The sequence below is a fragment of the Chitinophaga niastensis genome (genome assembly GCF_003014755.1).
GTDB classification, from domain to species: domain Bacteria; phylum Bacteroidota; class Bacteroidia; order Chitinophagales; family Chitinophagaceae; genus Chitinophaga; species Chitinophaga niastensis.
Map to the genome: position 1 here is coordinate 57,672 of NZ_PYAW01000007.1, position 57,671 is coordinate 115,342.

Below are 57,671 nucleotides of genomic sequence, written 5' to 3' on the forward strand. Positions count from 1 at the left end.
ATTCTTTCCCTTCAATACGCAAACGACCATTATCGCGGCAGGATGCTTCGGAACCATATTTTACGAAATCATCGTACGCAATTACTTCTGCTTTAATAAATCCTTTTTCAAAATCAGTGTGGATTACACTTGCAGCCTGAGGTGCTTTCCATCCTTTGTGGATAGTCCAGGCACGAACTTCCTGTACACCGGCAGTAAAGTAAGTGATCAACTCCAGCAGATTGTAAGCAGAACGGATGAGGCGATTCAAACCTGGTTCAGTAAGACCATATTCACCAAGGAACAGTTCTTTATCAGCAGGATCTTCCAGTTCAGAGATCTGGGCTTCAATGCTATTGTTCATCACAATTACTAATGCATGTTCCGCTTTTACGGATTCCTGCAGAATTTGTGAGTATTTATTGCCGGTATGGAGCGACGCTTCGTCAACGTTAGCCACGTATAATACGGGCTTTTCAGTTAACAGGAACAGGTCTGCAATAGCCACGCGATCTTCCTTACTCAGGCCCAGTTCACGGATATTACGACCTTTTTCCAGGTGCTCCTGGCATTTTTTCAGTATTTCAAACTCTACTTTAGCTTTGGGATCGCCACCGGTTTTAGCCATTTTCTCGGTACGGGCCACTTTACGTTCCACACTTTCGAGATCTTTCAGCTGTAATTCAGTATCGATGATTTCCTTATCGGATACGGGATTGATTTCACCTTCTTCACGGAGGATGTTGTCATCTTCAAAGCAGCGGATCACGTGAACAATCGCATCTACTTCGCGGATGTTGGCCAGGAACTTGTTTCCCAGACCTTCTCCTTTACTGGCGCCTTTCACCAGTCCGGCAATGTCCACAAACTCAATAGAAGTGGGCACTACCCTTTCCGGTTTTACCAGCTCTTCCAGTTTATACATACGATGGTCAGGTACATCTACCTGTCCTACGTTAGGTTCTATAGTACAAAAGCGGTAATTGCTGGCCTGCGCCTTAGCGCTGTTGCTCACCGCATTAAACAAAGTCGATTTTCCTACATTCGGCAATCCTACAATTCCAACTTGCAAAGCCATTTTTTAAAATTTGCGCAAAGATAGGTTTATTTTAGTTTATTTGTTGATTGAATAAACCAATAATCTAATGGCATTAAACTACGTATGGCTGGGCTTTTTCCTGATTGCATTTGTTGTAGCGGTTTTCAAGTCGGTTTTTTTACAGGATACCGCCATCTTTGGCGAGATCATGAATGGCATGTTTTCCAGCGCCAAAAGCGGAGCAGAGATCTCACTGGGACTGGCCGGTATCATGACGCTGTGGCTGGGTATTATGCGTATCGGCGAAGTAGCGGGCATGATTAACCGTTTTTCCCGGATGGTGAACCCCTTTTTCTCTAAATTATTCCCGGATGTACCCAAAGGCCATCCTGCTATGGGAGCGATGATGATGAACTTCTCTGCCACCATGCTTGGACTGGATAATGCAGCCACACCATTGGGCCTTAAGGCAATGAAGGAATTACAGGAAATTAACCCGCAACCGGAAGCTGCCAGTAATCCGCAGATCATGTTCCTGGTACTGAATACCGCTGGCGTGGTATTGATACCCACCTCTGTAATTGCCCTGAGAATGGCTGCAGGTGCTGCTAATCCGGCAGATATCTTCATCCCTACGCTCATATCTACATTTATTGCATTTATTATCGGGATGTTTACGGTGGCTATCTTCCAAAAGATCAACCTCTTCAAACTCCCTGTACTGATATTTCTCAGTGGATTTGCAGCAGTGGTAACGGCACTTTGGTTCTGGGTGCGCAGCTTACCGGCAAATGAGATCGGCACCAAAACGGCTTCTCTGGGTGGTGGCATCATATTTACTATTGTTATTATTTTCCTGGTAGCGGGAATGGTGAAGAAGATAAATGTATATGATGCCTTTATTGAAGGCGCCAAAGAAGGGTTCCAGGTATCCATACGCATTATCCCTTACCTGGTGGGGATGTTGGTAGCCATCAGTGTATTCCGTACCACCGGCTGTATGGATTATGTGACCAATGGCATAGGTGCCGTTTTTGCCTGGATGGGTTGCAATACTGATTTCGTACCCACGTTACCGGTAGCCTTCATGAAACCTTTGAGTGGCGGCGGTGCACGCGGATTAATGATAGAAATAATGAAAACATATGGTGTAGATTCTTTCCAGGGAAAATTAGCCAGTGTTATACAGGGAACTACCGAAACTACGTTTTATGTACTGGCAGTATATTTTGGTTCTGTAAATATTAAATTCACCCGATATGCACTTGTAGCAGGTTTGATCGCCGACTTCTTCGGGATGTTGTCAGCCATATTATTAGGATATCTCTTTTTCCATTAATGCGCAGATAGCCGGAGGTTATTTGCCACTATGCTTTGATCCTATGTTACAGCAGAAAAAACTACATGAAGACTGGATTGCGGTCATCATCGCATTCCTCACTATTGGATTGGTGGTGGCCGGATTGCGACCGGCATTACCAACATTCAGCTGGACAAATAGTCAGGACCTGTGGGGACAGATAGCCAACAGTGCGAACCTGCTCCACATGGGCACCTTGTTTATCTGGGTGCTTGGTAGTTTGCTCCTGGCGCGGCTATTGGCGGGCGACTACAAACCCAAAGCCCTGTTCACCGGACTGATAGCCATTGTATTAATTTCCCTGCTGGCACAATTGATCACTTCCAACAAATGGGTAAAAGACCTTGGTATAGAAGTGGTGCTGTTCAGCTTAATACTCGGATTGTTTATCAGCAACGTAATCGGCTTGCCCAACTGGATAAAACCAGCTTTGCAAACAGAGCTCTATATCAAAATTGGGCTGGTACTGCTGGGCACCAATATCATTTTCGGCGATATCATGGAAGCCGGCATGCTGGGGATTATACAGTCGGTGCTGGTAGTGTTTACCGTATGGTATTTTTCTTTCTGGCTATGTAAAATGCTGGGGCTGGACGATGAGTTCAGGATGATGATTTCCAGTGCAGTGTCCATCTGTGGCGTATCTGCTGCCATAGCTACCGCAGGTGCTATTGAGGGAGATAATAAAAAATTGTCGCATGTAATTTCACTGGTGATGATTGTTGCCATCCCAATGATGTTGTTTATGCCCTACATTGCCATCTGGGCGGGCATGTCGCCGGCTGTGGCGGGCGCCTGGCTGGGTGGCACCATCGATACCTCCGGTGCAGTAGTAGCTGCAGGCACCATGTTAGGCAAAGAAGCGCTGAAATATGCTACCATCGTAAAGTTTTCGCAGAATGTGCTGTTGGGGCTCGCCGCTTTCCTCATCTCCATATACTGGTCGTACAACAATAAAAAAGCAGGTTTTGAAAAGCCCACATGGCGTACGATCTGGGATCGTTTCCCCAAATTTGTGCTGGGCTTCATTGCTGCTTCTCTCCTGTTTTCTTTCGTACTGCCGTCACCGGTAGTAGCTGCCAGCAAAGGTCCGCTGAAAGAACTGCAAACCTATTGGTTTGCACTGGCCTTTACATGTATTGGTCTTGAAACAAAGTTTACAGATATTTTTAAGATAGAGAACGGCAAACCCGCACTGGCATTCATTATTGCACAGTTATTCAATATCTTCTTTACCCTTATTGTTTCTTACCTGGTATTTGATAAGGTGGCAAGAGGGATTATGAGCAGCTGAGGAAGGCCTTCGGCCTTTGTCTTTTCTTTAGCAGGATTAGACTGATTTAGATGATTACCCTGATTTCATTTCTATCTGATCAGAAATCCATACTAATTTTCTAAAAGCTTATTGTATGGAGAGGCAAATGTTTTTAAGAAGAAAATAAAATCAGAAAAATCATCTAAATCAGTCTAATCCTGCTAAAGAAAAGACAAAGGCCGAAGGCCTTCTTCCTAATTCCCGTCCCACCAGATATGATCCGTTAGCTGCACGGCCGGTACATGGTCACCGTTGCGGCTTTTTTCTGTATCGGGATATGCGACTCTTCGGATGAATGCTGGCAATTGTGCATTCACTGGTAGTTTAAAATCCTTATACTGATAGTCATAGCGACGGGCATCGTTCCAGGTATCCGGATGCAGGAACTGGGCAACATACTTTTCTTTCAGGATGAGGTCCAGGGTGATATTGGTCATACCCACGCCCACTGCCGGGTTAAGCAGGTAAGCATTACGTTTGGCAGTATCTACCCCTATCTTATCCATGTTAGCAGTAATGCCCCGGACATATGCCTGGTATGCCCTGTTTTTATCTCCGCTTCTGAAAGCTGCTTCGGCCTCAATAAAGCGACACTCAGCATTGGTAACCACCAGTAAAGGAGCACCGGATTTAGAATAGAAACCATTTTTAGTAAGGTAACATTCTTCCTTATTGGTACCCGATCCTATACGGCCGGCACCATTAATAGTGCCCCGGTAATCACCAAATTTGGTGGTATCCGTCATCAAAGGGAGACGTGGATCAAATATGCCAAAGGTTTTCCCGTTCAATGCATTTATAAAATGTGTACTCAACCAACCATCAAGGGAGTTGTTGGCATTATTGATGGCCACGCCATTCCATGGGCTGAGTGACTGGAAACGCAGTAATTGCGCATCATCCGCATTTCCCGTATAGGCGTTGGCGATAGCTGTCAATACAGCAGTAGGATCATAGTTACTTTTTTTAGTAAGATGATTGAATATACGTGCTTTAACCGCGTAGGCTGTTTTAATCCAGGCGCTGGTAACTCCTCCGTGGATGAGGTCTTTGGATGCATCCAGGTCATACCTGGAGCCGGTTTTGTTCAACTGGGCGATACCATCATCCAGTAACAACAGGCAACGGGTATAAATGCTGTCATCCGCTGTGTAAGCGGGTTGCAGGATATTTACATTAAATGCCTGTGTGTAAGGCCCGCTCCCCCACAGATCGTTGACCATTTCCAGGTTAATAGCCATCATTACTTCCGCAGCACCTACGTGTTTTGTAGCACCTGCCGCAGTAGCCTGTTCTATCAGGTCATGAATATCCCGCATGTTGTAGTACAGCAACTGCCAGGTGGTACTATAATCCGTTGACTCATAAGTATCCGTAGCACCGTTAGCGTTAGGAGATGCCAGGTATTGTACAAAATAGGAGGTGATATTACTGACATGGTATACATTCAACGAAGTATTATAAGTAGTGGTAGCCAGCAATCCATTCATAGGTGGAATGGCCGCCTGATTGGGATTTGTATTAATATCCAGTTCTTTTTTGCAACCGGTTATCCATATCCCCAGCAATGCTATATATATTATGGTGTGTAATCTTTTCATGATCGGCAGGTTTAGAAGGTAACATTGAGCGTGGCGAGAAAACTGCGTGTAGCCGGATACGTGAATCCTGCAAAAGCATCCACATTACTACCCGAATCAAAGGAACTGGATTCCGGATCAAAACCGGTGTATTTAGTATGCAACCAAATATTGTTTCCGGTGAGCGTAATGCTGGCAGCTGAAATCAAACGGGTACTCTTCAGCATGGCTGACGGCAGCTGGTAAGTAAAGCTAACGGTACGCAGCCTTACCCAGGAAGCATCCTCCACAAAATTTTCTGTTACCTTACGATATACATTCCTGTAATAACCGGCACCATAGTTATGCCCATCGGGAGCCACTGACTGTTGCAGGTATACTTTCTTTGTATTGGGACTACCATCAGCCAGCACACCTGGAATAACCACCTGGTCGAAACGATTATCAGTGATGGCAGATTCTCCAAAGGCAGCTAAGAAATTGGCCAGCTGGTTATATTTTTTTGGTCCCTGCCGGGTATCAATTAATACAGACAAACTCAAAGGACCATAGTTAAATGTGTTGGTGACACTACCTATCCATTTAGGCTGTGAGTTGCCCAGGTATTTCTGCGTGGTATTAATCACCGGGAAACCATCTGCTCCTATTAAAATAGGTTTGCTGTAATCTATCTGTAAGGGATCTTCTTTGCCGCTGCCGTAATACCGTTTGTAGCTGGTCCCGAAAATGGCCCCTACCGGGTATCCGGGGATATATTCCATAGTGGCGGTGGAACCTGAATAGCCAAAGTGCGATGCTACCGGCACCGATGTTAATCCTTTTCCTAAACTAAGTACTTCATTACGATTAGCAGAATAGTTAATACGCATATCCCAGCTAAACTGCTTCGTTTGAATTAATGTACCATTGAGCGACAATTCAATGCCCCTGTTGCGGATAGCGCCCACATTGGTATAAAAATCATCGTAGCCGGTAGTATTGGATAGTTTTAAAGGGATCAGCAAATCAGTACTTTTAGAAGTGTACCAGGAAAAGTCAACGCCTATACGATTATTCCAGAAACGCAGTTCCGTACCCAATTCAAAAGTGTTGGTAAATTCCGGTTTCAGATTAGGATCACCTAACCGATCGGCCCGGGTCCAACCAATAACGCTGTTACCTATTGGGCCACCTGGCAATGGTATATAGCCGGAGCCTGTGTTATAAGGTGTGGCATCTTTACCTACCCTGGCCCAGGATGCTCTCAGTTTACCGTACGACAAGATGTTTTCAGGCACCTTGAGGTGTTCAGTAAATATGTAGGAGAGACTTACAGAAGGATAAAAGAAAGCGCGATGATTTACCGGCAAAGTAGAGCTGATGTCTGTTCTGCCAGACAGGCCAAGGTACAGCCAATGATCCCAGGCAAGGGTCCAGTCGCCAAATACACCAACCAGGTAATAATTCTCCAGGTATTGTTTTGTCACTACTTTTTTAGCATTCTGCAGGATCAGGAGATCAGGAATATCCAGCGTATCTGCTTCTGTGGAAACACGTTTCAGTTTCCTGTCATATAGATCATGACCTAATTTCAGATCAGAAGTTAATTTGGAGCCAATGTTGTTTTTAAAGTTGAGTATCAGGGTAGAACTCAGTGCACGCTTATTTAATGAATATTCATCTACAAAGCCAAATGAATTGTCGGTACTGGGTACTTCCCCTGCTATTCCTTTAGGCCCCGGTGCAGCGTGCGTTAGCCCACTGTTATAATAATCTGTTCCTGCCCGATAGAATACATCCAGCCATTTAAATGGGGACCAGGTAAAGTTGACGCTACCGATCACCCTGTTCACATTATCTTCAAAGCGGTTACTATACAAGGTATAAATAGGATTATCTGTAGTACCGTAGGTTTGTTGTGTGCCATCCGGTTTAATGTAGTCACGCATATTCCAGCGCGGCGACCAGTAAATCAGTTGCTCACCGTAGCGGTCTGCATTAGCACGGTTACCGCCTGAGTTGATGTAATTAAGGGAGACGCCCATCTTGAATTTCTCACTGAATGTAACGTTGCCGCTTACCCGCGCCGAATAGTTTTTATAGTTGCTGAAAGGGATGATACCATTCTGATTGAACTGGGATAACGAGGCCGCATATACGAATTTCTCCGTTCCTCCTGTGAGTCCCAATGTATTACGAAACTGGCTGCCGGTATTATAGGCCTGGTTGTATTTCTCATATAGTTCGGCGGGGTGTGTTGAATCCAGCTTACGGGCATCATCTACTGTGGGGCCCCAGGAGGGCCAGAAGCTCTGGTTATCATAGACACCATTATTCCCCTGTGTATAGCGGTTCTGCACATCCGGTGTTTTGCCTACTCTTTCAAATCCTGCAGTAGTGGAGAAATTTAATTTTAAACGACCTGCTTTGCCGGATTTGGTGGTGATGATCACCGCGCCGGTAGCAGCAAGTTGACCGTATAAAGCTGTGGCGGGTCCGCCCCTCAAAATGGATACACTTTCTATATCATCGGGATTAAGATCAGAAGCGCCATTGCTCATACCCCTGGTTTGTGAGCCACCCGTAGTATCTGTATCATTGTTGATGATAATACCATCTACTACAAACAAGGGCTGATTGTTTCTGTTGGGATCCAGTGAGTTGATTCCGCGGATGATGATACGGGAACCTTGTCCCGGTGCACCGCCCCCGCTGGAGATTTGTACTCCGGCCACTTTCCCTTGCAGTGCGTTCACCACATTGGATTGTTTGGACTGCATCAGATCCGCACCGCTAACATCCTGCACCGCATAACCCAGTGCACGTTTTTCCTTTTTGATACCCATGGCTGTTACCACGACCTGTTCCAGGTTGCGGGTATCGGCTTCCAGAGATATATCCAGTGTAGTGCGTCCATTGAGGAATTGCTCCTGCTGCAGGAAACCTATATAACTGAAAATAAGGACCGAATTGGCGGCAGGCACTTCCAGGTGATAGGAACCATCCGGACCCGTGGTAGTTCCTTTAACACCACCCTTTACCTGTACGGTAACACCAGGCAGTGCATCCTTGTTGCCGGCAGCAATAACCCTTCCGTTGATAATGCGTGATTGAGCGAGCAACAAATATGGAAGGAACAGGAAAGCGCCCACTATGGTCATAGTGTAAACAGACTTCATAGCGTTAGATTTTGGTTATTAAGTTTCGAAATAAATATACTGCAAAAAGCATTTAGTAGATAGCTTTTAGTAGTTGACTTTTAGTGCTTGATAAAAATGCAGCGGAGGTAAAGTATGATGATCATACTTTACCTCCGCTGCATTTTTTGCTAAGAGCTAAGGGCTAAAAGCTAACTACTTTGTTCGACCACGTTAATGATCTTATTGACGCTTTTCACAAAATCATCTGCTTCGGATGGACTGATAATCCATTTCTTATTATAGGATTCAATCAATACCAGGTTTTCGCGGTTGGTACACCAGCGTTCATACTTGCCTATTTCGCTGGAGCGGTAAGTACCCAGGTAGCCGAATACACCACCAACGGCCAGTAAACGGGAGCTGCTGCCCAGCTCTTCTTCTGTAATGCTGCGCAACCTTACAACATCCTGCAAACTGATGCTGATACTCACCAGGGGGCGCTTAATCAGGATTTCTGTTGCCGTAATAGTATAATACTGCGGACTTAAACACCAGGCTATCAGGATCGCGGGAACCAGGATAAACAACATGGTGGTAGTAACAGTAGCATCATGGGAGATATCGGTGATCTGTCTGAATGAAATGACGAGTGTGAGAATGATGATCAGATTTGTAACAATCTTTGAGTTATCATCCAGTGTGGCTGCATATCGCATAAGCTCCTATCGTTTATTTCGAAAAGTAAGATAATAAAATTTAACTATATGGTGTCGTACTTTCCGGTTTTTTCTTCTATGGTTACATCCTGGTCTTTTCTTATCTGCATTTTTATATACACTAATAACTGGGATGCACCGGCTTTAAAACACACTTCCTGGGTTTGACGTACTACTTCCATGAGCTCTTCGTAGGTTCCTTCCATCACTGTTTCGAAGGGGCATACCCTGTATTTTACACCGGATGCTTTGATCACTGCAATGGCTTCATCTACTACCGCATATACCTGCTCAGAAGGCACAGAAGGGATGATTTGGAGGGCTAAATTTATCTTCTTACTCATCTTTTATAGATTTCATAAATTACTGGTTACTAATATTTTCTGAAGTTTATTTATTATGTTTATTTAAATAAACTTCATTCAAATTTACTGTTAAAATTTTGTAAGCTGTATTAAAGCGATTTTTAGTTTAAAGTAACCCTATAATTATCCATCACATCTATCTAAAAATCAACTATATAAATACTATATTTTATAATTTATCCTGGGGATTTTTCACTACCTGGTATAAGTCATGTCGTATGTCTTTCAGGGTTTGTACACTCCCAAAAGCATGTAATTCTTTCAACAATACCAGGTCCACATCTGCGATCACTACCATCTCGGTATTGGGAGTTGACTCAGCTTTGATACCTGTTACCGGGAAGGCAAAATCGGAAGGTGTGAATACACAGGATTGTGCATATTGCAAATCCATATTGTTTACTTTTGGCAGGTTACCAATGCAACCGGCAATAGCTACATAGCACTCATTTTCAACCGCACGGGCCTGCGCGCAAAAACGAACCCGGTTATAAGCATGCTGCGTATCCGTCATAAATGGTACAAACAGGATCTGCATACCCTGCTGGGCCAAAATGCGGGATGGCTCCGGAAACTCCACATCATAACAAATCTGAATACCTATCTTGCCACAATCGGTATCAAACACTTTGATTTCATTACCGCCTTTAATTCCCCAGGCAGATACTTCACCCGGAGTAGGATGTATTTTGATGTACTGCTCGTAGGTACCATCACGACGGCACAGATAGGAAATATTGTATAGCACTTCATCAATGACGATGGGCATACTACCTGAGATAATATTTACATTATAAGCTACTGCATGTTGCTGAAATACCTTCCTTAGCTGCTCCGTATACCTGGCCACACCACGGATAGCTCCCGCAGGGTCCATCTGGTTAAACTCCTTCATCAGTGGCGCATTAAACAATTCGGGGAACACTACAAAGTCGGACCCGTAATCACTCACCGCATCAATAAAGTACTCCACCTGCTGCAGAAAGCCATCGAGGCTGCCGTAATCCCTCATCTGCCACTGTACCAGTCCTATACGTACCGTAGACTTATTATAACGAATGGTATCCAGGTCCTTTTCGTAGTAGATATTAAACCACTGCAACAAAGTAGCAAAGCCTTTGGAGGCTTCGTCGTTGGGCAGGTAATTTTTCAGGATCTTCTTTACCAGGAAATCGTTGGAGAACTGAAACGTTAAAGTAGGATCATAGATCTCTCTGTCCTGTACTTTTTCAATGTATTCTCTGGGCGACATTTTATCCGAAAACTTTTCATAGTTAGGGATTCGTCCGCCGGCAATAATACCCTGCAGGTTCAATTGTTCACAGAGATTTTTGCGGGCATCGTACAGCCGGCGCGCCAGGCGCTTACCACGAAAATCAGGATGCACAAACACTTCGATACCATACAAAACATCTCCTTTAGGGTCATGTGTACTGAAAGTATAATAGCCGGTGATCTGCTCGTAGGTATGATTATCACCAAATTTCTCATAGTCAACAATAATCGACAGGGCGCAGCCCACCACTTTGTCATTCATTGTCACGGCGATCTGTCCTTCCGGAAAAAGTTTGATCAACCGCTGGATAGTAGGCTCCCGCCAATAGCTCCCGGCCATGTCTGCATATGCCGACACCATGGACTCTTTCAGATCCAGGTAGTCCTCTACAGTAAGCTTTCTGATTTCTACAGTTTCTGACATATAATGATCTGATTATTCGGCAGTTAAATTAACTCTTTTCGCGCTAATAAAGTATATTTGTAATAGCAACAGTATTTTATTTACTTTACACTTCCGACTGATTTTACCCATCTTCTTCTGGAACAACCACCAAATATTATTCAACCTACTGATCATTATTATGTCTGTTTATAACCGGGATATTGTTATCGTGGGCCTTCAGCCCTGGTACACAAAAATTGGCAGCAACTGTAAAAATATTGCGCTGGAATTTGCACGACATAACCGGGTGTTGTATGTTAATTCGCCACTCGACCGGCGTACTATTATAAAAGAGAAAGATGATCCGCATGTTCAGTATCAGCTGAAAGCACTGGAAGGCAAAGAGAAAACCGTGGTGCAGGTAGAGGACAATCTCTGGAACCTTTACCCCGCTACCATTCTGGAATCTATCAACTGGATACCTTCTACCACCGTTTTTTCCTGGCTGAACCGTCGCAACAACCGCCGGTTTGCCAACAGTATAGCAGCAGCCATCCGGGAAATGAATTTTAAGGATGTGATCCTGTTTAATGACAACGATATATTCAGGGGATATTACCTGAAAGAATTTCTTAAGCCGGCCAGTTATGTGTATTATAGCCGGGATTATTTACTGGGAGTAGATTACTGGAGGAAGCATGGTAAAATCCTTGAGCCCAGGCATATCGCCAAAGCAGATGTAGCTGTAGCCAATTCTCTTTACCTCGCGGAGATGCTGCAACAATATAATCCCAATAGTTTTTATGTAGGTCAGGGTTGTGATTTAAGACTCTTTGATCCAACAGTGCAACGTGAGCGGCCGGCAGATCTTCCTGAAGGCAACCGTCCGCTGATCGGCTATGTAGGTGCATTGAACACCCTCCGGCTGGACATTACTATATTGCAGGCAATAGCCACCGCGCATCCGGAATGGCAACTGGTGTTGGTGGGTCCGGAAGATGATGCTTTCAGGGAATCGTCATTACATCAGCTTCCCAATGTGTATTTTCCAGGTAAAAAAGACATGCAGCTGCTACCTGCATACATCCAGGCATTTGATGTGTGTTTAAATCCGCAGGTGGTTAACGAGGTTACAGCAGGTAACTATCCGTTAAAAATAGATGAGTACCTGGCCATGGGTAAACCGGTAGTAGCAACAGCTACGCAAACCATGGAATTATTCCGGGGTCATGTATACCTTGCCACTTCCGCTGCCGGATATATTCCGTTGATAGAAGAAGCACTACGTGATCATACCCCGGTTTTAGCTCAGCAGCGTATCCGGTTTGCCGGTGAACATACCTGGGAAAATTCGGTTGCCGCCATTTATAAAGCTATTCTTACATCACCCCATCGTCATGAGTTTTAAAGATAAAATAAAACAGAGCCCCAGGCTTAAACAACTTGTTTTGTATATGCTGATGCCCCGGAATCAGGCCAGACCACGTACCTGGGTGCGATGGCTGGTGAATCCTTTCCTACATAAAAAAGGTAAAGGTGCCCTTATACGCCGCCGTACACGTATGGATGTATTACCTTTTAATTCGTTTAGTCTTGGCCGTTACTCCACCATCGAAGACTTTGCCACTATAAATAATGGTATGGGGGCGGTAACAATTGGTGATAATGTAAGGGTGGGTATTGGCAATGTGCTGATAGGTCCGGTAACGATAGGTAATAATGTGATCATGGCGCAGCATGTGGTATTGTCCGGGTTGAACCATGGCTACACGGATCCTGATGTCCCTGTTTCCCTGCAACCCTGCAGTATTGCTGCCATCCAGGTGGATGACGATTGCTGGATAGGAGCCAACAGTGTTATCACTGCGGGCGTACATATTGGCAAACATGCGGTAGTGGCTGGCGGCAGCGTAGTAACAAAAGACGTACCCGCCTATAGTGTGGTAGCGGGCAACCCCGCCCGTGTAATCCGGCAATACCAGGCAGCCACTGGAAAATGGGAAAAACCTTAGCTCCTTACTTTAATAAATCTTTTAGTCCATTTGAAGTTTGTTCCGGACACTTCCATGATGTAGTGGCCATTGGGTATCACACTAACGTCAATGTCTGTTTGAAAAGCGCCACTGAAAGTATATGATTTTTGCTGCACCAACCGACCGCTCATGTCATAAATTTTAACATGGATGAAGTTATTACCATCGCGCGCTACATTTAATCTTGCTATAGCGCTGACCGGATTGGGCACCAGTGATACAGAATCAGGTGTATGATCTACCGGCTTACTTTCCAGCACATCTACCGCAAAAGTAGTTATGCCGGTGGCTTGTTTATTATCAGTAACAGTGAGCTGAAAAGTGTAAGCCCCCTGCTGCAGTTTTGTAATTAATGTTCTTGCAGCATCGGGCGTGGCGATGAATGCATTGGCTGGTCCGGATAATTGCTTCCATCCAAATTTGTCAATGCTGCCACCCATGTCATAAGATGTTGATCCATCTGCTGATAAATAAGATGTAGGCAGTTGTACCGTTTTGTCAGCACTTACTACTGCTACAGGAACCTGGTTATTTGTTACCGGTGAAACTATTATACTTACTGTTGCCACAGCAGTGACACCCGCATTATTTGTAACAGTGAGTTCAAAAGCATAGGTACCTTCCAATAAACCGGTTACCTGGGTTTTTGCTGTTGTTGAACTGCCAAGTGAGCCACCTGCTGGTCCGCCTGTTTTTTTCCACTGCCATTTTACGATAGTACCGTCGGGGTCTGTGGAGGCGCTGCCATCCAGTTGTGCTGAATTTACCGGCAATGTAATATTAATGTCATTACCTGCGTTGGCTACCGGCGGCCTATGAGGACCGTTACTGCTGTACTCATAGGCACCCACATCATATTTGCCATTTTGTGGTCTTACAAAACCATCTGCATCTGTGGTTAATCCCATATCTGACATGTCGCGGCCGGCATCTATTGCAGCAGCACCTTTGGCAAGACGAAAATTACCGGCAGCTGCATCTATCACATTTGCTTCTGCGGGTGTTTTAGCAAAAAGATTATTACTAAAATCAAACTTGATTTGTTGGGCACCCCGTATGTAATAACCGCCCATGGGATAATCGCCGGAAGATCCGGTGTTGATAACGAGGTTATTATATACTTTATGACCTAATTGTGTGAGATATGCGTAGATTTTAATACCATCAGGGCCGGTGTTATAGATCGTATTGTTATAAATGTAAGCGGTTACAGGTTCAATGATAAATTTATCTGACACATTAATACCTTCTCCATTGGAAATATTAGATATCACATTATTATACACATAAGAAATACCAGAGCCAAACAAGGCTATACCAGGTAGATAACCACTATCTACTACGTTATTATACACCTTTACGGCGGTGCCGCCGCCCATCAACAGGCCATAGCTTTGTGCATCCAGCTTTTGCATTCCATAATTGCGTACAACATTATTGTACACTTTATTATCTCCCATATCCGCCATCGCTACCTGTATGCCATCATATCCTGTATTTTGTATATCGTTATCATATACTTCCAGGTTTTCGAGGTGATGTGATTTTACATCACCTCCGCATGCCGGAAAATTGATGATATAATGTGTGTTACCGATATAAAAACCTTCATATTCTGAATAGCGTCCTTTGATGTGGTGGATTTTGGCATTCCTCATTACATAGTTACCTTCCCAGTACTGGGGATTGTCGCAGGCCTGGGTAGTTTTAGCTACCAGCAGTATGTTAGCATCATGAATGTACATGTTATGTACATTAAAGTCTGTGCTGCCACTACCAAAGTACATACCCTGCATTTGAACACCATCCAGGTTTTTGCCGTTGATATCAAATCCATATTCCAGGCCGGGGGTACCTGATCCGGAAACTTCTATAAACTGACCCGACATAAAATTGAAGGCGATATCACTCTTATGTGTATTAATGCCCAGTCGGACGAGTCCTCCGCAGTTAGTAATTACAATTGGTTTGGCTTTTGTTCCGGTCAATTTTCCCAGTTGAACAAATTCGTAGTCGCCAGCCGGAATACAAAGTGTATCTCCGGGGTTAAGCTGAAAAGCACTCATGGCATCAGTATAATACATACCGTTGCCTATATTGGTTTTTGCAATCACGCGCTTATTCCCTGAAGGAGGAGGTGGTGGTGGCGGAGTAACAGTTGTACCTCCCTTTTTATACTGCAACATCCATTCATATACATTCATACCATTTTCCCTGTAATTGGGATCGTATGCCTTGTCCCAGGCATTGTGACCTGAAACGGGGAAAATAGTGAGTTTAGGTAATGGTGTTGGAGCTGGTTGATAAGCGGATATCATAGCCACCCAATCTTTTGAATATTGAGAGGGCACTGTACCATCTCCATTATTATGGAAAAACCAGGCAGGTACATTGTTTTTTGCAACCACCCTGGGTGCATTGGGAAATTGTACCGGATTCATATTTCCGGACACCGCTACCACTGCTGCAGGAATTTGTGCAAAGGCGTCGTTGGCAGATGCAAAATCTTCGGTGGAACCACCGCCCATACTCAATCCGGTTATATAGATCCTGTTATTATCTATCCTGTACTGGGTTTTTATATAATTGATCAGGCTAAGTATATCGAGGGGACTGGGAGATGTTTTAAACTGCGGGGATAATATTATAAAAGAGAAGGTTTGATTATTCACCGTAAACGAAGCCGGGAGTGTACCATCATTGATGCGTGCCGGAATACCGTTTTTTAATACGGCGGGTAAATTTGTTACCCCATCTCCTAACTCTCCAATACCATGAATGAAGACGATCAGCGGAAAAGAGTCTTTACTGGCAGCATAAGCTGGAGGGATATATTCATAATATCCTCCGCAATTAGTTACTGAGGTACCCTTGGTTGATTTAGCTACCTGCTGCGCGTAACTTTGTTGTGTTAATAAAAAAGATAGTGTTATCAGGGCAAATAACATCCTCTTACTTAAAAAGTATCCCAACTTCATGTGAGGTATTTTCAATTGTTATATGGTATAGCATGACTAAGTAATTCACTTATTTAGCAATGCCTGGTTTTCCACTGTAAAATAACTTGCCAACGGGGCTGATTACATTATAGGATACCGCCGATGTGTTACCAGGAGCAGGGAATAGTAATTACAAAGTCCCGATAGTTTTCACATAGGAGGGGTTTAAGTTGTTGATTTTAAGGTATAGGATTTACCACTAAACCACTGCAAATATTAATATTGTCGCTAAGGTAGGATATTTTTCATCGTATAGATAAGAAATATTATACATATAATTACACTTTTAAATAAAGTATTTTTTTCTGGTAAGTGTAAATACATGATCAATAAATAATACTATCAAATAACGAATTAAATTTTGCTGCCCCTATTTTAAATTATACTTTTGCGAAGACTTATAATATTGATTCAGGCAACGTTTTCAATATTCTATAGCCCCTTACGCGACGGTAAAAAACCTTATCCTCTATTAAAAGCCTCACACGCACATTAAGTATTTAATTACAACATGTTACATGGGTTTTAAATTATTGTCAGCTTTAAATAACAGGCATTTTCATTCTTTACTGGGTAACCTGGTATCCGCCTTCCTGAATCTACTTTCATTTGCTATCCTGGTTAGATTATTACCATTATCCGCTTTTGGTGAATGGGTTTTATTCATCGGCACCTATACTATTCTTGATCAGATACGTACTGCATTATTGCAGTCGGGTGTCATAAAATTTTATGCAGGTACTGATGAAACAACAGCCAGAAAAGTAGCCGGGAGTGCGTGGTATATTGCCCTGGTGCTAACAGGTATTTTCCTTGTACTCAACCTCGTTGTTGGGCTGATATGTTATAATTATTTCGACGATACCTGGCGCTTCTTTATTAAGTGGCTGGGGATTATGACGTTAGTATCCGTTCCTTTTAATTTTGCCAGCTGGGTATTGCAGGCAGAGCACCGGTTTGATAGGATTGTACAGATCAGGTTATGGCAAAACGGCTGCTTCCTTGTTTTGATTGTATTACTTTATTTAGTTGGCAAGGTAACTTTAGCTAATACGCTATATGCATATACAGGAGGCCTGGCCATCACCAGTGTATATACCTTGTTACGTAAGTGGACATATGTGCAGACAATTGTTTATAGCACAAAAGAGCAGATTAAAGTGCTTTACCGGTATGGCTGGCTGATAGTAGGGAGTATGCTCTCTTCCGGTCTTATCAACTATTCTGATAATTTCCTGATAAGAACGATGATCAATCCTGCTGCGGTGGCTATATACAGCATACCGCAGAAATTTATGGAAGTAATTGAAATTATACTTCGCAGTTTTGTGGCCACTGCACAACCTACCCTCTCCGGTGCGGCCAACAAAAATGACTGGGCCGGGGTAGCCCGTTCTTTTTCCCGTTATGTGGGCGCGGTTACTATTATTATTATTCCGTTTATTATCTGTCTGATCCTGTTTACAAAACCATTGATCATTATACTTGCCAGCAAAGCATATCTCCCGGCTACAGACGTTGTAAGAATTTTTCTGTTCTCGGCTATCCTATACCCGGTAGATCGTTTTATTGGTGTAGCGCTGGATATGATTAATCAACCCCTGACCAATTTTTATAAAAACTTTTTGAAGCTGGTGCTGAATATTGTAGGAGATATTATTTTCATACTGCTGTTTCATGATATCCGCTGGGTGGCAATAGGCTCCCTGATAAACATGGTTGTTTGTGTAATTGTGGGTTATTACATGCTGAAAAAACATGTACACTTTACAATAGCAGATATCATAAAACTCGGCTGGACAGAATGTATCCTGATGCTTGAAAAAATTACAGGAAAGCTGTTTTTCAAATCCGGCAAATCCGTCACCACTACCAGACCTTAACCACATAAAAAAGCCACCAGTCTTGGATCCATCTACATGGCAACTGGTGGCGTATAAGGTTTTTGTTTTTACTATTTTTTTCTCAGCACTCTTGATTTTATGATACTCTTGCAGATGTCTGTAAATGCCAGGGTAGCATCTGCCAGCTCTTTACCAAGTGAGCGCTGAGGAAAATAATGTAATACCATTTCACGGGTCCAGGGTGCTTCAAAATATTTCAGTATGTTTTTATCTTCCGGATTGATAACATATTTAAAATCGTCTTCCCACTCCAACCGCATAGTGTGCAGGTTAGGATGTGTTCTTTCCAGTATTTTATAGCCTATTGAATGCCGGGGTAAATATTCAAGGAACAGATCTCCAAAATCGAAGTTAGTAGGAAAATTCATTTTCGCCTTATCTACAAGCACTACTTCACCATTTACTTCCAGGATGGCCCATTTATGTGATTTTTTAGGAAACAGGTGCTCACCCAGCAAAGAGGGTGTTTCAATATAACCTCTTTTAGCCACGCGGAATTGTTCCTGCAAGAAGGCTACCGGATCTTCCACATGTTCCAATACCTGGTTACAAATAACATAATCAAATTCTTTGTCTTTGAATGGCAAATGTTCTCCATCCGCATTCAGAAACTGCTGGTTATTCAGCACTTTAATATCACCGCTACGATGTGTGTTATCATCAACATATTTATCTACTACCACATTCGCTCTTGGATGTGGATTGTGCCCTCCTCCTACTTCCAGTACCCTGTCACCTTTTTTTATGTTAAGGTCAAAACGAGAACGGGGATTTCTGATTTTCATGCGTCTAATTTATTTATCTGGTATTCGGTTAACTAATTAAATTATTATTTTCAATCCACGCCCGTTGGCGTCAGTAGCTGTTGATAAAGTGTTTCAATTTTACCCGTCATGATTTTTGCGTCAAAGTTTGCAATGATGCTGTTCCTTGCATTGGTCTGTAACTCCTGCCGTAGCTGCGTATCATCTACCAGCCGGATAATTGCCTCCGCAAGGGCAGGTGTATCCTTAGGTGGCACCAACAAACCGGTTACCTCATGCTGTATTGCTTCTTTGGTACCATCCACATCACTGGCTATCACGGCTTTCCCCATAGCCATTGCTTCCAGTACACCTATCGGAAAACCCTCCCACAAAGACGGCAGACAGTAGATATCTATTGCATGTAACACAGCAGGTACATCTGTCCGGAAGTTATCGAATACAATGCGGCTATCTACCTGCAGGTCTTTCGCCAGTTGAACAGCAGCATCTTTAAGGTCCCCTTCGCCTATCATCAGCAGGGTAACATCCGGCCGGGCAGCATACACTGCTGCAAATGCCCTGATCATACCCAGCGGATCCTTCTGCCCTGTTATCCTCACAATATAACCCAATACCAGGTGATGTTCCGGTATTCCGTACGCAGCTTTTACATCAGGGTAGGTGGCGGAGGCATTAAATCTACGCAAATTCACCCCATTTTTAACCACCACAGATTTAAAGGCACCCAGCGCTTTATGGCCTGTATACTGGTTGGCATCAGAAACAGTAATATTGAGCCGGGTATTGAAAGTAATAATTTTCTCCGCCACTATCCTCGCCATACGTTTAAAAAACGGCAGGTCATCATGAAATGACCAGCCGTGAATAGTATATATTACTGGTAATTTAAGCGTGCGCGCAGCCCATAATACATTTGTATTTGCACGGGTACCATGAACATGTACGATATCGATTTCCTGTTTACGCAAAAAATCTTTTACCTGTTTCCATACCCTGATATCAAATGGTTTCTCTGTATGTATCACATAACCCGGCACACCCATTTGTTGCAGAGACTGCATCATGGGACCATCTGTAAAGGAAAGCACAACGGGTTTAAAACGTTGTTTGTCGAGGTAGCTCACCAGGTCCAGTACATGACTTTCCCCTCCCCCTATTTTCCCTTGCCGGATGGCTTCCAGCACATTTATTTTTTTTGGTGTTTGTGTCATTCGGTAATTATAATCCTGAAATCCATCTGCTATACCAAAGCTGGAATACCAGTATATTCCATAGCTTCTGGTGACTTACTTTGCCACCAGCGAAATAGTTGTTTAATAATTGTTGTACATGTTCTACATTAAAGATACCACTTTGTTCAAGTTTGGCCGGTGAAAGATAATATGACATCTGTTCTTTCAGTTCCTCTTTAAACCAATGTGTCAAAGGTGCAATGAATGGCCGTTTAGGGCGATCCATCAATGATTTTGGAATATACTTATGTACAATTTCTTTCAGTATATATTTATTCACATTATCCTTTACTTTCACCGCTGCCGGAACAGTGGCTAAAAATTCCACCAACCGGTGGTCCAGCATTGGTTCTCTCCCCTCAATCCCAACAGACATGGTAGCACGATCCACTTTCACCAGGTTATTGTCTACCAGGAATGTTTTGTAATCAACAGATAAGAGGCGATTTAGCGGGTCATTGATATCATTCAGCTCGCCGTTCATATCAAAGTTAGTTTTGTAGGCAGAAACAGGTGTTCCGAGGAATCCGGCTGCTTCACTTTCTGTGATATACTGGCTGATATATTTCATGGCTTCCTGCGGTTTGCCGGATGCCCATATCAATTTCATTTTTTCATAACGGCTGGCAAAATTATATTGTTTGTTAAAATACGGAATAGTGGCCGGATCTACCCATCCCATTACTTTACTCACCAGGCCTTGTACACCTTTCGGGAAACTGCTGCTATAACGGAGTGACTGATTAAATTTATTATATCCAGCAAACAATTCATCGCCGCCATCAGCAGACAATGCCACTTTCACCTGGCTGCTGGCCAACTTACTCACCAGTGTAGTAGGAACGGTGGAATTATCGGCAAATGGTTCGTCGTATATATCCGGCAACTGATGCAATATTTCTCTTGCCTCAGCAGCCCCTATGATCCATTCATTGTGATCGGTACCCAGGTGCAGCGCTATTTTCCGGGCCTCTTTTGATTCATCAAATGCCTGCTCTTTATAACCTATGGTAAATGTTTTGATACGGCTGCCGGAAGAAGCCTGTAAAATAGCTGCTACGCTACTGCTGTCATATCCTCCGCTTAAAAAAACACCTACCGGTACATCTGCTACCATCCGGTATTTGTAGGCACTTTTCATTAATGATTCTGTATGCTGAATAATGGCTGATTCAGACATATCTGTAAGCGGCTGGCGATAGGCATTCAGTACATTCCAGTATTCTGTCAGTACCGGTTCTTTTGTATGTAATGATAAATGCAGCCAATGACCAGGCTTTAATTTGTGTGTATTTTTATAAATGGTATAAGGCGCGGGGATGTAGCTATATTGCAAAAACAGTGACACACTGTTCACATCTATTTCTTTGGGAAAACCGGGATAGCTGCACAGGCTCTTTAATTCAGAGCCAAACAGCAACACATTATTATGCCAGTAATAATAAAGTGGCTTCACGCCTGCTCTGTCTCTGCACAATATTAACTGTCCTTTGTCTTTATCATAAATAACAAAAGCAAACATTCCAATACATCTATCCACCACCTTTTCTTTCCAGAGGTCATATCCTTTCAGTAATACTTCAGTATCTGAATTTGAAACAAACGTATATCCATTTTTTTCCAGTTCCTTACGGATCTCCATGAAGTTGTAAACTTCGCCATTGAAGATCATGGAATACTGATTATAATGCATGGGCTGGTGTCCTGAACTGGAAAGGTCCAGGATAGAAAGACGACGTTGTCCCAGTCCTACACTGGCCTGGGCGTGTTCATATACTTCGTATCCGGCGTCATTGGGTCCACGATGCTGCAGCACATCTGTCATGGACTTCAACATACTCAAATCTGCATTCTTTGAAAAATCAACAAAACCAGCTATGCCACACATGGTACTAAATTTAGTCGATGATGTTTTATATTCCAGAATATCCCTTTCCAAAATGCTTTTAAATGCGCTATTTCTTTTCTGGCAATAAAAGACAAAGTATTTTTCGGAATGGTAAACACCATCAGATAGAACAGGAAAAAAATACGGGCGGATAATTTTACATTTCTCCGCATAAACAGTATCCTGTTCCTGGTTAAATAATAAGTTTTTAAAGGGCTGTTTTTGCCCGTCGTCATTGATTCTTTATGATATATCAGCGATTGGTACTGGTAATAAATTTTGTAGTGTTTACGTTTAAATTGCTCGCACCAATCAAACTCTTCATAATATAAAAAATATATTTCCGGCATCAGCCCTACTTCTTTTAATATGCTGACAGGAATCATCATGGCACCGCCATGTGCATAATTAGTGGAGGTAATCTGATCATATTGTCCTTTATCCGTTTCCTTGCATCCTATCATACTGTTCCTGCCCGTGAAAGTATCTACTGCATTATATCCTGCGTACTCAATAGTGCCGGGATGAAAATAATAATGGAATTTGGGACTTACGATGCCTGCATCCGGATGCAGGGAAAAAATATCCAGCAATCCTTCTATCAAACCATCTGTAAATTCCGTATCATTATTTACCAGGAAAATATAGGAACCGGTAGCAGCCAGGATCCCCAGGTTATTACCACCTGCAAATCCTTTGTTAACTTCACTTCTGATGACCTTCGCTGCAGGATATGCCTGCAATAAGGCAGCTGTTGGATCTTCTATGGAAGCATTATCCACAACAATTACTTCCAGATGACTATAACTGTTTTTAGCAATAGAAGTGAGTAATTCACATGTTACAGCAGCGGTGTTATAGTTAACGGTTACAATTGATACAAGCGGTGTATTATTATTTCCTGGCAACATTTATTAGAGGATTATCAATGTCTGTTTTAGAATGTTTGGTATGTATAAATGTTTTATTAGCGCCTTTCAACTTAAACACCAGCGACAGCATAATACCTATTGCCCCCGGCAGATGCAGTAATATCTTAAAGAAATACTTCGAATAAAATTTACCGGGTAATGGCAACAATAAACTGATAGCATATCCCAGGGATAACAACAGCCACATATATACAGAGATCCAGAGTATACCTCCGAAAATAAGATAGATGGCCGTCATGAATATGAGGCCAGCCAATAACAGCATTCTGGGCAGCAGCATATTCTGACCTACCGCCATGTAAAAATAATCGACCCTTCCCTTCAACAATGCCCGACATCCTTTATTGAAATATTTTTTCAGATAAACAAACTGGCTGGATAACCATCTTTTACGCTGATTTTCAAAAGCAGCAGCGTTTTCTACTTTTTCATCGAAGATGAGGGCATCTTCCAGGTAATGAATGGTATAACCCTTATATACCAACAGCTGCTGTAATACTTTATCGAACCCTCCTATTGCTGCTGTTTCTTTCAGTGCCTGTTTAATAAGCGGATAATGAAAAGCAATACCCGATCCGATCAGAGAGGCAGACAAACCCAATGCGTTAGCGCCTTTCCGGTTAATATGATTTGCTATTATTTCATTGGCAGCATCCATGATGGCAAAAGGAGTATCCAGATTTTTGGCGACCCGTTGTGCCTGCATGGCATGTTTACCTTCTGTTACATATGCATGGTTTACTTTCAACAAAAAATCGGCTTCCAGTATATTATCAGCATCAGCAATCACGGCTATATCATATACATCGTCCAGTTGTGCGAAAGCGGTATTCAATGACCTGGCCTTTGTACTTTTTTCAAAGGAAACCGGAATAACAATCACATTCCTATGCACTTTCAGATCCTTTATGGTAGCTGGTTGCAATGAATCAGCAATAACAACAACATCGTACAGATCTTCCGGGTACTCCAGTTGTTCATAGCTTTTTACAGCAGAAATAATGATATCATCTTCTTTATATGCAGGTATTAATATAGCAATGCGACTAAATACTTTTGTAGTATGATAATTCTTTCCTTTGTTAAAACTTAATTTTCCGGCAACGGAGAAAATCAGGTTGTAAAGGACACAAAATGCCAGGTAGGCAAATACTATTATCTCCAGGGCGGCTATCATTATACGTTATCTTTTTGAACCAATGCCATAGGAGTATTCATCATAATCCACATGTCGTATGAAAAGGTGTGTTTTTGGGAATAGTTGATATCGAGTTCAATTCTTTCAGCGGCAGACATTTCTTTTTTACCACGTTTACTGATTTGCCAGAGGCCTGTAATACCAGCCGGCGCCAGAAACCGTTGCGCCCAATCGTCGGTAGTAAGGGCAGTAGCCTCATACAAAGGTAATGGTCTGTTACCTACCAGCGACATATCGCCTATTAATACATTAAATAGCTGAGGAATTTCGTCGAGGCTGGTATTGCGCAAAAAGGAACCGAACCGGGTAACGCGTGGATCATTTGATACTTTGTAAAAAACAGCTCCACCGTTAGCATCATATTGATTCAGATGCGTGAGTTGCTGTAATTGTTTGTCTGCATTCGCCACCATGGTTCTAAACTTATAGAACTTAAATACCTGGTAATTTTTTCCGGCGCGGCGTGCTGCATAAAAAACGGCTCCTTTCGATTCCAGTTTTACGATCGCTGCAATAATCAGCAGGAACGGACTGATCAGCACTAACAAACATCCGGCTACAACAATATCAAAGGTTCTTTTCAGAATAGTGTTGACTTGTTGTTTACGATCTACGGGTGTCTTTTCCACAGCTAATACCGGAGATAAGGCTACCAGTTTTTTGTATTTATTTACAAATGAAATTTTCTGATGCAACTGATTGCAAAAACAATCTTTGGTAATAATTTCATCTACAAACGAATACTTTCTGATACACGCTTTCAACGAATCAGATATTTGGTCCGTGTACAAAAAGAACGGGACAACACGGGAAATCGGGTGTCCTTTAAAGTACTGCTGCCAGGCAGCAAGGCTTGCCTCATAATTGTTATCTGCCTTATAAATAATAAGGGATGGTTGTTTGCGGAAGGAGTGCATCAATTGTTTCATTGTATGCGCAGCTTCTTCAAAATTTGACACAAACAAAGATTTGCATCCCGTTTTAATCTCACCTAGTTCAGCATGAAGATTTCCTATAAAAATGATGATCCGCTCATTGCTGATATGCCTTGAGGTGTCGATTTCGGTCAGTAAATTCAGTTCAGGTGTAGTAGTCATTCTCATGATAATTTGGAATTAATATTGATGGACGCAAGAATAAGACTAAGAAAAAACATACATAAACCGGTTATCAAATATTCCATCCACTTTATCCAATAACATCACAGGATCAAAAGGTTTAGTAAGAATCCCTCTAACATTATCATAATGCTTATTCTGAAAAGTTTCTTTTGAGTTAATAATGCCGGAAAGAACAATTACCGGAATTTGCTGGTACAAATTACTGGTGCTTAGATAGTCTATTAATTCCCAGCCATCTATATTTGGCATTTGCAGATCTGTAATGATAAGATCCGGGACATTCCCTTTGGTTAACCATGCCATTGCAGACAATCCATCACCTGCCGAAGTCACCTTGTGTTTTCGGCTCAGAACAGCCTCCAATAAGTATCTTATGGGTAAACTATCATCAATAACTAAAACATTTTTTTTCACCTTCTTTCTTTTTAATACAATTAATACCAACGCTTATAGGGCGCAGGGAACCACTAGAAGGCTTTAAATTGGATAAGGTTCAAGAAATTAAACTGGTTCTTCAGGGGACATTGGGGACACAGGTAAGCATACTTGAATGTATAGCCTAGAATGCTGCATCGAATTTACAAAGTAATTTTCAAATCAGGTATTATTAAATTAATTCTTAAAAACTACCCGATGAAATGCAACTTATTCTCAATAGACGCAAATCTATAATACTTTAAGAGTAGTTTATTCTCTATTTTGTAAACGGCGGAATTTAGCTGGTGAATGCAAGGAAAATTTAAGTAAACGAATTTTAAGCAATGCATCCGGAAACATAAAAAATGATTTCTGATAAAAATTTGCCTGATTATTATAGTTTTGCTTCCGGAATTTGATATTACTTACATAATTATGCTTCCCTGCAGTAATTACCCCTAAATTATTAGTATGACTATTTTGGTGCTTTTTTTCTGGATAAGCTTATTCTTTGTTTTCTATAGTTATATCGGATATGGTCTGCTATTATATATACTGGTAAAGATAAAACAGTTGGTAGTGAAGCCTCTTCCCGCGAAGGAAGCGGGTTTCCAGCCGGAAGTTACTTTTATGGTGGCCGCCTATAATGAAGCAGATTTTATCAGGCATAAAATTGAAAATACGCTGGAGCTGGATTACCCGGTTGAAAAACTGACGATCATTTTTGTTACAGATGGCTCATCAGATGACACCAACAGCATTATAAAAGAATACCCTCAAACACAACTATTGTATGAACCACAGCGCAGTGGCAAGACAGTAGCTATCAACCGGGCAATGGCGCATGTTACCACGCCTTTTGTTATTTTTTCTGATGCCAATACCTTGCTGAATCCACAGGCTGTTAATTGTATGATCAGCCATTTTTCTGCAGCAGAGGTAGGCGCTGTCGCAGGTGAAAAAAAAGTAATTTCAGATAATGCTGCAGACGCAGAAGGCGCCGGAGAGGGCATGTATTGGAAGTATGAGTCTTTATTAAAAAAATGGGACGCTGCGCTATATAGTGTAATGGGAGCGGCCGGTGAATTATTTGCCATACGTACTTCCCTGTACGAAAATGTTCCGGCTGATACCATTCTTGATGATTTTACGATTTCCTTTGGGGTAAATAAAAAGGGATATAAGGTAGCATACGCACCGGATGCCTATGCCCGGGAAGCACCCTCCTCTTCTTTACAGGAAGAGTATAAAAGGAAGGTAAGAATCAGTGCGGGAGGGTTTCAGGCGATGTACAGGCTATCAGCACTGTTTAATTTTTTCAGGTATCCGAAAATTACCTGGCAGTTTGTTTCTCACCGCGTATTTCGCTGGACAGTTGCCCCTTTGTGTTTGCTACTACTGCTGCTCACCAACATCGGTTTATGTATCGCCACCTCTGCTCCTGTGTATCGTTATGTATTAATACTGCAGTCTGTTTTTTATACATTGGCCTTTATTGGTTACCTGATGGCAATACGACAGATGAAAAGCCGGTATTTTTATGTTCCCTTTTACTTTGTATTCATGAATGTAGCCGTGTTCCATGGCTTTATAAGATACCTGAAAAAGAAGCAATCCGCAGTTTGGGAGCGGTCACAGCGACAAATAACCATTACCTGATCAAATGGCAACTTTACTAGTTAATTATTTAACTTCGCCACTCATTTTATGACGTTTACCAATTAAATACAGCCTTTCACTAGAAAAACAGAACGTGTAAAAAAGATACGCTTACTTTTGCTTCCAAACCGAATACATTAATAATGCAAAGCGGGCTGCCATCTCTTGCCAGTGCTTGTTTAGCTTTATCAATGTGCATTCCTGGTTCATACACTTAATAGTTTTGAGACCTCTTCCTTAGACAAAGCCACTGGTAGTTGTGCCATATTTCCACAACCTGAATTTATTTTTACCATCTCCTCTGATTTGCCAACGGTACTTGCTGTAAGCGCATGCCGCATTTTCCTGATTTTAATTTGGCATTTGTCATACGTGTTCATATAACAAACTATTATGAAAAGACTTTTACCCCTGATTATTAGTTTCCTGTTATTATTTATAACAGGAAAAACTATTGCACAATCGGTATTGAATCCGAATGATCCAATAGTTATATATAATTCCGCCTCCCCACCAGCACAACCTCCTTACGGGCAGATTGGTAAATGGGTGAAAACCGTCAGGGTAACGTGGTGGAATACCAATGGGTTCAAAGCCTACTTTTATAAGGGAATGGCTTTTCGTTTGAAATTCCCTAAAACCTACCAACCTGGTGTGGTGGATGGAAAAAAATATCCTGTTTATGTCTTCTACCACGGACGTGGGGAAGGCGCTCCTATTTATGATAATGACTTTCAACTGTCTCATGGCGGAGATGTTTTTAATGCTGCCGTAAATAACGGCCTCTATGATGGATTTCTATTATATCCACAGAGTACAGATGGCACATGGGGTACTAACTATTATGATAACGTAGCCGAATTACTGAACATCATGGCTACAGAGGTGAAAGCGGACCTTAACAGGGTAACCGTGAATGGGCTTTCTGAAGGTGGTTATGCTACCTGGGAATTCATGCTGAGATATCCAAAATTAGTAGCTGGTGCTTTACCTATGAGTGGAATAGCTATCGGCTATAATTCTGGTATTAATAGTTTCAAGTTTACGCCTGTATGGCTATTCCAGGGTGGAAAAGATGGTGCGCCGGCACCCTATACAGCACAACAAATGGTCAACACAGAACACACTGCAGGAGGTAATTTCACTTATAAGCTATACCCTACTTTAGGGCACAATACCTGGGACTCTGCATGGCAGGAACCAGACTTTATTCCTTTCATGAACAGGGCCAGTATACTCAAGCCCTGGGCGCTTTTTGGGCGTACCACATTTTGTCCCAACGACACGATCAATGTTGTAATCGGTATTGCGCCAGGGTTTGATGGTTATGAATGGCAAAAAGATGGCGTTACCATTAATGGCGCCACTACTAACCAAACCACCGTTACCGCATTTGGTACCTATAGCGTAAGAGTAAAGAGAGGTACTGTATGGTCTGAATTCTCTCCTACCCCGTTGCAGATAACGCCTAAAACAGCTACCCAAACACCGCCAATCACTATTGATCCTTTGGCCAGTAATGTATTACCGGCTCCGGATGGCAGTACCACCGTTACGCTGCACCTACCTGCCGGTTACGTTACTTATGAATGGCAGAAAACAGGTAATCCTCAGGACATTGGAACTACTCCTTCTATTGCAGTAGGCCCTGGTAGTTACATTGCACGTGTTACGGAACAATACGGCTGCAGCAGTAATTTCTCTGCTCCTTACACTGTTGTCAGTGCTTCAGGCGCTAATCCTCCTGACGCCATCAGCGGCTTAACAGTAAGCACACAATCACAAACATCACTTCTTCTTAACTGGATCGATAAACCCAATCCGGTATACAACGAAACTGCCTTTGAAGTATATCGCAGTGCTACTACCGGCGGGCCTTACAAGCTGGTGGCAAAAGTAAACACTGATGTGCTTACCTATACCGATAATGGTCTTAATCCTAATACCACCTATTACTACGTTATACGGCCAATAAATGGTAATGGTGCAGCACCTGTTTCAGTAGAAGCAAATGGTAAAACATCAGCGGATACAACGGCTCCTACAGCGCCTGCCAACCTCACCGTAACAGGCACTACCAACAATTCCGTTACCTTAACCTGGGCCGCAGCCACTGATAATATTGCGGTAACCGGTTACGATCTGTATATCAACAATATGAAAGCCTATTCTTTTGCAGGTAATATTTTAACTGCCACTGCTTACGGCTTAGTAACACGTCAGGTTTATAACTTTTATGTGATAGCCAGAGATGCTGCCGGTAACCAGTCAACTCCAAGTGGCCAGGTAACTGCCGGTACCGTTAATAAAGGCTTAACCTATAAATACTACCAGGGCTCCTGGAGTACCTTACCTGATTTTAATGCCCTGACACCAATAACTACAGGTAATGTTGCCAATGTAGACCTTACCCCTCGCCTGCAGGATGTCAATTACGGACTCCTCTGGCAAGGTTTCATTACTATACCAATAGCGGGCACCTATACATTTGAAACAACTTCAGACGATGGCAGCCGGTTTTATTTTAATAAAGCCTACACCGCGTCAGCTGTTCCAACCGTAAACAATGACGGATTACACGGAGCTGTTTCTGTGAGCAGTGCACCACTCAACCTGCAGCCAGGCGTATATCCAATAGCAGCTACTTACTTCCAGGCAGGTGGCGGTGAGTCAATGATACTGCGCTGGAAATGTACACAATTAGGCATCAATTCACTTACAACGATTCCTAATCAATACCTCGGCGATACACTTACTATTCCGGGAAATGCACCGGCAGCGCCAGGTAACCTGGGTGCTACAGCAGTGAGCTTCAATAAGATTACGCTCAACTGGGTAGATAACAGTAATAATGAAACCGGCTTTGAAATATACCGGAGCCTTACCAATACCGGCACCTTTGGTATTATCGGAAAAGTAAATGCGAAGGTTACCACCTTCGATGATATCAATGTTGCACCTGGTACCCGTTATTTCTATAAAATAAAAGCAATAGGCAAATTTGGTGAATCAGCAATGGTAGGTGGGTATCCTTATACCGCTGTATGGCTGTTGAACAACTCGTACGAAGATGTAAGTTATAGTAACAACGCTATGACCGGATCCGGTACTACTTTCAGCACCATCAGTAAAGAAGGTACTAATTCTCTCGCATTTAACGGCACCAGCAATTATGCATCTATCGGCGGCACTGCTTCAGGGTTCCTGCATGATACATTTAGTGTCAGAACAGTAGCCTTGTGGATCAAAGCAAATGCACTGGACAACAACCGTATCATTTTTGATATGGGAGGCAGCGACAATGGCCTGGCGCTTCGCATTAATGCCAATAAACTGGAAGCAGCTATTGCAAGCGGCAATACAAGCGTAACCGCTTCAGCAGCATTTACCAGCACCGACTGGACACATGTGGCCGTTGTTTACACAGGCAGTTCTTTACGCCTGTATATAAACGGTGCATTATCAGCGTCTGCTAATACCAGCTTCAGTATAGTAAATACAACCACAAACGATTCAAGGGTCGGTCAAAATAACGGCACCAATGCCTTCAACAGCACTGGTGTCTTTTACAATGGTAATATTGATTATTTCACCGTTATAAACCAGGCACTCAGCCAGGGTGAAATTGGCCAGTTGGCAACTAATTCATTACCGTTGCCTACTGCGTTAACTGCACCATTGCCGGCACCACCAGCTGCGCCTAGTAACCTGGTAGCTACAGGAACTTCTCCCAACACTATCAATCTTACATGGAAAGATAATGCTACCAATGCTACCGGTTTCAGGATTGAACGTTCCTTTGGCGCTACCAATAATTTTTTGTTGCTCACCAACGTAGGTCCTGCAACCAATGGTAACGGCGCCTACAAAGATTCTGCACTCTTTGCTAATCAGCAGTACGTATACAGAATAAGAGCTACAGGCGATGGTGGCAACTCTGCTTTCACAGCAAATGCTACAGGTCAAACATTGAACACACCGCCTGTACTTGATCCTATTGCTAATCAGTCTGCACGATATGATGTGGTAAGCCGCATTAATATAAATGCAAAAGATGCTGATGGAGATCCTATTACTTATACGACGGCTAATTTGCCGGCCTTTGTAACACTGGTACAGGATATCACAGGCGTTTATCTGAATGTAGCACCATCTGTTACATTACAGGGCACTTATATTAACCTGACTGTGTATGCAGCAGATAATCATGGCGGAAAAGACTCTACAGTATTCAATCTCACGATTAATGATAACTACAGTCCTGTTATTGCTGCCATTCCTAACGTAACACTGAATGAAGGCGATAAACAACAACTTTCGCTGAGTGCAACTGATCAGAATGCAGGTGACAGCTTAAGATGGAGTGGTATCGGTTTCCCTTCTTTCATCACTATCACCGGCAATAACCGCACAGCTACACTGAATATACAACCTGGTTATGCTGATGCCGGTACTTACACCGTGAAAGTAAAAACAGATGATAATAATGGCGGAATAGACACTAAAACATTAACCGTTACTGTAATTACTAAAAATCCTAACTACAAACTGTTTGTTCGCTTCAAGCACCAGACAGACGCGCCAGCGCCATGGAACAATATCACCGGAAAAGATACCTACGGTCTGTTGAATGATAATGGAGATGCTACCAGCGCAAACCTGCGGATCCAAAGCGACAACTGGTTTACCTGGAATGAAGGTAGCAACACAGGCAACAATAGTGGTGTGTTCCCGGATGTTGTATTAAAAGAATACTACTTCTTCGGTTCATATCCTGGCATATTCACTTCTGCCAACAGTATTGACATGAAGCTGACTGGCCTGGATACAACAAGACAGTATTCCTTCAAGTTCATGGCCGGCAGTAACTGGTCTGTCCAGGCAAACAATGGTACTACCGTATTTACGATGAATGGCGTAAGCAAGTCAGTAGCAGTACAGGGCAATACATCCACTACTGTGAATTTTGATACCATCAGACCTAATCTCAGCGGTGAAATCACTTTTACTGCATCAGTAGCCAATGGTACGCTGGTAGGTTATTTGAATGGCTTTGAAGTAGACGCCATATTAAATGACGGCACCAAACCTGCTGCATCTAACAATCTGACAGTAACACAACAGAATGGCGTGGCCTTGTTGAACTGGACCAATTTGGCCTACAATGCTACCAGTTACGAAGTACATCGCGCTGCTGATAGTCTGGGGACCTATACTTTACTGCAAAGTCTTCCAGGGACAAGTGTTACCAGCTATAACGACAGCACCACACAAGGTAGTCATGTCTATTACTATAAGGTCCGAGCAGTAAATAGTAACGGTGTTTCAGCATTTTCAAATATTGCAGGTGTAAGCATACCAGCTAAACCTCCGGTAATTACTACAATTGCAGATGTTAAAGTAAGAGCAGGTGCTACACAAACGGTTAACATAACTGCAAAGGGCGACGGACAAAATGTAGTTACCCTCAGTGTTACCGGCTTACCAAACTTTGGCTCGTTCACAGATAACGGCGGCGGTGCAGGTACATTTACCTTCAATCCTTCTGTTGACAATCTTGGCAGCTATCCGATAACAGTTACTGCTACAGATAACCTGGGTGCATCTGCACAACAAACATTCAACGTAAACGTAACCGATGCCAATACTACCAGCACTTATTTCAACTTTGCATCTACCAATCCTGCCGGTGCGCCATGGAATAATATTTCAGGCTTCCCGTACGGAGGCGTTAAAATCACAAATGCAGTAGATGAAACTGGTACTATCACCAACATGGGCATGACCTTCCTGGAAAACTGGGAAAATGATGCACCTAACATTGGTATGAGCACTTCCGAAAACACCGGTATTTACCCTGATGCAGTAATGCAATCTGCTATATATGAAGGTAGCAGTACTTTACATACCATTAAGGTGACCGGATTGGATCAGAACAAACGGTACAACTTCGTATTCTTTAGCAGTGTAAACTATGGCATTAACGGCACCACTACTTTTGTCATCAATGGTACTACGCTGACACTGAATGCTTCCTATAACACCAGCAAAACTGTTCAGATAAATCGTATTACGGCTAATAGCAGTGGTGAAGTAAACATACAGGTAAGCAAAGCCAGCGGCGCTAGTTACGCCTACCTGAATGCAATGGTGGTAGAGTCTTACGACAATACCTTGGCAATAGTAAATCCGTTGAACCTCGTAGCCCGCGCCAATGATCCCAAACAGATCACACTGACCTGGTCAGACAGGGCCAATAACGAAACCGGGTATGAAGTATGGAGAGCTGTTTCCGGTAGCAGTTACGCACTGGTAACCACAGTAGGCGCCAATGTAACTGGTTATACAGACAATGGCTTACTTGCCAATACAAAATACTATTATAAAGTACGTGCAATAAACGGGGGGGGGCAGTCTGGCTATAGCAATATGAGCTCAGCTACTACCCTGGCATTTAAGATACTGGTGAATTTCAGCCAGTCGAAAGCCGCACCGGCACCATGGAATAATACCAATGTACCCCCTCAGCTTGGTGTAGTGCTCAGCAACATGAAAGATGGTAATAGTGCCCCAACAGGTGTGGGTATCGAAATTATCAATAACTTTGATGGTACATATGCTGCAGGCATCAATACAGGTAATAACAGCGGTATCTATCCTGATAATGTGATGATTGAAAACTATGGTGTATTCCCTGGAAACCATGCCCGGTTCAATGTTACCGGTCTTAATCAAACGTTGAGATATAACCTGGTATTCTTTTCCAGCTCAGTTGAAGTGACAGACATTACAACAAAGTATACCGTAAACGGTACCAGGATGACTTACCTGAATGCTGCGTTGAATAAGAGTGGTACAGTTACCTTGTATGACATTGCGCCTGACCAGAACGGCAACATTGTTATTGATATTGATCCGGGTACAGCAACCTCCGGTTATGGCCTGATTGCAGCGCTGACTATTCAGGGACACCTTGATCCGGCTACACAGCATGAAAATGGTCCGTCATCACTGCAACCATTAGCACGCAATACTTTGCTATCAGCTGCTCCGGTAGTAGTGAGTAAAAATGAAGAGAAAGAAGAATTTGGCACTGTTAAGGTTTATCCAAATCCTTTCACCACTCAGTTTAATGTGGATATTGAACTGAAGAAAGCCACCAGTGTTAAAGTCGAAATTTTCGATCTCTCCGGCAAGTTATTACAGACAGTATTTACACCATCAGTACAAACAGGTATCTCTACCCTTCGTATCAATACTGCACACAGTGTGCAAACAACGGGGATGTATATACTTAGGATAACAGGTAATTCAAATAATCCAAAAGTTGTCAAATTATTCAAGCAATAAATAGGTTACGCTGACTGTCCCAAAAAAATCCGGACTTGCTCCGGATTTTTTTGGGCAGCACAAGTGTTAAATAATTTTAATTAATATGGATATAATATATTTCATTAAGGCGCTATTGAAGAAAAAGTGGTGGATCATCATCAGCTCATTACTCGCGATAGCAGGGGCTTTCGCTTTTACATTAGGTAAGCCAAAGTTATACGTATCAAATACTCAGATTTCAACCGGGTTCACCACAAATGATCAGATAAAACTGCGTGATGAAAATATTAATGTGTTTGAAGCAGATATTAAATTTGACAACGTCATTGAAACCATTAACTCGCCCGTAGTAATTGGCATGCTATCTTACAACTTACTGCTGCACGATCTGAAAAATAACAAGCCATTTAAAATACTGAATGAAGCAGACAGGAGTAAAGAAGATTACACCGCTGTTAATACAGCAGATGCGATAAGAGTATGCCAGGACAAACTGGATTCCTTACAAGTCCTCTCCTCCTATAACACAACAGAAAGAAGCATACTTGCTTTGCTAAAGCTCTATAAATATGATTACGAATCCATCCGGAAACAATTGAGCGTGGCGCGTATGCAGCGTACAGATTACCTGGAAATCATGTTTAAATCTGAAGACCCGGAGCTTTCTGCTTTTACGGTAAACACCCTTTACAGAGAGTTTATCAGGTATTATGGCAGCCTGCGGTCTGAAAGATCTGTTGAAAGTGTGGAATCATTTGGAGAACTGGTAAAACAAAAGAAAGAAGAGCTGGATAAAAAAGTAGAAGCACTCCGGATGTACAAATCATCTGAAGGCCTCTTAAATGTGGAAGTAGCCAGTGGCAACCAACTGGATCTGATCAAGCAGTTTGAAAAAAGCTTGTCCGATGAGAGAGCCAATTATAATACACTTAACGCTTCGCTGCAAAGTGTGGTACAGCAAATCGCAGAAAGCAGCAAAGGAAAACCGGTGTACGGTAATTCCAATAGTGAAATTATTGCGTTACGGAAGCAGATCAATGACCTGAATGATCAGTATGTTCAAAAAGGATCAAATGATGACGCGATTAAAAATAAAATAACCTCCTTACGCGGACAATTACAAAACCTTATTGCCAGCACCACTGTTACCACCGGTTCCGAACTGTCCAAAGAACAACTGGTGCAACAAAAAACAACCCTCTCGGCACAGTTGAGCGCCTCTTCCATGAATATTAAAAGCCTGGAAGGCAGGATTAATACCCTCAAAGGTTCAGTAGGTTCTTATGCCACCAAAGAAGCTACGGTAAGCAGTTTGCAACATGAACTCACGATGGCGCAGGATGAATACAATAAATTAAAAGAAAAGCTGAATGCGGCACTGGATAACCAGACAGCACCCAATAATAACTTTAAACAAATACTGAAAGGACAGCCATCCTTTAAACCAGAATCATCCAAAAGGGTGATCATAATGGGCATGGCAGGCATCTCTGCATTTATGCTCGCGGCATTCATTATTTTATTATTTGAATTCCTTGATTCTTCCCTTAAATCACCATCCGTTTTTGGAAGACATATTGACTTGAAACTGATCAGCACTGTTAATCATGCAGATCTTCATAGATATAGCATCCTGGACGTATTACAGCAATCCGTTAAAGATCAGAACACATCTAAAAAAAGACAGAATATATTCCGGGAGTTACTACGCAAACTGCGTTATGAAGTAGAACAAAGCGGAAAGCAGGTATTTCTTTTAACCAGTACCGAAGCACAGCAGGGTAAAACTACCCTGATGCAGGCGCTCGCATACAGCCTTAGTTTGAGCAATAAAAAAGTATTGGTCATAGATACCAACTTCTGTAATAATGACCTTACCGTTCAAATGAAGGCACAACCAACATTGGAAACATTTTCAGTAGCACCGGAAGATATAAATATTGAGAAAATAAAAGCTATCGTAACTACTTATCCTATCCCGGGAATTGAGGTGATAGGCTGCAAAGGAGGCGATTATACACCCTCTGAAATATTACCACAAAATAATTTATTGAATCATTTAGGCTTCTTAAAACAACATTATGATTTTATTCTGATGGAAGGAGCGCCTTTAAATGCTTACACCGATAGCAAAGAATTAGTTACATATGTAGACGGTGTAATTGCGATATTCTCCTCCAAAGTAGCATTAACTCAAACCGATAAGGATTCAATAGAATTTTTGCATAATTTAAATGGCAAATTTGTTGGTGCTGTACTTAACAATGTACAGGAGGAATACCTGGAACTATAATATCTGATCCCTCATGAATAACAAAAGCGGCATAAAGAACCTTTTAAATTTCAGCTCCACTCAGACAAACAGGTTTGGCTGGATAGACTATGCAAAAGGAATAGCCATTATATTGGTTGTTTACCGCCACGTAGGATTTGGACTGAAGAGCAATGGAGCCAATGTAAATCAATGGATACTGGATCTGAACGATATGTTTTATAGTTTCAGAATGCCACTTTTCTTTATTTTATCAGGATTGTTCTTTGGCAAAAGCATGACAAAAAGGGGTACGGGAGGTTTCATATTAACAAAAGTAAATACCCTTTTGTACCCTTATATTTTATGGTCAATACTGCAGATAACCCTGCAGATGGTTTTTCATGAAGTAGCGCACGCACAACGGGGTGTTGCGGATTACCTCAATATTATCATTCAGCCACGTGCCAATAATCAGCTTTGGTATTTGTTTGCCTTGTTTAATGTTACGTTGTTATACCTGTTCATGTCCAAATTGTTTAAAAACAACAACTACTGGCAATTATTACTGGCTGTAATATTTATAGCACTGGCTCCTTTTGCAAACAGGATCAGTACCTTCTATGATATTATGATCCATTACATTTTTTTCTGCCTGGGAAATCTGGCCGCACCTTATTTCTTTGATGAAAAAATTCAGCATAAGCTATCCTCCGGATATGCATTATTGATGCTGTTACCGGTATTCATTTCATTACAATATTATTTTCTTTATCACCAGGATATGAACCTTTTCATGTATGCTTTTATAGCAGTAGTAGGCAGCCTTTTTACAATTATGCTGTCTTTCCTGCTGGACAAACATAAATGGCTGCCTTTTCTGAGAATAACAGGACACTATTCTTTATACATTTATGTTTTACATGTACCAATAGTATCCTTCATCCGTTATTTTTTATTAAGGAATTTCACGCTTTCAAACATTCCGTTGTTAATGATAGTGCTGATCTCCCTGGCGGTGTTTCTTTCTATTATCACCTATCGCTTATGCAGGATGCTGAAACTGAACTTTCTATTTATAGGCCCATTTAAACAGAAAACAAAAGCGCAATTTGATGGTGAAACATTAAACCCAACAGCATGAGCAAAGCAGTAAAAAAACCTGAAAAAAGTATCAACACCCGGCTGCACCAGTTATTGGTGTTGATTTTTGCGGGATTAACAATGATCATGATTTTTATAAAAATCATGTTTTTATAAACTTATTCCGCCCATTAACATGCCCAGAGGTAAAAAAAATATTTTAAATTATCTGATCATAGTGCTATGGATACTGGCAATACCTGCTATCGCATATATATCTTCCCTGGATTATAAAATCAGCGTTGCGGTATTTGCAGGTGTAGTGGGTTTAGTAGTAGCCGTGATTAGTTTACTAAACTACAGGGCAGGTTACTACATACTTATTACTGTATCTCTAAGTGTGCATGCATTGGAACGCATGAGTGGCGCAGAGCTGCCAGTGGGAATATTCCTTGATGGGCTACTACTGACGATTCTCATGGGAATTATTTTTGACAAAAAAGTACGTACTAAATCAAATATAGATTATCTCAGAGACCCATTATTACTGATTCTCTACTTGTATACATGTTATCTGCTTATTCAATGTTTTAATCCAAACATGTTTTCCATGCAGGGATGGGTTGTTTACATACGGGTATTTATCCGCAACCTGATCTTCCTGTTCATCACCATGCGCATGATAAATAGCTGGCAGGATGTGCATGCTTTTTTTAAATTCTGGCTAACCATTTCAACCCTGGCGGCTTTATATGGTTGTTTGCAACAAATAGTAGGACTATTACCTTTTGAGCAGGCATATATCAACAGATATCCGGACAAATTTATCACGGTAATGATACAGGGAAGACCACGGATATTTTCCTTTATGGCAGATCCGGCGGCATTTGGTGTACTCATGGCTTGCGGCGCTATTATAGGGATGGTATTGCTTACCGCCGGCAGAGAAGTGATCAGCATGCAAAAAAAATGCTTGCTGCTGTTTATGACCGGCGTTCATCTCCTGGCATTAGGTTTCTCAGGAACCCGTACTGCATATGTAATGTTGCCGATGGGATTGATGTTATTCTTTCTCGTAAATCTGCACAACAGAAATACAATTATAGCAGCCTGTATATCTGTTATGGGGATGCTTGCGCTTTTGTTCGGACCATTTTATGGTAATGCTACCGTTGTACGTATTCGTTCTGCCTTTGTAGGCACAAAGGATGAATCACTCAACCTTCGGGATGTAAACAGACATAGTGTACAACCATATATTTACGCACATCCTATTGGCGGTGGTATAATGACCACCGGAAATGACGGTACGCTTTTTAACCCGGGGCACCCCCTGGCAGGTTTCCAGACGGATAGCGGATATTTACATACAGTACTTGAACTTGGCTGGATAGGATTAATTATCATTTGCCTGTATATGTACATAGGGCTGCAGTATGCTGTCAGTAACTATTTCAAAAATGATGACCCACTAAATAAACTGCTGCTAATTGGTATTGCATCAGTCATGTTTGCCATTATAGTAGCACAATATGCACAAGAAGCAGCTGGCCTCGTAGAAACATCCCTTTTTTTAAATGCACTGCTGGCTATCTCTGTTAAAATAAAATATAATCTTAATAATTCTAAACAATAAGGCATGAAAAAAGTATTTTTTGTTATCGTCAGCATTTGTTTCAGTGTATTTGCCCAAGCCCAGGATAAAGCGTCCAGCCTGTATCTGAAGTTGAATGATGCCCCTGAAGTAACGCGCTTAAAAGCTAAGCTGGTGCAGTTAGCGATGGAGAATCCCGGCTTGTCGGTATTTGACGCAAAAAGGGAAATCAATTCATATGAAGTCACTAAAGCAAAAGCCGCCTGGCTAAATACACTTACTGCAGCAGGTAACCTTAATGAATACACGATTAAAAACCAGGCCACCAGTAATAATGCCTTCTTTCCCCGATATAACTTTTCGCTAATGATTCCGTTGGGCAATTTCATTACTATTCCCAATGATGTGAAAATTGCGAAGACCAATAAAAAAGTAATTAATTATACCCAGGACGAAGCAAGGCGCAAGCTGAAAGCGGATGTACTGGATGCATATGAACAGTATGCTTCTGCTAAGAAATTGCTGGAACTGCAGGCTCCTTTACTTGAAGATGTTTTGACACAGTATAAACAAATTGAAGAGAAATTCTCAAAGGGAGAAAAAGGCATTACAGTTGAAGAATATAATACCGCCTACAGGAATTACAATGGAGAAATGGTGAGAAAAGTAATGGTGGAAAAAGAATTACGACTGGCAAAAAATGAAGTAGAAAGGCTCATTGGCATTTCACTGGAAGAAGCTATTTTACAATCACAGGCAGAAGCAGGTATAAAATAATAATCACCTGTTTTTAATCTTGTTTAATTTTCAAATGGCATTCATACAATAAAATGAAATTATTTATACAAAAGCGTTATCCCGTTTTTATCGCATTGCTGGTACTGGCGCTGTTATTATTTATTTCCTGTCAACAGATTTTACTTGCTACCAATGACTATTTTTGCTATCCGCTGGATGACACTTTTATTCATATGACCATTGCAAAAAACTTTGCACTAAATGGTACCTGGGGCATTAATCCGCAGGAATTTAGTTCCGCAAGTTCTTCGCCGCTTTATACACTCATTCTGGCGGGGCTCTTCAAGCTAAGTATAAACAGTATGTGGATGCCGTTTTTTGTAAATGCCTTTTTTGCATGTCTGCTGCTGATAACATCTGGCAAACTATTACGACAATTTAATGTGAGCCCCGTAGCACAGTGTATTATTTTACTATTGATAGTGATATTAACACCATTAACCGTAATGATAGTATGTGGTATGGAACATACGCTGCACGCGTGGTTGGCTGTACTGCTGCTTTATAAAACAATTCATTTTTTGCGGCAAGACAGCCCTGATCTGAAAACAGTGGTCATAACGGCTTTAATTGCCGGATTAGCTATCCTTGCACGTTTTGAAGCGCTTTTTTTACTGGCAGCCATTGTAATCCTGGGGATATACAATAAAAAATGGCTTTCCACCTTTGCCTTGCTGGTTATCGCACTGATACCAATGGTATTATTTGGTTATCTCTCTCTGCAGCAGGGAGGTTATTTTTTGCCGAACTCCGTTTTATTAAAGGCCAGCCATATAGGCGGTGGCCTGGAACAGCTCAAAAACAGTTTGCAGGAAATAGTACTCTATAAACTTATTTATGGCAATAATACCATGATGAATATTTTCTCTGACCAGTATGCTCCGGAAGGAGCATCTTCCCTATCGGGTACTGTGCTGGTCCGGTTACTCATTGTCATTCCTGTTTTACTGTTAACATTAAAGACAGATGCCCAGAAAACATTTTCGGGAAAACTGGTGAAACAACTGGGCTGTATATTTATCATTACCTGCTTCTTACATTTGGCACTGGCTGCTGTGGGTTGGTTATTCCGTTATGAAGCTTACCTGGTAGTGATGGGTATAATAACAGGTAGCCTGCTACTTTATCCGCAACTGATAAATGGCAGGGCAAAATTATTTGCGCAATCACTACTGGAACGGCTTGTTCTTCTATTCCTGGTAATATTTACACTGGCTCCCCTGCCCTTGCGTGCCATGAGTGCTTATAATAATCTGCCGAAGGCATGCCGGAATATATATGAACAACAACATCAAATAGGGAGATTTCTACAGCAAAGCTATCATCATACTGCCATTGCAGTGAATGATATCGGTGCTGTCAGCTATATGTCAGATAACCGGATACTGGATATGTGGGGATTGGGAAATAATATTGTTGCTACCAGTAAATTACAGGGGCATTATACTTCCTCTTTTCTGCAACAGTTTACGCAAAAACAACAAATAAAAATAGCCATCGTATACGATAGCTGGTTTGATAGTACATTACTGCACCAGTGGAAAAAAGTGGCTACCTGGAAGATCAGTGATAATGTGATCTGTGGTTCAGATGAGGTTTCCTTTTATGCGATAGATCCTGCCTGGACAGGAAGTCTGGCTGACCGCTTAAAAAATTTCAGCGGACAATTACCGCGAGATGTACGTGTTACCTATTTTCAATAACCTGGAATAAATGCAAAGAACTTATATTAAAAGCCTGGATGGAATACGCGCCATTGCAATATTGCTGGTGATGGCCTTTCATTTTGATATCATCCGTTTTGGATGGATAGGCGTTCAATTGTTCTTTGTACTTTCAGGATATCTTATCAGCAGTATCCTCCTGAAAGAAAAGGACAAGCCTGAATCACTGGGCGCCAGGCTAAAAAAATTCTGGATACGACGTTCTCTCCGGATATTTCCTATCTACTATATATACCTGGTTTTATTCCTGGCAGTATATCTGTTTACGGCTTTTCCCATGCATTACCTGCATGATCTGCCCTATTTATTTTCTTATACTTTTAATCTAACGCGCATTAGCAGCAGTTGGCATGAAAGCCCGGTGTACACTCATTTCTGGTCACTTTGCGTGGAAGAACAATTTTATTTATTTTTTCCTTTCATCATCTTCCTGTTATCCAGATCTTCACTCCGGGTATTAACGGTTATTGTATTATTTGCAACGCCCATATTCCGCTGGTTATTTTCCACTTATCTTTTACAATCCGGAAAATCATCATTCGAAATATTTGATATTATTTATTGGTTCCCGTTGAGTCATCTGGACGCATTTTTTGCGGGCACCGCAATCAATCTGTTTCAATTAGCCAACCGTATAAAACGACCACAGCTGGCATTTACAGGCATATTAATAGTAATGCTGTGTGCTGGTATAGTCACTTACATCCTGGATCATCACGGGCATTCTTTCGCCATATCCTTCGGCTATAACTTTGGTGATACAGAACAATACCAGCAGGTATGGTATTACACAATGCTGAATATTTTCTTTGCAGCCTTGCTGTTACTACTTGTTACTGTTCATAAAAACCGGTTAGCCACCTGGCTGCAGGTAGTGATGGAAAACAATCAACTGGTGGCCATTGGAAAGGTATCTTATGGCATGTACATTTTCCATTGGATTATTCAAACACAGTTGATCGAAAGATGGATCCCGGTAAATGATACCAATAAATATTGGATATTTATAGTAGATATTCCCCTGGTGTACCTATGCGCCTGGTTAAGTTTTCACTTCATAGAGCAACGGTTTACCCGTTTAAAAGATAAACTCACCGGTACTAAGCCCCCTGTGAAAATCATTTATTAATGTAAATAGTATAGCACCCGTATGAAATTTGTTTTAATGATTTGCCTGTTGGCGAGTTTAAGTTTAAGTTCAAAAAGTACAAACACCCTGGGGGATTTTATAGAGATAACAGTTCCAACAGATCAATGGCATAATGTGCCGGCATTGCTTCATCTACCCAAAGGATCTCCAAAAGAAAAATTTCCGTTAATCGTTTGTTTTCATGGCAAAAGTATTGCCGGCCATGATATCAATAAATTATTCAGAGAAGGAGTAGCCAGAGAAATACATGAAGGAAAAAAAATTGAGGCCATTAACAAAGCAGATGGTAAGCTGTATAAGTTTATTGTATTAGCTCCGCTGGCAGAAAACTGGGGGATCAATCCCGCCCACCTTAAATCTATACTGGATGATGTATTAAAACGTTATCCTATAGACCGCTCACGCATATACTTAACAGGGTATAGTGCCGGAGGCTGGTGCACTACTATGGCAATGACAGATAACAAGGCACTTTCCAGCATGATTGCGGCCACTATTCCTATGTCGCCGGCTCCTATGGACCCGGTTAACTATACGCAGTTTAAAAACGTTGCTGACGCAAATATTCATGCCTGGTACTTTTTTGGTACCGCAGAACCGCAATACCTTGAAAATAGCGTGCGGTGCATAGACAGCACCAATAATCATAAAAAAGGATTGGTAAAGATTACCCGCCATGAGCATAAACATTGCTGCTGGAGTGAATTCTATAACCCTGCCTATCGCGATAGTACAGATGGAATGAGTATCTATCAATGGCTCTTACAGTATAAAAAAAGCTGATTATTGTTTCCCCCAATGTATACAACATGAACAGAAGAAAAGCAATTGGTAGTATTCTTTTACTCGCAGGGGCAGGTACTGCCGTCATATCAGGCTTCAGGTTTCATCAACTTTATAAAACACCTGACCTGCGTAAATTATCGGAATACCGGGCGCTCATTGCTGCCCTGGCGGAAACGATTATACCTGAAACAGATACTCCTGGCGCAAAGGCAGCAGGTGTAGATGCTTTTATCATTAATATGGTCATGGATTGTACCTCCAAAAAGGAGCAGAATAAATTTATTGAAGGCCTGGATGAAGTGACTGCATACACCTACAGGAAATACCACCGTTCTTTTGTTGACTCTTCGGCAAACGAACAGCAGGCCGTTGCAGCCTATTTTGAGAAACGCGACAGGCCTTACAAAGGGATAGCAGGGAAAGTATCGCATAAACTCATGGGAGATTCTTTTTTTATCATATTAAAGAAGTATACCGTGATGGGTTACTGTACTTCTCAGATAGGCGCTACCCGTGGTTTGGCTTATGATTATGTACCAGGTAAATACATAGGCTGTGTAACATTACAACCCGGACAAAAATGCTGGGCAACAGATTAATCTTAATTTCTACTTCATGCATCTGAACATTAAAGTTACACAGCAAAACACCTATGATGCCATTGTTATTGGCTCTGGTATCAGTGGTGGATGGGCCGCCAAAGAATTATGCGAAAAGGGATTAAAAACGCTTGTGCTGGAAAGGGGCAGAAATGTGGAACATGTAAAAGATTATGTTACCACTATGCTGAATCCATGGGATTTTAAACATGGTCTCAATAATACAGAAAAGGATAAAGCAGAAGACCCTATTCAAAGCACCGTATATGACGAAGGCAGCCGGCACTTTTTTGTAAGGGATAAAGAGAATCCTTATATACAGGAAAAACCCTTTAGCTGGATCAGAGGATACCAGGTGGGTGGCAGGTCACTAACATGGGGCAGACAGTGTTACCGGCTCAGTGATCTTGATTTTGAAGCTAACCAAAAAGACGGTCATGGAGTAGACTGGCCTATCCGTTATAAAGATATTGCTCCCTGGTATGACTATGTAGAACATTTTGCCGGTATCAGCGGACAGGCAGAAGGATTATCACACTTGCCCGATGGACAGTTCCTCCCCCCCATGGAGTTTAACTGCCTGGAACAACATTTCCGGGACCAGGTAAAAAAACGGTTCGATGGGCGCTGTGTAACAATGGGAAGAGTAGCCAATCTTACCAAAGGCTGGAATGGCCGGATTCCTTGTCAACACAGGAATTTATGTAGCCGGGGATGCCCGTATGGCGGCTATTTCAGTAGTAATGCTGCTACACTCCCTGCTGCGATGGCGACTGGCAATTTTACGCTGAGACCATTTTCTGTTGTTTCAGCAATCATTTATGATAAGGACAAAAAAAGAGCTACCGGTGTGCGGGTAATAGACGCCGAAACAAAAGAAGTATTTGAATACTATGCCCGTGTCATTTTTCTCAATGCATCTACTATCGGCTCTTCGCTGGTATTGCTGAACTCAACTTCGGCTGCTTTTCCTGATGGCTTAGGCAATAATAACGACCTGGTAGGCCGCCATTTAATGGACCACCATTTCAAAGTAGGTGCAATGGCTGATTATACGGGGCTGCAAGATAAATACTATGTGGGCAGAAGGCCTACAGGTATATATATCCCGCGATTCAGAAATATCAATGCAGATACACAAAGAAAGGATTACATCAGGGGATTTGGATTCCAGGGATATGGAGAGCGGGAAGCCTGGATGGATACCGGCCTTACAGCAGACGGATTTGGAAAAGACTTCAAAAACAAGTTAGCTGCACCGGGTAAATGGGCTATGTGGCTGGGGGCCTGGGGAGAAACGCTACCCTATGCTGATAACCGGGTTACGCTTGACAAAATACAAAAGGATCAATGGGGCTTGCCTTTAGCAAAGATTTCATTTGAAATACATGAAAATGAAAAAGCTATGCGAAAAGATATGCAGCATAGTGCAGCTGAAATGCTCGACAACAGTGGTTTTACCAATGTAACGGGCTTTGACTATAATTATGTAGGCGGAGAATGTGTACATGAAATGGGTACTGCAAGAATGGGGAATGATCCTAAAACATCCGTGCTAAACGGACAAAACCAACTGCATGACGTTAAAAATGTTTTTATCACTGATGGCAGTTGCATGACTTCTTCCGCTTGTCAAAACCCTTCCCTTACCTATATGGCATTAACCGCAAGAGCCTGCGATTATGCTGTAAATGAACTGAAGAAAGGAAATCTTTGAGTGTAAATACACGGCTAATATTAATAAGCTAAGGCTGTTCCGGTATCCGGAACAGCCTTAGCTTATTAATTTACTGCTATAAAAATTATGCGAATGTCTGTATAATACTAAATCTTTCTGTAACCGGTGGTCAGCAATGCGGAACCGGATTTAGGCAGGTAAAAATTATAGATATCTACTCCTGCAGCGGCAACAGTAGCAAATCTGGTATTAGCGTCTTTGCCGGTACCTTCAGTAACAGTACCGCCATTTTCAGTGTATATATACGCGTTAGGGTATATAGTAGCACCGCTCAAACGAGGCTGAATGAAAGCATTTCCTTTAACAATTTGCGGTGCCCGCATGCCCAGGTAGCCATTAACACGCAGTAATACACCGTTTACTCTTGCAACAGTATTATTGCTGATCTGAATAACCGCATTGGCAGTACCTCTTAAACTCATACCATCACCCTGGCTATCTCTGAAAAGGTTGTTACGAACAATGTGCGTAGCACCATTTTCGCCGGAACCATAAAACTGGAAAAGCTCACCCCATGCATCATGTACGTAGTTGTCGTGCACATTGGTATTAGTGGTGCGGCCACCTACTAAGATACCGCCATTATTACCATAATCATGCTCCGTAGCCCAGTTAGTTACTTCATTGCCATATATTTCTAACTGGTCCATAGCCGCGGTTTGAATACCATCTTTACCACCGTCTTTTACCAGGTTATTATAGATCTTAACGTTATGCCATTTAATAGGCTGTACATATTCCTGTCCGGGTGTAAATCCTGATTGAGCGCCATAATAAGGTGCATTGGCAGTTAAATTCCAATACAGTGCAGTATGGCCAATATACATAGCTTCGTTGTAGGTGCCGCTGATAGAAACATCATGTATCAGCAGGTTCTCCATCTGTGAATTAGGATAATATGTGCTGAGATCTCCTTTAATCGGATCAGTTTTAGCCCAGATACCAGTGCCTCCATTGAGTATGGTAATGTTGCTGATCTCAAAATTATCAGTATGCCTGCTCAAGGTAAGATCCATGTAAGCATCCCTACCTGTTTTGGTAGTACAATCAAAAATAAATTCTGATCTTGATGTTTGACCTCCTAACTTAATATAATGGCAGTTCGTAAAGTTCATGGCAGTTGACCAGGAACCGCCACTCCACAGTGGATTACCAATTTTTGTAACTGTTCCGCTGAGATTGCGGATAATAATCGGATTACCGGCAGCACCGTTAAGATTGGATATGTACACTGCTGAAAAATTACCCTTCAGGTTAATTATATCTCCTCCTTTATAAGGACCCTTGGAGGCATCAATGATCAGTCTTCCATCCTTATCTGCCACCAATGTATATTCTGTTCCTTTGGCAGGAGGCGGAGTTACTGGTGTGACAGCAGAAGTAGCTGGTTTTTTAATCTCATCCAATTGCGCTTTAGTGCAGCTTCCCAGAGAAAAAATAAGTGCTAATGCGATTATCAACATAGACAGTCGTGAGGTGATGTGGTGCGTCATGGTTCTTCAAAATTATTTATATGGTTTCAATAAAAAGCGCGCAACTACCTCATGGTAATTACAACATGTTTCTTCTGATATGGTTTAGGTAATTCAAGATTAAAATAAAAAAAGGCACCTCATGATAACTATCTCCGGAAAATAATTAAGCGGGCTTTCATTAATTTCTGCTTGCGAATATCTAATATTTTAAATACAAAACAGCATCTTAACGACAGCCGATATTGAATTATTATCCAGCAAAAAACATACGTAATAAGTTATCATTTTCAGAATAAAATAAAATGAGATGCGTTTTTATCCCAAAAGCCAGGATCGGAAACCCAGTTCGCTTATCTGTCTTGAAACCCAAGCTAATCAACCATATTACTAATAAATATACTGTATTTATTTTAATTATATATAAATAATTTTGAGAAATTTTGAAATTTTTTTGAAATTTTTTTTTTAGAATATGAAACACCGGGTGAGGAAATAGGGATGTAATTATTTTTTCAGACCATAGATATCTATAAACAAAACAGCCGTTTCAAAATTTGAAACGGCTGCTACTATCAATATAACATTCAGTTGCTTATAAACCGAATGCGGCTTTCACTTTATCAACGTAATCCAGCTTCTCCCAGGTAAACAATTCTACCTCTACTGTCTTCTCATGCTTCTTACCTTTGTTGAATACCTTGGTAACCGTTTTAGGTTCGCGGCCCATGTGACCATAAGCAGCAGTTTCGCTGTAGATAGGATTGCGCAGTTTCAATCTTTGCTCAATAGCGTAAGGACGCAGGTCAAAGATCTCTTCTATTTTCTTTGCAATTTCACCATCGTTCAGTTTCACTTTAGAGGTACCGTTAGTATTTACATACAAACCGCAAGGTTTAGCCACACCAATAGCGTAAGATACCTGTACCAGTATTTCGTCGCAAACACCAGCAGCTACCAGGTTTTTAGCGATATGACGGGTAGCATAAGCCGCAGAGCGGTCTACTTTGGAAGGATCTTTACCGGAAAAAGCACCACCACCGTGAGCACCTTTACCACCGTAGGTATCCACAATGATCTTACGACCTGTTAAGCCGGTATCACCGTGAGGACCACCGATTACAAACTTACCGGTTGGGTTGATGTGGTGATTGATATCAAAACCGTCAAACAACTTTTGCAGTGATGGTTTCAATTGCGCTTTAACACGTGGGATCAGGATCTTTATCATATCATCCTTGATCTTCGCGAGCATCTTTTCATCCTCATCAAAATCATCGTGCTGTGTAGAAATCACGATGGTATCAATCCTTACCGGTTTGTTATCATCAGAATATTCAATAGTAACCTGGGATTTAGCATCCGGACGCAGGTACTTGATTTCATTATTTTCACGACGGAGTACCGCCAGTTCCAGCAGCAGTTTATGCGCCAGATCCAGTGCCAGCGGCATGTAGTTATCAGTTTCGCGGGTAGCGTAACCAAACATCATTCCCTGATCACCTGCACCTTGTTCTTCCGGTGATTTACGATCAACACCCTGGTTAATATCGGGAGATTGTTCGTGAATAGCAGAGAGGATACCGCATGAATTAGCTTCAAACATGTATTCACTCTTAGTGTATCCTATTTTACGGATCACTTCACGTGCAATATCCTGCACATCCAGGTATGCCTCTGATTTCACCTCTCCTGCCAGCACAACCTGACCAGTGGTAACGAGAGTTTCGCAGGCAACTTTGGATTTTGCATCGTATGCCAGAAAATTATCGATCAAAGCATCAGATATCTGATCAGCTACTTTATCAGGATGTCCTTCTGAAACGGATTCAGATGTAAATAAATAAGGCATAAAAAACTTATTGGATTAGTAGTTTTATGGTTTTGTATAAATAATTCTGAACTTGATATTATACTGCGATTTGTTGCTGCCACCAGCTTTCAGACGATTTACGTCCATATAAAGCGGGGAATATCCTTCCAGTTTAAAACCCTGGTTGGTTTCCAGCTTCTTTATCAGCATTTGCATGTAACGTCCCAGATTAAAAGTGTACTGTACAATCTGTACACCTCCAAAGTTAGTCACTACCTGCCTGGTACCTCCAAAGTAAGCGGCACCGCCGGTATTATAGTCAATAGGGACTTTGGTGGAGTCACCGTTTGTATATTGACGCAAAGATAAGCTTTGTGGTTCAGTAAATATATTATTCATATCAGCAGGCCCGGTAGTTATTTGCGTAATGACCAGTTCCGCTTTATTAATAAGCGCATTCGGGAAATTTTCCAGACCAGGGATGGTGAGCTTCGTATACAAACCAGGACTGGCATTCAGGAACAGGATACTGTCGCCTTTAGGGTTGCCTGTGTTAATAAATCTGCTGGCTTCTGAACCATTGTAGTTGCGTACAAAGTAGTTGGCGTGCGCACTGGCGTACTGGTAAAAACTCATCGTAGCACGCAGGGAATCACTGGTAGAGTTTTTATAGAATACTGTCAGCTTGGTATTGCTGTTGTTCAGATCTATATAAAACATATTCCTGTTAGTACCCAGGTTCGTATCCGGTACGATAGCAAAGCCTTTCAGGTAAGCCCTGAAGCTGGAATCTGTTGCAAAAGCGCCATCAGACTTCTGTTGCAGCAGTTCGTTTCCGAATGCGTTGCTCAGTTTGATGCGCAGCTGTGCAGTTTCTTTGTTGCCGTATATATTCACGGAATCACGTACTTGCAGTGGTGTAACCGTTGCTGTACCCAGCAATTCGCCCGTATTGTATTGCAGGGGCTTATTGTAGGCATAGTTGGAGTCTATTCTGAAGTTTGGTTCAGACATACGGTATACACGGAAAGTTTGCGGTGTGGAAGAGTCCCCGGCATAACCAAGGTAACTGAGCGACAATACTACAGAATCCAGTGTAACGCCTGTACCGTCAAAAGTAAAAGCACTTTTGGGTAACGATACCTGCGTGTATATGAAAGCGTTAGTTCTGCCAAAAACAGGATCCGTTGTGATGGAACCAAGGATTTTTTTGTAGGCATTTCTTCCGTTTAAGATAGAAGAATCGTATCGCAGTATATTGTTGGCAATGATTCCTGAGATAGTAGTATCCTTCGCATTAACGAAGTCGCCCGGAGGAATAAGGCCTGTACCCAGAATAGTAGACTTATTACAACCAGATGCCCCGTACAGTACAGTAATAAAGGTGGCTAAGAAGCTAAGGTTCCTGAAATTGATCTTCACGCGTTATGTTGTTAGTGAGTGTTGTTTAAACTGCCAGACATGCTTCAAAACAGCTATTTACCAAGCAATTGATTATACAATTGCAGGTAATCGCCAAGATCTTCATTATCCTTTTTGTAAGGTAAAATAATCTTTCCTTTTTCCGCCTTTACTTCATCCACGACTTTCTTTTCCAGTTTATCACCTGCCAGTACTACAGCATCTGCATACTTACTGGCACCTCTGTTCAAAGCAGTATTTGTTCCTTCTTTAAACAACTCCATATCTTTTTCTTTGATCTGGTTGCTGATAGTAGCCTTTTTAACAAAAGTAGTACCTAGTTTTTCCTTGAAAGTGTTCGGCAACATCGAATAGATGATTTTCGAATTGGCAAAAACCGGTTCTTTTTTATAAGCCGTTTTCAGATACATAGGTATCAGGGAAGTCATCCAGCCACTACAATGAATAATGTCCGGAGGCCATCCGAATTTCTTCACCGTTTCCAGTGCACCTTTGCAAAAGAAGACAGATCTGGCCGCATTGTCGTCAAAAAACGCTTCGTTTTCGTCAGCAAATACAGTTTTACGCTTGAAATAATCTTCATTATCCAGGAAGTAAACCTGCAGTCGTGCATTAGGAAGCGAAGCCACCTTGATGATCAACGGGTAGTCGTCCCCGTCTATCACAATGTTGATCCCCGACAATCTTACGACCTCGTGCAAACGGTGTCTTCTCTCATTAATAATTCCAAATCTAGGCATGATCACTCTCACTTCCAGGCCAGCCTCATTGGACTTAATTGCCATTTTATTGACCATTGCCGCGTAATCACTTAATTCCAGATACGGCGACATCTCCTGGGCAATAAAAAGAATTCTTTTCTTTGTGGACATTTAACGCTGATTATTAATGCAGTAATTTTTAATTTGGCTTGCAAAATTACGGATTTTTTACGGAATATTGGCCAATCTGTCAGTTTTAACATCCTTTTAAGCAATGATTTATGTATCTATTTAAGCGCAGCACCGACCTTAAGAAGCACCTGGACCTGGTAAGAAAAAGTAACAAAAGCATTGGTTTTGTGCCAACTATGGGAGCCTTACACAATGGGCACCTGTCACTTATTCAGTCCGCCAGGAAAAAAAATGATGTGGTCGTTTGCAGCATCTTTGTCAATCCAACACAGTTTAATGACCCAAAAGATTTTGAAAAATATCCTATTACAATTGAAGAAGATATTAAAAAATTAAATGATGCCTCAACGGATATACTTTTTTTACCATCCGTTGAAGAAATGTACCCGGAAGGGTTGGAAAGTGACGTTCAGTACGATTTCGGTAACCTCGAAACCATTCTCGAAGGTAAGTTTCGTCCCGGACATTTCCAGGGTGTTGGCCGCATAGTACACAAATTATTGGACATTGTGCAACCTGATAAGCTTTTTATGGGACAAAAAGATTTGCAGCAATGCCTCATTATCCGGCGTTTACTCACTATAACAACCTCTTCTGTAGCGTTGATGATTTGTCCCACAGAACGCGAAAAAGACGGATTGGCCATGAGCAGCCGTAATGCCCGCCTCTCTCCCGCTGCCCGCAAAAAGGCGGTGGCTATCTTCCAGGCACTGGAAACCCTCAAAAGTAATTTTGGTAAAGGCCTCCACTTCCTCGAAGGTGCCCATGAAGCATTTGAAGACCTCCAAAAAAAGGGTTTTGAGCCCGAATACGTGGAGATCCTCACACTGGATGATAACACACTCCACCACATCGACCAACCACCCGGAAACAGCCCCGTAATTGCTGCGGTTGCTGCCTGGCTGGATGGCGTAAGGCTCATCGACAATATGGTGCTACAGGGAAATCTATAACAAATTTAACAAGGTATGCAGCCCCACACTGCATTCCTGCTGCATACCTTGTTCGATCTTCGGTATTTTTTTCCTACATTTGCAGACACTATTTTACAGCGTTAAGCCAGTATAATTATGCAAATCGAAATTTTAAAGTGTAAGATTCACCGCGCGGTAGTTACGGAAGCCAATCTTCAATATGTTGGAAGCATTACGATTGACGAAGACCTGATTGATGCAGCTGGTTTAATCGAATATGAAAAAGTACAGGTAGTAAACGTAAATAACGGAGAAAGACTGGAAACCTATGTCATTAAAGGCAAACGCGGTTCCGGTGTAATCTGTATGAATGGCCCTGCTGCCCGCCTCGTAGCCCCGGGCGACGTTGTGATCATTATTTCCTATGCAACAATGGATTTTGAAGAAGCTAAAAAATACAAACCTATTGCCGTATTCCCTAAAGAAGGGAATAAACTCTAAACCCTGATTACAGTATTAACACCCTAAAATAACTTTGGATTATGCCCAAAATGCTTAAGAACGTCATTAAGTTTATTTGCTTTTTCGGCATTGGGGTGCTGCTAATATGGCTCTTCACAAAAGACATCACGAATGTCATGTGGGACCAGATCTATACCGCATTTCGTAAAGCCAACTACTGGCTTGTAATACCGGCTATGGTAATAGGTGTTGCCAGTCACTGGTTCCGCGCTATCCGCTGGAAACTATTGATGAAACCACTGGGACATCAGCCCTCTACCCTGAACACTTTTTTTGCCGTTATGGTGGGTTATCTGGCCAACCTCGCTGTACCACGCCTCGGGGAAGTTACCCGCTGCGGCATACTGGCACAATACGAAAAAGTACCTGCCGATAAACTGGTAGGCACTATGATCGCGGAAAGAGCAGTGGATATGGTTTGTTTGCTCCTGCTCATGGCCATCACGGTTTTAACCCAGCTGGATGTACTCGGCACCTACGTGAATCATGATATTTTTCAGCCACTCTCCCGTAAAGTAGCTAATGCCAATGGCACACAACTACTCATCGGCATAGTAATACTGGCATTGTTCATCGTTTTCTTTCTCTGGCTGCTGCGCCGCTTTGCCAGATCCAAAGTTGCCATCACTATCAGAAACCTCGCCAGAGGCGTTATGGAAGGTATTTTCTCTATCGGCAAAATGGAAAACAAAGGCTGGTTCCTGGTGCAAACCGTTCTTATCTGGTCCTGCTACCTCTCACAGGTATACATCGGCTTCTTCTGCCTTACCGAAACCACTCACCTGGGTATCAGTGCCGCTCTGGCAGTGCTCATGATTGGTAGTGTAGGCATGATCGTTACCCCCGGTGGTATCGGCGCATATCAGCCACTGGTGCAAAAAGCCCTGGAGCTCTATGGTATCCCGTATGCTATCGGATTTGCCTTTGGATGGATCATCTGGGTGGCACAAACACTGCTTGTTATTTTGCTGGGCTTCATCAGCCTGGTGGCGTTGCCTATTTACAATAAGCAGCCTAAAAAAGTGTAATTGTCTGAACTGTGATTAATATGATTTTTATGATTATCCTGATGAGCGAAGATTTTAGCGGATATTGTCTGAACCAGGATTTTTAAGATTGAATGGATTACCCTGATGGGTGTTATCTTATTTTATCCGGATGATATACGCGAATATCTTTGCTTTGAGCTTCTGCACCCATCAGGGTAATCCATTCAATCTTAAAAATCCTGGTTCAGACAATATCCGCTAAAATCTTCGCTCATCAGGATAATCATAAAAATCATATTAATCACAGTTCAGACAATACAAACACACTCATTCTCCCTGCTTTTCATTAACTTTAATTTAATACTCCGTTTTAACTGAAAGCTGTATCATCGTAGCTTAGATGACGTGAATTTTTTGAATGTAAATAAGTTTGTATGCGTTTGCCGAATGGTGAGAACCTAGATATTATGACAATGCCCGAAGCAATTTTAACCAAAAAGATAACAAAGAAGAAGCCCATTGTAGAGAAGAAAAAAATGATTGCCAGAGATATCAGCTGGCTGTCTTTTAATGCAAGAGTACTACAGGAAGCAGCAGATGAAAGCGTACCATTACATGAACGCATCCGTTTTTTAGGTATCTTTTCCAACAACCTCGATGAATTTTTCAGAGTAAGAGTAGCCACCCTAAAAAGAATGATGTCTTTTGGCAAATCCTCCAAAATGCATCTTGAAGAAAATCCGGATAAAATACTGGAAGAAATTCAGGTCAATGTAATAGACCAGCAGCGCGAGTTTGACCGGGTATGGAAAGACATCGCGAACGAAATGGAAGCACAGCATATTTTTCTGCGCACAGAAAAACACCTCAGTAGGGAACAACAAAAATTTGTACAGAACTTTTTCAACGAACAGGTACGTACAAATATCATCCCCCTGATGATCGAAAGTATACAACAGTTCCCGATCCTTCGCGATAAATCCATCTACCTGGCCGTAGTACTGGCCCGTCAGGATAATTCAGTGCGACAAAAATTTGCCCTCATCGAAATACCTACCACTGTACTCCCCCGCTTTATTATCCTGCCTTCCAAAGAAGGTGAGCATGATATAATTCTGTTGGAAGACCTGGTACGCTTCTGTTTACCTAATGTCTTCTCTTATTTCGGTTATGATAAATTTTCTGCGCACATCATCAAAGTAACACGGGACGCGGAACTGGATATTGATAATGATATCTCAGACAGCCTTATTCATCAAATCGAAAAAGGACTGAAAGATCGCCGAAAAGGCAAGCCGGTACGGTTTGTATACGATAAAGATATTGATCCCCTGCTACTGGAATACCTGATGCGCCGGCAAGGATTGTCAGGAAAAGACAACCTCATTCCCGGTGCACGTATCCATAACTTCAAGGATTTTATGGATTTCCCGGAATCCATTTTCCCACCACATACACAACGCAAAACCTTTATACATCCGCTTTTCATGAATGCACCCAGCGTGATGCATGTGATTCAACAGCAGGATGTAATGCTGCATTTCCCTTATCATTCCTTCGATACCATCATTGATCTGTTAAGAGAAGCTGCCATTGATCCCAATGTATCTTCTATTAAAATAACTGCGTATAGGCTTGCCCGTAATTCCAAGATAATAAATGCATTGATCAATGCCGTTCGCAACGGTAAACAGGTAACGGTAGTACTGGAACTCCGCGCCCGCTTTGACGAAGCAGCTAACATCGATTGGAAATCAAGACTGGAAGAAGAAGGCGTGAAAGTATTGTTGGGAATCCCCAATATGAAAGTACACGCTAAATTATGTGTGATCAAAAAACGGATAGGTACCAAAACCCTGCAGTGTGGCTTTGTAAGCACCGGTAACCTCAATGAAAAAACTGCCCGTGTATACGGCGATCATTGCCTGCTCACCACCAACCGCGCTATCATAGCAGATATGAACCGGCTCTTTGCTTACCTGGAAAGCCCCCGCCATGATGTTAAAATACTGGAAGGCTGCAAAACGTTGCCGGTAAGTCCGCTTAACATGCGCGATACGTTCCTGCGACTGATAGACCGCGAGATCAAAAATGCCAAACATAAAAAGAAAGCCGGCATCACCGTTAAGATGAATTCGCTCTCCGATGCAATATTGATAGCCAAACTCTACGAAGCTGCTAAAGTAGGTGTAGATGTTAAAATGGTTATCAGAGGTATCTGTTGCGCCTATACGGAAAACAAAAAATGGAAAAAAAATATCACCGGTGTAAGTATCGTAGACGAATACCTGGAACATGCCAGGGTATTCATCTTTCACCATGGAGGCCAGGAAAAAGTATACATCGCTTCCTGCGACTGGATGGTACGAAACCTTGATCACCGCGTAGAGGCCGCAGTGCCTATAACGGACCCGGCTATACGTAAAGAACTGATAGATATCATGCAAATCCAGCTGAGTGGTAATGTGAAAGCGCGTATACTGGATAATGCACAGAAAAATGAATATAAAAAGGAAGGTGATAAAAAGATAAGAACACAATTGGAGATCTATAAGTATTTGCATGAAAAGCAATACCAATAAGACTTTATTTTTTTACTTTTTTGTTATGCGGCTATTTTGTTACCAATCAATAGCTGCTGATAAACTAAATATCTGCATAACAAACTGGTAAAATGTTTTACTTTTGCTCTTTTAAATAACGATTCAAAGATGAAATTAGCTGCTATTGATATCGGCTCTAATGCTGCCAGGCTGCTTATTTCAGAAGCATCCCCCAACAGCGCAGGAGTTATGGACTTTACCAAATTAAACCTGGTAAGGGTACCGTTGCGACTTGGATTTGATGTATTTACCAACAATAGTATTTCTGATAAGAAAGCAACACATCTCATAGACACTATCAGGGCTTACAAACTCCTGCTGGATGTATATGAAGTAAAGTATCTCAAAGCCTGCGCCACTTCCGCCATGCGTGATGCCAGCAATGGTACTGTATTACTGCAGGAAGTAAAAGCGCAAACCGGTATTGATATCAAAATTATTTCCGGTCAGGAAGAAGCTTCTTTCATCTACGAAAACCATGTGGCCGAAAACATGGATAAAACAAAGTCCTATCTGTATATAGATGTAGGCGGCGGTAGTACGGAACTCACCCTCTTCAGCGGCGACAAACAAATCTTCAAGGAATCTTTTAATATTGGCACCATCCGGTTGTTACAACAACAGGTTACAGAGGCTGCATGGCAGCAAATGAAAGACTTCCTGAAACAACAACTGAAAAACATAGGACCCGTTATAGCCATCGGT

General features: G+C 42.0%; 39 protein-coding genes (2 of these 39 cut by a window edge). 21 read left to right on the top strand and 18 right to left on the bottom strand.

All coding sequences use genetic code 11. The features are described from left to right. Positions 1-1,057, bottom strand: partial view of a redox-regulated ATPase YchF gene (gene ychF / locus CLV51_RS24320; RefSeq protein ID WP_106530709.1) — the 5' portion only. 47 nt of this gene lie to the left of the window's left edge; 1,057 of the gene's 1,104 nt are visible here — the first part of the coding sequence; its start codon is at positions 1,055-1,057; its stop codon lies beyond the left edge, outside the window. A gap of 67 nt (positions 1,058-1,124) precedes the next feature. Between ychF and CLV51_RS24325 the strand changes: the two genes are divergently transcribed. Both CLV51_RS24325 and CLV51_RS24330 read left to right on the top strand, forming a co-directional pair. After that, on the top strand, positions 1,125-2,357 hold the full coding sequence (locus tag CLV51_RS24325; protein ID WP_106530710.1) for a nucleoside recognition domain-containing protein: 1,233 nt from the start codon (positions 1,125-1,127) through the stop codon (positions 2,355-2,357). 43 nt (positions 2,358-2,400) lie between these two features. Next, on the top strand, positions 2,401-3,672 hold the full coding sequence (locus CLV51_RS24330) for a YeiH family protein (protein ID WP_106530711.1): 1,272 nt from the start codon (positions 2,401-2,403) through the stop codon (positions 3,670-3,672). A 215-nt stretch (positions 3,673-3,887) separates the two neighbouring features. Here CLV51_RS24330 and CLV51_RS24335 read toward each other — a convergent pair whose 3' ends face one another. The 5 genes from CLV51_RS24335 to CLV51_RS24355 all read right to left on the bottom strand — a co-directional run bounded on the left by CLV51_RS24335 (position 3,888) and on the right by CLV51_RS24355 (position 11,172). After that, positions 3,888-5,294 (bottom strand): SusD/RagB family nutrient-binding outer membrane lipoprotein, encoded by a 1,407-nt coding sequence (locus CLV51_RS24335; RefSeq protein WP_106530712.1) that lies wholly within the window; start codon positions 5,292-5,294, stop codon positions 3,888-3,890. 11 nt (positions 5,295-5,305) lie between these two features. Continuing rightward, complete coding sequence (locus CLV51_RS24340; RefSeq protein ID WP_106530713.1) at positions 5,306-8,431, bottom strand: SusC/RagA family TonB-linked outer membrane protein; 3,126 nt, start codon at positions 8,429-8,431, stop codon at positions 5,306-5,308. Positions 8,432-8,601: 170 nt separating this feature from the next. Further along, positions 8,602-9,108: a PH domain-containing protein gene (locus tag CLV51_RS24345; protein ID WP_106530714.1), complete on the bottom strand. Its 507-nt coding sequence runs from the start codon at positions 9,106-9,108 to the stop codon at positions 8,602-8,604. A gap of 44 nt (positions 9,109-9,152) precedes the next feature. Further along, positions 9,153-9,452, bottom strand: coding sequence for a thiamine-binding protein (locus CLV51_RS24350; protein ID WP_106530715.1), 300 nt, complete (start codon positions 9,450-9,452; stop codon positions 9,153-9,155). 190 nt (positions 9,453-9,642) lie between these two features. Further along, a complete protein-coding gene (locus CLV51_RS24355) occupies positions 9,643-11,172 on the bottom strand; it encodes a bifunctional GNAT family N-acetyltransferase/carbon-nitrogen hydrolase family protein (protein ID WP_106530716.1) in 1,530 nt (509 codons plus the stop codon). Between the two features lie 160 nt (positions 11,173-11,332). Here CLV51_RS24355 and CLV51_RS24360 point away from each other — a divergent pair, with 160 nt between their 5' ends. Continuing rightward, positions 11,333-12,541: a glycosyltransferase gene (locus CLV51_RS24360; RefSeq protein WP_170115347.1), complete on the top strand. Its 1,209-nt coding sequence runs from the start codon at positions 11,333-11,335 to the stop codon at positions 12,539-12,541. After that, positions 12,531-13,145 carry an acyltransferase gene (locus CLV51_RS24365; RefSeq protein WP_106530718.1) on the top strand — a complete coding sequence of 205 codons (615 nt, stop codon included), beginning with the start codon at positions 12,531-12,533 and terminating at the stop codon, positions 13,143-13,145. The genes CLV51_RS24360 and CLV51_RS24365 overlap by 11 nt, the downstream gene beginning before the upstream one ends. Here CLV51_RS24365 and CLV51_RS24370 read toward each other — a convergent pair. Continuing rightward, entirely contained in the window at positions 13,142-16,144 is a 3,003-nt protein-coding gene (locus tag CLV51_RS24370; protein ID WP_106530719.1) for a PKD domain-containing protein, read from the bottom strand. The genes CLV51_RS24365 and CLV51_RS24370 overlap by 4 nt on opposite strands. A gap of 539 nt (positions 16,145-16,683) precedes the next feature. Between CLV51_RS24370 and CLV51_RS24375 the strand changes: the two genes are divergently transcribed. Beyond that, positions 16,684-18,048 (top strand): lipopolysaccharide biosynthesis protein, encoded by a 1,365-nt coding sequence (locus tag CLV51_RS24375; protein ID WP_106530720.1) that lies wholly within the window; start codon positions 16,684-16,686, stop codon positions 18,046-18,048. A 71-nt stretch (positions 18,049-18,119) separates the two neighbouring features. Here the strand turns inward: CLV51_RS24375 and CLV51_RS24380 are convergent, their stop codons facing one another. Genes CLV51_RS24380 through CLV51_RS24410 form a run of 7 tightly spaced genes read right to left on the bottom strand, consistent with a single transcriptional unit; the run spans position 18,120 to position 25,621 of the window. Continuing rightward, on the bottom strand, positions 18,120-18,854 hold the full coding sequence (locus tag CLV51_RS24380) for a class I SAM-dependent methyltransferase (protein ID WP_106530721.1): 735 nt from the start codon (positions 18,852-18,854) through the stop codon (positions 18,120-18,122). Positions 18,855-18,904: 50 nt separating this feature from the next. After that, positions 18,905-20,047: a glycosyltransferase family 4 protein gene (locus tag CLV51_RS24385; protein WP_106530722.1), complete on the bottom strand. Its 1,143-nt coding sequence runs from the start codon at positions 20,045-20,047 to the stop codon at positions 18,905-18,907. Positions 20,048-20,054: 7 nt separating this feature from the next. Then, complete coding sequence (gene asnB / locus CLV51_RS24390) at positions 20,055-21,956, bottom strand: asparagine synthase (glutamine-hydrolyzing) (protein WP_106530723.1); 1,902 nt, start codon at positions 21,954-21,956, stop codon at positions 20,055-20,057. Continuing rightward, positions 21,944-22,867 carry a glycosyltransferase family 2 protein gene (locus CLV51_RS24395; protein ID WP_106530724.1) on the bottom strand — a complete coding sequence of 308 codons (924 nt, stop codon included), beginning with the start codon at positions 22,865-22,867 and terminating at the stop codon, positions 21,944-21,946. The genes asnB and CLV51_RS24395 overlap by 13 nt, the downstream gene beginning before the upstream one ends. Further along, complete coding sequence (locus CLV51_RS24400) at positions 22,851-24,065, bottom strand: glycosyltransferase family 2 protein (RefSeq protein WP_106530725.1); 1,215 nt, start codon at positions 24,063-24,065, stop codon at positions 22,851-22,853. Before CLV51_RS24400 ends, CLV51_RS24395 begins: the two co-directional genes overlap by 17 nt. Beyond that, the gene (locus tag CLV51_RS24405; RefSeq protein WP_245898938.1) at positions 24,065-25,189 is read right to left on the bottom strand and encodes a sugar transferase; all 1,125 of its coding nucleotides are present in this window, start codon (positions 25,187-25,189) and stop codon (positions 24,065-24,067) included. The genes CLV51_RS24400 and CLV51_RS24405 overlap by 1 nt, the downstream gene beginning before the upstream one ends. A gap of 39 nt (positions 25,190-25,228) precedes the next feature. Beyond that, entirely contained in the window at positions 25,229-25,621 is a 393-nt protein-coding gene (locus CLV51_RS24410; protein WP_158267141.1) for a response regulator, read from the bottom strand. Positions 25,622-26,095: 474 nt separating this feature from the next. On the opposite strand from CLV51_RS24410, the gene CLV51_RS24415 reads away from it, so the two are divergent. From CLV51_RS24415 to CLV51_RS24465, 11 genes are all read left to right on the top strand, one after another. Next, entirely contained in the window at positions 26,096-27,283 is a 1,188-nt protein-coding gene (locus tag CLV51_RS24415) for a glycosyltransferase family 2 protein (RefSeq protein WP_106530727.1), read from the top strand. A gap of 393 nt (positions 27,284-27,676) precedes the next feature. After that, on the top strand, positions 27,677-34,633 hold the full coding sequence (locus tag CLV51_RS24420) for a fibronectin type III domain-containing protein (protein WP_106530728.1): 6,957 nt from the start codon (positions 27,677-27,679) through the stop codon (positions 34,631-34,633). Positions 34,634-34,718: 85 nt separating this feature from the next. Beyond that, positions 34,719-36,908, top strand: coding sequence for an exopolysaccharide transport family protein (locus CLV51_RS24425; RefSeq protein ID WP_106530729.1), 2,190 nt, complete (start codon positions 34,719-34,721; stop codon positions 36,906-36,908). A gap of 13 nt (positions 36,909-36,921) precedes the next feature. Further along, on the top strand, positions 36,922-38,010 hold the full coding sequence (locus CLV51_RS24430) for an acyltransferase family protein (RefSeq protein WP_106530730.1): 1,089 nt from the start codon (positions 36,922-36,924) through the stop codon (positions 38,008-38,010). A 135-nt stretch (positions 38,011-38,145) separates the two neighbouring features. Then, entirely contained in the window at positions 38,146-39,585 is a 1,440-nt protein-coding gene (locus CLV51_RS24435) for an O-antigen ligase family protein (protein ID WP_106530731.1), read from the top strand. A 3-nt stretch (positions 39,586-39,588) separates the two neighbouring features. Next, complete coding sequence (locus tag CLV51_RS24440; protein WP_106530732.1) at positions 39,589-40,320, top strand: TolC family protein; 732 nt, start codon at positions 39,589-39,591, stop codon at positions 40,318-40,320. A 53-nt stretch (positions 40,321-40,373) separates the two neighbouring features. Further along, positions 40,374-42,044, top strand: coding sequence for a hypothetical protein (locus CLV51_RS24445; RefSeq protein ID WP_106530733.1), 1,671 nt, complete (start codon positions 40,374-40,376; stop codon positions 42,042-42,044). A gap of 10 nt (positions 42,045-42,054) precedes the next feature. Next, the gene (locus tag CLV51_RS24450; protein ID WP_106530734.1) at positions 42,055-43,194 is read left to right on the top strand and encodes an acyltransferase family protein; all 1,140 of its coding nucleotides are present in this window, start codon (positions 42,055-42,057) and stop codon (positions 43,192-43,194) included. Positions 43,195-43,215: 21 nt separating this feature from the next. Beyond that, entirely contained in the window at positions 43,216-43,998 is a 783-nt protein-coding gene (locus CLV51_RS24455) for a carboxylesterase family protein (RefSeq protein WP_106530735.1), read from the top strand. Between the two features lie 26 nt (positions 43,999-44,024). Then, positions 44,025-44,600, top strand: a complete 576-nt coding sequence (locus tag CLV51_RS24460) for a gluconate 2-dehydrogenase subunit 3 family protein (protein ID WP_106530736.1) — start codon at positions 44,025-44,027, stop codon at positions 44,598-44,600. Between the two features lie 16 nt (positions 44,601-44,616). Beyond that, positions 44,617-46,317, top strand: coding sequence for a GMC oxidoreductase (locus tag CLV51_RS24465; RefSeq protein WP_106530737.1), 1,701 nt, complete (start codon positions 44,617-44,619; stop codon positions 46,315-46,317). Between the two features lie 107 nt (positions 46,318-46,424). On the opposite strand, the gene CLV51_RS24470 is transcribed toward CLV51_RS24465, so the two are convergent. From CLV51_RS24470 to CLV51_RS24485, 4 genes are all read right to left on the bottom strand, one after another. Next, positions 46,425-47,831 carry a right-handed parallel beta-helix repeat-containing protein gene (locus tag CLV51_RS24470; protein ID WP_245898940.1) on the bottom strand — a complete coding sequence of 469 codons (1,407 nt, stop codon included), beginning with the start codon at positions 47,829-47,831 and terminating at the stop codon, positions 46,425-46,427. Positions 47,832-48,405: 574 nt separating this feature from the next. After that, a complete protein-coding gene (metK, locus tag CLV51_RS24475) occupies positions 48,406-49,662 on the bottom strand; it encodes a methionine adenosyltransferase (RefSeq protein WP_106530738.1) in 1,257 nt (418 codons plus the stop codon). A gap of 24 nt (positions 49,663-49,686) precedes the next feature. Continuing rightward, entirely contained in the window at positions 49,687-51,045 is a 1,359-nt protein-coding gene (locus CLV51_RS24480) for a DUF4270 family protein (protein WP_106530739.1), read from the bottom strand. Positions 51,046-51,098: 53 nt separating this feature from the next. Continuing rightward, on the bottom strand, positions 51,099-51,917 hold the full coding sequence (locus CLV51_RS24485; RefSeq protein ID WP_106530740.1) for a glycogen/starch synthase: 819 nt from the start codon (positions 51,915-51,917) through the stop codon (positions 51,099-51,101). A gap of 110 nt (positions 51,918-52,027) precedes the next feature. On the opposite strand from CLV51_RS24485, the gene panC reads away from it, so the two are divergent. From panC to CLV51_RS24510, 5 genes are all read left to right on the top strand, one after another. Continuing rightward, positions 52,028-52,891: a pantoate--beta-alanine ligase gene (gene panC, locus CLV51_RS24490; protein ID WP_106530741.1), complete on the top strand. Its 864-nt coding sequence runs from the start codon at positions 52,028-52,030 to the stop codon at positions 52,889-52,891. A gap of 117 nt (positions 52,892-53,008) precedes the next feature. Next, on the top strand, positions 53,009-53,353 hold the full coding sequence (gene panD / locus CLV51_RS24495) for an aspartate 1-decarboxylase (protein ID WP_106530742.1): 345 nt from the start codon (positions 53,009-53,011) through the stop codon (positions 53,351-53,353). 41 nt (positions 53,354-53,394) lie between these two features. After that, positions 53,395-54,402, top strand: coding sequence for a lysylphosphatidylglycerol synthase transmembrane domain-containing protein (locus CLV51_RS24500; protein WP_106530743.1), 1,008 nt, complete (start codon positions 53,395-53,397; stop codon positions 54,400-54,402). 395 nt (positions 54,403-54,797) lie between these two features. Beyond that, positions 54,798-56,945: a polyphosphate kinase 1 gene (gene ppk1, locus CLV51_RS24505; protein WP_106530744.1), complete on the top strand. Its 2,148-nt coding sequence runs from the start codon at positions 54,798-54,800 to the stop codon at positions 56,943-56,945. Positions 56,946-57,074: 129 nt separating this feature from the next. Then, positions 57,075-57,671, top strand: partial view of a Ppx/GppA phosphatase family protein gene (locus tag CLV51_RS24510; RefSeq protein WP_106530745.1) — the 5' portion only. The gene runs 294 nt beyond the window's last position; 597 of the gene's 891 nt are visible here — the first part of the coding sequence; it begins with the start codon at positions 57,075-57,077; its stop codon lies beyond the right edge, outside the window.

Bases quoted from the DNA above. Each gene is read 5' to 3' on its own strand.
- CLV51_RS24385 (WP_106530722.1), bottom strand. From the start codon at position 20,047: ATGACACAAACACCAAAAAAAATAAATGTGCTGGAAGCCATCCGGCAA.
- CLV51_RS24360 (WP_170115347.1), top strand. From the start codon at position 11,333: ATGTCTGTTTATAACCGGGATATTGTTATCGTGGGCCTTCAGCCCTGG.
- CLV51_RS24450 (WP_106530734.1), top strand. From the start codon at position 42,055: ATGCAAAGAACTTATATTAAAAGCCTGGATGGAATACGCGCCATTGCA.
- CLV51_RS24435 (WP_106530731.1), top strand. From the start codon at position 38,146: ATGCCCAGAGGTAAAAAAAATATTTTAAATTATCTGATCATAGTGCTA.
- panC (WP_106530741.1), top strand. From the start codon at position 52,028: ATGTATCTATTTAAGCGCAGCACCGACCTTAAGAAGCACCTGGACCTG.
- CLV51_RS24350 (WP_106530715.1), bottom strand. From the start codon at position 9,452: ATGAGTAAGAAGATAAATTTAGCCCTCCAAATCATCCCTTCTGTGCCT.
- CLV51_RS24325 (WP_106530710.1), top strand. From the start codon at position 1,125: ATGGCATTAAACTACGTATGGCTGGGCTTTTTCCTGATTGCATTTGTT.
- CLV51_RS24500 (WP_106530743.1), top strand. From the start codon at position 53,395: ATGCCCAAAATGCTTAAGAACGTCATTAAGTTTATTTGCTTTTTCGGC.
- CLV51_RS24415 (WP_106530727.1), top strand. From the start codon at position 26,096: ATGACTATTTTGGTGCTTTTTTTCTGGATAAGCTTATTCTTTGTTTTC.
- metK (WP_106530738.1), bottom strand. From the start codon at position 49,662: ATGCCTTATTTATTTACATCTGAATCCGTTTCAGAAGGACATCCTGAT.
- asnB (WP_106530723.1), bottom strand. From the start codon at position 21,956: ATGTGTGGCATAGCTGGTTTTGTTGATTTTTCAAAGAATGCAGATTTG.
- CLV51_RS24380 (WP_106530721.1), bottom strand. From the start codon at position 18,854: ATGAAAATCAGAAATCCCCGTTCTCGTTTTGACCTTAACATAAAAAAA.
- CLV51_RS24420 (WP_106530728.1), top strand. From the start codon at position 27,677: ATGAAAAGACTTTTACCCCTGATTATTAGTTTCCTGTTATTATTTATA.
- CLV51_RS24375 (WP_106530720.1), top strand. From the start codon at position 16,684: ATGGGTTTTAAATTATTGTCAGCTTTAAATAACAGGCATTTTCATTCT.
- CLV51_RS24485 (WP_106530740.1), bottom strand. From the start codon at position 51,917: ATGTCCACAAAGAAAAGAATTCTTTTTATTGCCCAGGAGATGTCGCCG.
- CLV51_RS24460 (WP_106530736.1), top strand. From the start codon at position 44,025: ATGAACAGAAGAAAAGCAATTGGTAGTATTCTTTTACTCGCAGGGGCA.
- ppk1 (WP_106530744.1), top strand. From the start codon at position 54,798: ATGCGTTTGCCGAATGGTGAGAACCTAGATATTATGACAATGCCCGAA.
- CLV51_RS24405 (WP_245898938.1), bottom strand. From the start codon at position 25,189: ATGAGAATGACTACTACACCTGAACTGAATTTACTGACCGAAATCGAC.
- CLV51_RS24400 (WP_106530725.1), bottom strand. From the start codon at position 24,065: ATGATAGCCGCCCTGGAGATAATAGTATTTGCCTACCTGGCATTTTGT.
- CLV51_RS24430 (WP_106530730.1), top strand. From the start codon at position 36,922: ATGAATAACAAAAGCGGCATAAAGAACCTTTTAAATTTCAGCTCCACT.
- CLV51_RS24425 (WP_106530729.1), top strand. From the start codon at position 34,719: ATGGATATAATATATTTCATTAAGGCGCTATTGAAGAAAAAGTGGTGG.
- CLV51_RS24440 (WP_106530732.1), top strand. From the start codon at position 39,589: ATGAAAAAAGTATTTTTTGTTATCGTCAGCATTTGTTTCAGTGTATTT.
- panD (WP_106530742.1), top strand. From the start codon at position 53,009: ATGCAAATCGAAATTTTAAAGTGTAAGATTCACCGCGCGGTAGTTACG.
- CLV51_RS24465 (WP_106530737.1), top strand. From the start codon at position 44,617: ATGCATCTGAACATTAAAGTTACACAGCAAAACACCTATGATGCCATT.
- CLV51_RS24345 (WP_106530714.1), bottom strand. From the start codon at position 9,108: ATGCGATATGCAGCCACACTGGATGATAACTCAAAGATTGTTACAAAT.
- CLV51_RS24445 (WP_106530733.1), top strand. From the start codon at position 40,374: ATGAAATTATTTATACAAAAGCGTTATCCCGTTTTTATCGCATTGCTG.
- CLV51_RS24330 (WP_106530711.1), top strand. From the start codon at position 2,401: ATGTTACAGCAGAAAAAACTACATGAAGACTGGATTGCGGTCATCATC.
- CLV51_RS24470 (WP_245898940.1), bottom strand. From the start codon at position 47,831: ATGACGCACCACATCACCTCACGACTGTCTATGTTGATAATCGCATTA.
- CLV51_RS24370 (WP_106530719.1), bottom strand. From the start codon at position 16,144: ATGAAGTTGGGATACTTTTTAAGTAAGAGGATGTTATTTGCCCTGATA.
- CLV51_RS24340 (WP_106530713.1), bottom strand. From the start codon at position 8,431: ATGAAGTCTGTTTACACTATGACCATAGTGGGCGCTTTCCTGTTCCTT.
- CLV51_RS24365 (WP_106530718.1), top strand. From the start codon at position 12,531: ATGAGTTTTAAAGATAAAATAAAACAGAGCCCCAGGCTTAAACAACTT.
- CLV51_RS24455 (WP_106530735.1), top strand. From the start codon at position 43,216: ATGAAATTTGTTTTAATGATTTGCCTGTTGGCGAGTTTAAGTTTAAGT.
- CLV51_RS24395 (WP_106530724.1), bottom strand. From the start codon at position 22,867: ATGTTGCCAGGAAATAATAATACACCGCTTGTATCAATTGTAACCGTT.
- CLV51_RS24335 (WP_106530712.1), bottom strand. From the start codon at position 5,294: ATGAAAAGATTACACACCATAATATATATAGCATTGCTGGGGATATGG.
- CLV51_RS24355 (WP_106530716.1), bottom strand. From the start codon at position 11,172: ATGTCAGAAACTGTAGAAATCAGAAAGCTTACTGTAGAGGACTACCTG.